Below are 55358 nucleotides of genomic sequence, written 5' to 3'. Positions count from 1 at the left end.
GCTCGGCACGGCCATCCTCGGGTCCATCCTGACGGCCTCCTACCAGGGCAATCTCCGGCTTCCCGCCGGTGTGGCCGAGTCCGCCCCGGCGGAGGCCACGGCCCAGGCCGGCGAGACGCTGGCCGGGGCCGTGGAGCTGGCGCAGACCCTTCCGGGGCCGCTGGCGGACGCAGTGCTCGCCGCTGCCCGGTCAGCCTTCGACTCGGGGGTCCACATCACGGCGGCCATCGCGCTGGTGCTCATGGCGGGGGCGTCGGTGCTTGCCGCCGTCGTCCTCCGAAAGGTGCCCACGGCACAGTAGTTCCGAGCTAGCAGCGGCCGAGGGCTAACAGCAGCCACGGGTTAAATGCCCAGCGCCCGGCTCCGGTGGAAACCGGAGCCGGGCGCTGGCAACTGCCGGGAGGGCTTACTTGCCGTCCGCCGTGGTGACGCTGGCGTTGGCCCGCATCGTCTCGGCGTTGACCATCCAGGCGTACTGCTCAAACTTGGCGATGAACTCGTGCAGCAGGTCCGCCGTCGTGGGGTCCTCTTCGTCCACTTCGTCATGGACTTTGCGCATGGTGCCCACAGCGGCTTCCAGGGCTGCGACGATCCGCTCGATGGCATCCTTGGTGTTGATCAGGCCGGCCGGGAATTCCGGGAGGGCCGTGGACTTGGCCACCGTGGCGCTGCGGCCGTCCGGGAGGGCATGGAGGGCGCGCATGCGCTCCGCCAGGTCGTCCGCGAAACCGCGGGCGGCTTCGATGATTTCGTCCAGCTGAAGGTGGAGGTCCCGGAAGTTCGTCCCGACGATGTTCCAGTGCGCCTGCTTGCCCTGGACGTGAAGTTCGATGAGGTCCACGAGCACTGCCTGCAGGTTCGTCGTGAGCGTTGGTGATGCTTTCATGCGTCCTCCTGAGTAGGTCCAGATCCGATGTAATCGACGCTACCGCAGGCCGCAGCGGGACCGCGACGGACGGACGGTAATTTCTCGGTCAGCTTACTAAGTCGGCTTACTATCGGGGGGATGCGGGCCCGGGGAAGGGTCAGACAGCCTCGTTGAGAACCGGGCCATGCGGGAAAATGGCCCGCGTGATGCCGCCGGCAGTGGTTTCGGCCAGTTGGGCCAGGTAGTCGTTGCGGCGCTTCGGGGTGATCCGTGATTGGGGCTCGTAGCCCTGCCCGGGATCGTCGGAATAGTGGGCCGTCAGGCCGTCCCGCATGAGGCGGATGGCTTCGGCCCGCTGCTGGGAGACCGCAGCGTGGGTGGAGCCGAGTTCAGCGGCCAAGTCTTTGACCGTCCGGTCACCGAAGTAGATCTCTTCGACGACGTAGCGCATCCGGTCGGGCAGCGACTTCACGGCAGCGCGGAGGTACTGCAGACGTTCATCGGCCAGCACCGAGTGCTCCGGGGTCAGGTTCTCGGCGGCCAGGGTGTCCACGACGGCTTCATCCAACGGAGTCAGGGTCCGGGAGGCGTCGGCGAGGGCTGCTTCGACGACGCTTTGCTGGACACCAAGGGCTGAGGCGATCTCGTCAACTGAGGGTGCGCGTCCGAGGGCCGAGGCAAGGGTTTCCTGGACCGACATGGTTTCTTTGATCCGGCGCCGCGCCGAGCGGGTGGCCCAGTCGCTGGCGCGCATCTCGTCGGCAAATGCGCCAAGGATCCGGCGCCGCGCGAACGCACCGAACGGCACCCCGAGGTCCGGGTCGAACGAGTCGGCCGAAGTGATCAGTGCAATGGCGCCTGCCGACGCCAGGTCATCGCGGGAAAGGTGCGAAGCTTTCGAGCACAAGTCTGAGACGAGGTAGCCCACCAGCGGAAGATGCTGTGTGACCATCTCATTGCGTTCCACGCGATTCAATAGTTTGTCCCCCCATGAGACAGGATCCGGCAGCCTTAAAAGACCGAGAGCCGCACCCGAAATGGGCCCCGTGCTCCCCCCATGGAAGTCGGTGTTTATAACCCGGGCGCGGCACCCAAGTGGAAACCTATCACTTGAACGTGACTCTGCGTGTAACCTCAGGAAAAAGCTTGGCTGAAAATGCGGAAGCGGTTTTTCAGCCAAGGGCGGCGGGGGGAATGGGGCCCATGGGTGCAGGTGATCTTTCGGCGGCGCTATGGCAAGAGCGGCGCCAGTTGGATTTGCTCTTGTTCAGGCTGGAAACGCAACGGCTTCACGTCCTGGCCGGCAACCTCCAGTGGCTAAGCTTCACGTCCGCCGAGGTGGAAGCCGTGCTGGACCGCCTGCGCTTTGAAGCCCTGGCCCGCAGCGTGGAATCCGCCGCTGTGGCCGCGGAGTGGGGTCTGCCCGCCCAGGCGGCTTTGAATGAACTTGCGGCTGCGGCGCCGCCCGGCGCCTGGCCTGACGTCCTGGCGGATCATCTGGAAGGTCTTCGCGCGTTGCTGCGGCAACTCGACGACGCCGCCCGCACCGGTGAAGCCACGCTGCGGCACCTGGGCCGGCCCGGAGGGCCCGGCATGTCCCCCGGCCCGTGTGCAGGCCGCGGCGCCACGGCGCAACCGGATACGGCAGGTGTCCTTGACCAGCTGACGATGGCAGGGAACATCGAGCGCGCCCTGGCTGTAGTCCGCCGGTCCCCTCAGCCTCTCCTGGCCCAGTACCTCGGCGGCTGAGGCGGAGGTCAGCCCGTCAGTCAGCAGCCGGGACCGGCCCGTGTGACGGTGGCAGGAGCCCCCGCAAGGCGTCCTCGGCCTCTGGCCCGGCTTCGGCCGCCGCGCGGTTGGCCGCGGCGATAGCCTCGATGACTTCCCTGCGCTGGATGGAGACGCCTCGGGGGGCCTCGATGCCTATGCGAACACCGTCGCCCCGGCCTTCCAGGACCGTGATGACGATTCCGTCGCCGATCATGATCTGTTCGCCCGGCTTGCGTGTTAGTACCAGCATCCTTTCAATCTACCCTTCGCTGTGCGGGGCTGCGGACGGATCCTGCTGCCTGTGAATGTTTTGTGCAGACCATCAGATCGCGGCCAAGCGGGCCGGGCCGGAGTCGATCCAGCCTACGGGCAGGCCAAGCGTGTTGACGGTTTCGGGGCTGCCCGTCTCAGCCGCCCCGACGACCGCTACGGCGGTGATGTCCAGCTGGGCGGCCAGGACCTCCACCCAGCGCGCCGAGTCCTCCGGCTTCCGCCCGGCGTCGACCACGACCCACACCTGGTCCGGGGACAGTGCGACGATGGACTGGAGCCGGGCAAGCGCGTCCCGGGCCTTTCCCAGGCCGAAAGCCACCAGCACGGTCTGGTCGGTCATGACCGCGTGGGCCCGGGCCGCGGTGGCGCCCTGGCGGCCGTCCACGTGCAGGTGTCCATAGGCGGAGAGCTTTCCCGCCGTGCGGACATCGGCGCCGCCGGCGGCTGTGGACATGGCCAGGGCCATGTCCAGCGCGTCATCGCCCAGCCCGACGAGCACCACCAAATCGCCGGTTCCGCTCAGCGGGGTCGGTACTGGTTGGGACAGCCGGGCGGGCGCGGACGCTGTGGCGGGTGCCGCAGCCCCGGGTGTGGCCGGGGCTGGGGCGGCAGCCACGGTGGTGGCCGGTGCGGGGGCCGCAGCAACGGTGGTGGCCGGGGTGGCGGGGTCGTCCGCGGACGGGCTGCGCAGGCCGGCGCCGAGCTGTTCGAGCAGTTCAGCGAAGTCCGGGGACTCCGTCGAAAGCCCCGAGGGTCCGGGCCGGTGCAGGACGGCTTCGGCGGCGTCGGCTTCCTCAAGCAGCGCGGCGATTGCTGCGCTCTTTAGCTGATGGGCGGGAGCGGGCGGCACGGGGGGCCGCCCCTGCCCGCCGGCCGGGGCAGACGCGGCAGACGCGGCAGACGGCGCTGGTTTCGCTGCCTGCGAGGGCGGCGCGTCCGTCTCGGCCAGAATATCGGGATCGGGGACTACCTCTCCGGTGACCACCTGGTGTTCCACCGCTACCTCAATGATCGCCTCATAGCGGTCGCCGGCGAAGAGCCCGGCGATTCCGGGGCTGATGATGCGTTCCGCCGAGACAATCCGGGCGGCAGGACCATGCCGCTTTTCCGCCTTGCGCCGGATCTCATCGAGCGAAGCGCCCTTAAGCCGAAAGCGGTTCTGCATGGCGAACGACTCCTACTGTTTCGATCCGGACGTTGGCGGAGGTGACCTCGCGGTAGGACAGGACCGGCACGGACCCTGGTTGCGCCCCCACCAGGCGACGGATGGCTGGGCGGAGTGCCGGGGCGCAGACCAGCACGGCCGGACGGCTGGCGGCTGCTGCGGAGTCGACGGCGGCACGCAGCGAGCGGAGCACGGCGTCGAGCTTGTCCTGGGCCATCACGATCTGGCTCCCGCCCTCGGCGGGGCGCATGTCTTCGAGCATGTGCTGCTCCAGGACGGGGTCGATCATGATCACGTTCAGCGCCGGGCCGTCCATGAACTTGGCTGTCAGGGCAGGGCCGAGGGCCTGGCGTGCGGCTTCGACCAGCGATTCCGGGTCCGTGGAGACCTTGGCGCGGAGGGTCAGCGCCTCGTAGATCCTGGCCAGGTCGTTGATCGGCACCTGCTCGTCCAGCAGGCCCTGCAGGACGCGCTGCAGCTCCGCGAGGGAGAGCAGGGCCGGGGTGAGCTCGTCGACGGCGGACGGGCTCTGTTTCCGTACCCCCTCGGTCAGGACCCGGACGTCCTCGCGGGACAGCAGCCGGGCAGCGTTGGCCGTGACGATCGAGGACAGGTGGGTGACCAGGACGGAGACCCTGTCAATGACGGTGGCGCCGGTCATTTCCGCGTTGTGGCGCATTTCTGCCGGGATCCACTTGCCGGCGAGTCCGAACACGGGTTCGATCATCGCGGCGCCGGGAAGCGAGTCGAGGCTGTCGCCCAGTGCCAGCATCTGCCCGCCGGGGGCGGTGCCGGCGCCCGCCTCGACGCCGGCGATCCGGATCGAGTAGCTCGCCGGAGGCAGGTCCACGCTGTCCCGGGTGCGGACCGGAGGGATGACCAGGCCCAGTTCCATGGCGATTTTGTGCCGCAGGGACCGGACCCTGGCCAAGAGATCGTCCGAGGCGCCGGAGACCATGTCCACGAGGTCCGGGGCGAGGAGGATTTCAACAGGGTGGATGCGCATGTCCTCCAGCAGCTTCTCGTTCGGGTCCATTTCCGGGGAGTTCAAGGCGTTCGCCTCGGCGGCGAGGGTCTTCTCCTCCTGGGCCTTCTGCGCTGCGATCCGGCGTGAGGCGAAGATCAGACCCGCACCGACCAGGAGGAACGGCAGGGGCGGCATGCCCGGAATCAGGGCCATGGCGACGGCGGCGACCCCCGCGATCATCAAGGCGTTGGGCGACTGCATCAGCTGGGTCGACGATGTGCGGCCCATGTCCGATTCCGCGTTGGACCGGGTCACGATCATGCCCGTGGAGACGGCCATGAGGAGGGCCGGGATCTGGGTGACGAGGCCGTCGCCCATGGTCAGGATGCCGTAGGTGCTGACGGCCTCGCCGATTTCCTGGCCGCGCTGCAGCATGCCGATCGCGATGCCGCCGACGAAGTTGATGATGATGATGATTAGCCCGGCGATGGCGTCGCCCTTGACGAACTTCGAGGCTCCGTCCATGGCCCCGTAGAAATCCGCCTCGGCCGACACTTCGGCCCGGCGTTCCCGGGCCTGGGTGTCCGTGATCAGGCCCGCGTTGAGGTCGGCGTCGATCGCCATCTGCTTGCCCGGCATGGCGTCCAGGGTGAAGCGCGCCCCGACTTCAGCCACACGTTCGGCGCCCTTGGTGACCACGACGAACTGGATGACGAGCAGGATGAGGAAGACGACGGCGCCGATGATCATGGACCCGCCCACCGTCACGTGGCCGAAGGCTTCGATGACCTGCCCGGCGTACCCCTCCCCCAGCACCAGCCGGGTGGAGGCGACGTTCAGGCCCAGCCGGAACAGCGTGGCAACCAGCAGCAGTGAAGGGAAAACGGAGAAGTCCAGCGGCTTCTTGACGAACATGCTGGTCAGCAGCACCAGCAGCGCCAGCAGGATGTTGCAGACGATCAGGATGTCCAGCAGCGGCGCGGGCACCGGAACAACCAGCAGCAGCACAATGCCGACGATGCCGATGGGCACGGCCAGCGGAGCGAGCTTGTTCTTCATGGTGCGGTCCTTTCACAGACGCTGGCGGGAGGGGTGTTCACGTGGCGGGTGCCATCCGGTGCAGGCCGCGGGCGGCGCCGCGGGCCTTGAGCGACATCACGAAGGCGAGGACGCCGGCCACGGCCCGGTAGAAGTCCACCGGGATCTCCTGGCCCAGTTCACAGGCGCCGTGCAGGGCCCGGGTCAGGGGGATGTCTTGGACCATCGGCACGTTTTTGGCTTCGGCCTCTTCGCGGATCTTGGCCGCCACATGGCCGGATCCCTTGGCCACCACGCGGGGCGCGGACTTTCCGGGTTCGTATTTGAGCGCCACCGCGAAGTGCGTGGGGTTAACCAGCACGACGTCGGCATCCCCGATCGCTGCGATCATGCGGTTCCGGCTCATCGCCATCTGCCGCGCCCTCCGCTGTGACCGGATCAGCGGATCGCCTTCGCTGTTTTTGTTTTCGTCCTGGACTTCCTTCTTGGACATCCGGGTCTTCTTCCGGTTGCGTCGCATAACGACGAAGAAGTCAGCCGCGGCCAGCACAATGCCGGCTGCCACGGCGAACTGGACCAACGAGGCAACACCGCCGCCGGCAGCCTGCACGACACCGGCAACCGGCATGCCGCCGGCAGTGAGCAGCACCGGAACCAGTCCCTGCACCACGCTGTAAAGAACTAAACCCACAACGGTTGCCTTCAGCAGCGCCTTGAGTCCGCCCCAGATCGCCTGGGCTCCGAAGACGCGTTTCAAGCCGCTGAGAAGCTTGAAGTGCTCGAAATCCGGTTTGAATTTCTTCAGATGCACGCCGCCCTGAAGTGCGGCCCCGGCGAGGACCACGACGAACACCACGATCAGCATGGGCCCGGCAATTCCGGCAATGGAGGCGAGCCCGTCTTCGAGGGCCTTCAGTGCTGCGCCCGGGTCCGGGGCGGCAATAATGCCGCGGACGCTGAACAGCTGGTCCGTGGCGGCATTGGAGGCCCGTTCGACGGTGCCCGGGATCATGATGGCAGCGGCACCGACACCCACCCACGCGGTGAGGTCCTGGGAGCGCGAAAGCTGGCCCTTGGAGCGGACCTCTTTCATGCGTTTGTCGGTGGCTTCCTCGGTTTTTTCCTGCGAATCCGACATCAGCCCACCCCCAGCACTGTCTTGGCGGCCTGGTTGGCGAGGCTGGAGACGATCCTGGGCAGTGCCAGGAACATGAACCCGGCGAGCATAAGCGTCATCAGGATCTTGAGCGGGAACCCGAGGGAGAAGGCGTTGAGCGCCGGGGCCACCCGGGTCAGCAGGCCGAGGCCGACGTCGGCGAGGAAAAGCACCACAACCAGCGGCCCGGCGATCTGGACGGCGGCGAGGAACATGCCGGTGACCGCCGTCGTCATGGCCTGCACCGGCTGGGCCAGGTCGATGCCGCCGGCCAGCGGGAGGGCCACGAAGCTGCCGGTGAGGCCGGTGATGACCAGCTGGTAGCCGTCGGAGGCGAACAGCAGCGCCAGTGCGGCCATCTGCATCAGCCGGGTGAACTGGGCCCCGTTGACGTTCATCTGCGGGTCAAAACTCTGGGCCAGCTGGAAGCCGCTGAAGAGGTCGATCAGGCTGCCGGCGGACTGGACGGCCGAGAAGATGACCAGCACCAGGAACCCGAGGGCCAGCCCGGTGACCAGTTCCAGGACCACCCCGGTGAGAAAACCGGCGGTATCGCGGGGCGTGTACCCGGCGGACACCCACTGGGAGACGGCCAGTCCGAGCCCCACCCCGAGCATGGCCTTCACGCGGCCGGGGAACGCCTGGTAGGCGAAGGGCGGCGCCACGATCAGGAATGCCGTCATCCGGACGGTGGCCAGCAGAACCGCCTCGAGCCACGTCGGGTCGATCGGTATGCCCACCTCACAGGCCCCCGAGCAGGGCCGGAATCTTGTCGAAAAGGTCGTTGGTGAACGCGACCATCTCCGAGATCATCCAGTGGCCGCAGATCACCAGGGCCACCGCCACAGCTGCGGCCTTGGGCACAAAGGACAGGGTGGCTTCCTGCAGCTGGGTGATGGACTGCAGCAGCGCGATGGCCAGCCCGACGACGAGTGCTGTCACCAGCACGGGCGCGGAGAGCTTGGCCGCGACGATCATCGCCTGGAGGCAGATGTCCAGGACGGCGTTGGCGTTCATCCGGTGCCTGCATAGCTTTGGATGAGCGAGGTGATGATCAGGCCCCAGCCGTCGACGAGGACGAAAAGCAGGATCTTGAAGGGCAGCGAAATCATCACCGGCGGGAGCATCATCATGCCCATGGACATCAAGGCCGCGGAGACCACGAGGTCGATCACCAGGAACGGGATGAAGATGACGAAGCCGATAATGAAGGCGGCCCGCAGTTCCGAGATCATGAAGGCCGGGATGAGGGTCTGCATGGGGACAGCCTCGGGGGTGGCCGGGTTCTCCGCGGCCGCCGCCCGGGACATCAGGGCGATGTCCTCTTCCCGGGTGTGGGCCAGCATGAACTGCTGGAGCGGGCCGCTCGCGGCGCCGACGGCGCCGTTGAAGTCCAGGGTGCCGTTCAAGTACGGCTGGATCCCGGCCGTGTTCATCTCGTTGATGACCGGCCACATGACAAAGATGGACAGGAAAAGGGCCAGGCCGGCGAGGACCTGGTTCGGCGGGATGGATGGCAGCGACAGGGCGTTGCGGGTCATGGCCAGCACCACGAAGATCTTGGTGAACGATGTCATCATCAAGAGCAGCGCCGGTGCCACCGACAGCAGCGTGATGCCGATGAGGGTCAGGACCGCCGTCGAAGGTTTCCCGTCCAGTCCGTTGATCTCGATGTTGACGCTGCCGCCGCCCGGGTTGGCAGGGTCCGTCGGGGCCACCGGCGGGATGGGGTCAATGGGTGCGGTGTGGCCGGCCGATGCGCTCAGCCACAGCAGCAGCGCCGTGAGCAGGACGGCGGCCACGCCCAGGGCCGCGGTCCTGGCCGGGGGGAGGGCAGCCGGGCGGGATGTGAGAAAGCGGGTCAATTGCGGCGTCCGCTCCTGAGAGCGGCGGCGGCCTGCTTCCAGGTGGAGCCGGCAAGAATCGAACCGTGCAGGGGCGCATGCCCGGACGCGGTGCCGCGCAGCGCGGGTCCGCGCGCGTGGGAGTTCCGGTGCAGCGTGCTGCGGCGGGACAGCGGGGGGCCTCCGGCGTCGGAAGCTGCCGGCTCGCCGCTGCCCTCGGGGAGTTCCTCGAAAGCGGCCTGCCCGATCGGCAGCGGGGCGAGGCCGGACAGCACCCGGGCGAAATCGCCGCTACCGCGCCGGGGCTCGGGCGCGGCCGCTTCTTCCGCGTCGGCCGGGATGTCCCCGGTGTGCAGGACGTTGACGGCGTGCTCTGTGACGCCGAGCAGGAATCGCTGCCCGGCGGCGTCGACCACCACCACGGAGGCCTTCTGGCCCACGCTTTGCCGGCTGACGACGGTCAACGCGCGGTCAGCCCTCCGCCGTCCCGTGCCTTTGCCGAGCCGGCGTTGCAGGTACCACATGAGGCCAAGCACCGCGCCCAGGGCTACGAAGACCCGCAGCCCGAGGATCAGTGCATCCATTCAGCTGAGTCCCTCGGCGACGTCGAGGATGCGCGTGATCCGGACGGCGTAGTCCTGGTCCAGGACCACCACCTCGCCGTGGGCGATCAGCCTGCCGTTGAGCAGGACGTCGGCCGGGCCGCCGTCGGAGCGGTCGAGTTCGATGATCTTGCCCGGTTCCAGTGACAGCACGTCCCGCACCGACATGCGGGTGCGCCCGATCTCCACGGTCAGGGCCATTTCAATGTTGTTGATCCGCCCGAGCCGGCCGGCGACGGCCTCGCCCCCGGCGAGGACGTCACCGGCGCGGTCCTGGCTGGTGCTGTGCTCGCGGAGGCGGACGGCGAACCAGGCGGCGGCGTTGACGCCGTCGGAGAGTTCGAAAACCGCTGTGTCCGGGTCCGAAAGCAGCCCGGAGGCGTCGGACTCGCGCAGGTCGCTCAGGACGCCGGCGCCGAACACGGAGCTGGCGCTTTCCATGGCGGGGCGCAGCACATCGGTCACAGATACGACGCCGGACTGGGTTCCGGCCATGCCGCCGGCTGCTTCGTCGAGGAATGTCCGGTCGCTCAACATGAGCGCGAGGTCGGCAGTGACGGAGCCGACGAAGGTTGCAGTGACCGCCTGGCGGGCGTGGGCCGCCGCAGCCCGGGCCGGCACCAGGGCCAGCACCTTGAGGGCAACAGGGGTCGGCAGTTCTTCAACGAGCCGTTCCGCCGACGATTCGTGCCTGGTCAGGGTGATGCTCATCGGTGATTCTCCTCGATTGTGACAATGACGGCTGCCGCGCGGGACCCGTTGCGTGCAGGGGCGGCAGTGGCGAGCCGGGTGCCGTCCAGGGTGAGGTCGAACGGCCGGTTCTCCAGGTGCGGGAGGGTCAGGACGTCGCCCACGGCGAGACCCAGGACCTGGCTGGGGGTGACAAATGATGTTGAGAGCCGGACCGACAGCTCCACCGGAACGCGCTCCAGCTGGGCGGAGACGCGGGCGGCGGCGTCACCGCGGTTGTCGGTCGGGTTGACCTTTTTGAGCCTGCCCAGCAGCAGGCCGGCCGGAACGGCTAGCGTGGCGGGGGCGCTCATGTCGCCGACGTTCATGGTGAACGCCGCGACGATCATCAATTCGCTGGGGGCTGCGGCCTGGGCGAACTGGGAGTTGTACTGGATGGTGTCCACCCGCACGGATTCACTCAGCAGCGGCCCCAATGAGTAGCCGAGGTCTTCAAGGGCCTCGTCCATGAGGCCCTTGACCAGAGCCTGTTCAATCTGGGTGAACTTGCGGTCCGGCATGGGCGAGTCGTTGGAGGCTCCCAGCATGCGGTTGACCCAGCCGAGGGCGGCCGGGGCGGGGAACTGCACCACCAGTTTGGAATCGTGTCCCTCCACGGTGCACAGCACCATGGCGGTGACCGCGGGAAGTGAGGCCGCGTACTCGTCGTAGCTGAGCATGCTGACGTCTTCGAGCCGCACCACGGATTTGACCCTGACCTTGGCGGTCAGCTGCGTTCCCCACTGGCGGGCATAGGTTTCGAAGGCGAGCTCCAGAACGCGGCTGTGTTCCCGGGCGAGCGTCGCGGGACGGCGGAAGTCGTAGACGCTGACCGTCCGCTCCCGCGCCACATCCTGCTCATCCAAAACACTCACGGTTGCCACTATCGGCAGGGGTTCCGCCGCGGTAAGCAGTTCCCCACAGGCAATAACCAGCCTATTTCTGGCTGTGCTTGAGCACTTCCGGAATCAGGGCCCGCACGACGTCGGGCTGGTCTGAGATGACCACGATGTCCACCCGGCGGTTCAGTTCCATCAGCTCCGGCGTGGAATCGTCGTTGACCTGCCGCGCGGAGCCGAAGGCGACGGCTCCGATGGCGCCCGGGGCAATTCCGCCGCGGTCCACCATAAAGCGCAGGACGTTCACGGCACGCGCCGAGGACAGCTCCCACGTCGAAGGGTAGGCGGTGACGCCGTTGGCGGCGTGGCCCTCGACCATGATCTCCATGGCCGCCGGCCCCAAGATCGGGGAGATGACTCTCAGGACCTGGGATGCCCTCTCGGTGAGCTCCGGCCGGTCCGGGGCGAAGAACGTCTGGGAGCCGACAAGCTTGACGGTGAGCCCGCGCTGGTCGATCTGGAACTCCACGTTTTCGCTCAGGCCGGCCGCCGCCAGCTCTGCCTTCATCTGGTCCTCGAGGGCACGCAGCCGGTCTACTTCTTTGAGCGCCGATTCAAGGGCATCGGGCGGCGTATGGGGCTGCGCCGCCTGGGACGCCGCGAAGGCCTCCAGCTGTTCGTCCACAAGTTCCGGCGGCACCACGGTGCCCTCAGCGGTGTCGATGGTTTCGCTCGCGACAGCCCCGAAGCCGGTGGCGAGGGAATTGCGCAGCTTCTCGAACTTGTTGGCGTCCACCGTAGACATGGCGTAAAGGACGATGAACAGGCACATCAGCACCGTCACCATGTCCATGTAGGACGCCATCCAGCGTTCGTCGACGTGGTGTTCTTCCGGTTTCTTGCGGGGGCGCCGGCGGCCGCTCACGCGGCGCTGTCCATAGTTTCGGCGGTGCCCGTCGCGGGTTTGCGGCCGCTGTCGGAACTCTTGAGCTGGTGCTCGGGAACCATGGAGCGGAGCCGTTCGGCAAGAAGCAGCGGCTGCGCCCCGGCCTGCACGGCCAGCATGCCTTCCATGAGCAGCGTCCGGCGTTCAATGTCCAGTTCGGACAGCCGGGCCAGGCGGGAACTGAACGGCAGCCAGATGAAGTTGGCCGAGAGCAGGCCCCAGAGCGTGGCCACGAACGCGGCGGCAATCATGTGCCCCAGCTCGTCCGGCTGGGAGAGGTTTTCCAGGACGTGGGTCAGGGAGACCACGGTTCCGACGATACCGACAGTGGGGGCGTAGCCGCCGAGGGACGCGAAGAATTTCGACGCGGAGTGGTCACTGCGGGCCTTGGTGTCGATTTCATCTTCCATCTGCATCCGCAGGTCCTCGGCGTCGGTGCCGTCCGCGATGTTTTGCAGGGCCCGGGCAAGGAAGGGGTCATTGACGCTGGCGGCTTCCTCCTCAAGGGACAGCAGCCCCTCGCTGCGTGCCTTCTCCGCGAACCGGACCATCTGATCGATGCTGTCCTGCGGCTTGGCGGTTTTCCCCATGAACATCCCCGGCACTGCCTTGAATGCCTGGATGACGTCCTTGAGGGTGTTCCCGGCAAGGCCGATGGCCAGGGTGGCACCAAAAACGAGGATCATCGGGGCGGGCAGCAGCAGGGACGAGAGGCTGCCGCCTTCGAGCAGGACCATCACGATGAGGGAGCCAAAGGCGAGGAGCAGCCCTATGGCTGTTGCGGGATCCATGGGTTACTTTCTTGGTGGCTCAGGTACGGGGCGGACGTCTTCCTCGGGGTCCGACGGCGGCACGAGGCTCAGCGGATACCCTGTCACAGCGGGGAAGTCCCGGGCTTTGCTCAGGACATACGCCCGGTAGTCGGCAATGAGTTCCACTACCTCGGCGAGGCTTTCGAGCACCACGTAGGCGGCGCCGTCGAGGGTCACCAGGTGGGTGTCGGGGCTCTCATGGATGCGCTCGATCAGGTCCGGATTGACCGCGAAGCGCGTTCCGTTGAGGCGTGTGACGACGATCATGGGCCGATTCTGCTCTGCTGGTAGGTGTAGATGTTCTTATAGCTACTGTCGGCAGCACGGGCAGATCCGTTAGGCGCCGGGCGCCGGCGGCTACCCAAAAGCGCGGCTCAGGGCCGTAACGCGCGTCACATCGGCTTCCAATGGCTACAGTGGTCTGTCAGCACCATCGCGGCGCGGGTTCGATCAAAGCGTCGAATCTCACCTCACACCTTGGGAGCGTCTCCGTGGCACCGCAGTGGCTTCGCGCGATCGGCAGCTTTTTTCCCCGCGGTTCCAGACTGCCGGAGGCTGCGTGGGCGTTCCGCCACCGGATGATTGCAGGGTTCGTGCTGGCCTCGGCCCTCGCCGTCGCCGCCTTCGCGGTCCTTCAGGGAACGGATCCGGCCCATGCGCTGCTGGAGGCGGCCCTGCCGTCCGGGTTGGCGGCGGTCGCGGTGGGAGCCCGCTGGGGACGGCGGCCCCGCGCAACCCTCAGCGCGGTCGCCCTGATGGCGGTGGCGGCCATCGCCGTCCACGCCTCAGGCACCATCGAAGCGCACTTCCTGTTCTTCATCATGGTCCCGATCGTGGCCCTGTACGAGGACTGGACGCCGCTGGCTGCGGCAGCGGTTGTGGTTTTCCTGCACCACGGCGTCCTCGGAATGATCTCGCCCGGCCATGTTTACAACCACCCTGCCGCGCTGCAGGATCCCCTGCTGTGGGGAGTCATCCACAGTGCCCTGTTTCTGGCCATCTGCGCCACGAGCATCCTGCACTGGTCCATCCATGAGCGGGCCCGGGCCGAAGAGACCGTCCTGCTGGACCGGCTCGCCAGCCAGGCCCTGCACGATCCGCTGACCGGGCTGGCCAACCGCACCCTGCTGCACGAGCGGCTCACCGCGGCCGCCGCGGCCGGAGAGCCGCTGCTGGTGCTGTCCGTGGACATTGACGGATTCAAACCGGTGAATGATTCCTACGGCCATGCCGCCGGCGACGCCGTCCTGCTCGAACTGGCCCGCCGTATCCAGGCCTGCTGCCGTGCGGGCGACACCGCGGCTCGGACCGGCGGGGACGAGTTCACCCTATTGCTGCCCGGTTCGGGGAGCGGACTGGCGGCCGGCATGGCCCAGCGGATCATGAAGGCTGCGGCGGAGCCGGTTCACGTGGCAGGGGCCGACCTGCACATGACGGCCAGCGTGGGCGTGGCCTCCGGGTCCGGGTCCGAAAAGATCGACGACCTGCTGGAGTGGGCGGACCAGGCCATGTACGCGGCGAAGCACGCAGGCCGGAACCGGTTCGTCGTGTATGACCAGTCCCGCGGATCCGGCAACGGCTGCACCCTGCCCGTCGACCCGGGGCAGGCCCGCTCGTGGGCGTCGTATACCCAGAAGCTGCGGGGCGAGATCGACACCGCCAAGCGCGCTGGCCGCCTGCCGGAGCAGACCCGCGGGCCGGAAACGGCACGGCGCACCCTGGAGTCCCTGCTGGCTGCGATCGACCAACTGCCGTCCGGTCAGGGTCCCGCCGGGTTGCCGCTTCCGGAGCGGACGGCGCTCCAGGAGTTCGTCTTCCACCACGAACTGGTCCAGCAGTGGACGGATTCACTGACCCGGCAGGGCATCCTCAATGTGCCCCGCTCCGCTGATGCCACGGCTTTTTGGGATTCCCTGCGCCGGACGGTTACGGATCCGGAGAGCGGGGCCGGCAAGCGTGGACGGCCGGACGCCAGGGCCGCCGTCCGCTGAGGGCACGGGAGCGGCCGAGCCCTACCCGCGGAGCCCGTGGACGAACTCGAGCTTGTCGATCACGGCGTCCGGGAGGACGAACGGGTACAGGTCTCCGCTGCCCATGCTCCGGTTGACCTGGTTCAGCGCGATGGACAGCGGCAGCCAGACGGTCGACACCAGTGTGCGGAACGGCAAGGGTTTCGGCGCGGTCGGGGCCAGTCCGTATTCCCGCGCCGTGTCGATGGTGTCGGTGATATGCAGGTAGTGCGCGAAGCACTCGGCAAAGTCCTCGTAGGGGTGCATGGTGGCGTACCGGGAGATGTAGCTTCGTTCCCAGTCCGCCGGGGCGCCCTCGGAGTAGTGCCGGTCAATTTCCGCCTGGTAGTCCTTGGTGTCGTCGCCGAAGAGCTCCCGGGCGCGTCGGGTCTGCTTGGCATCGCCGAAGACCAGCACATCCTCGAAGTAGTGGCCCACTTCGTGCCGGAAGTGGCCCAGCATGGTGCGGTACGGCTCATCGAGCTGTGAGCGCATCTTCTCGCGGTAGGCGTCATCGCTTTCCGCCAGGTCGATGGTGATGATGCCGTCTGCGTGGCCTATGACCACGTTCTCGTGGGCGCTGGACAACAGGTCGAAGGCGAGGCCCTTTTCCGGGTCCTCCGCCCGGGTGACGATCGGCAGGCGCAGCTCGTCGAGTTCGGCAATCAGCTGGCGTTTGGCCCGTTCCGCCACCAGGAACTGGGTGAGGCCTTTGGCGTCCTGGTCGTTTGGACGGGTGCGGGTGAGGTCGCAGCTGAAGCACTGGCCGCCGTCGTCCGGGGCCAGCCAGGTGCAGCCGGAGAGCTGAAGATTCGCGCAGACGTGGCGTACGTTGCCGGAGGCGTCCCGGTGTCTCCCCTGCTCATCCACCACGACGACGGCACCGGTCTCCCGCAGGTATCCAAGGCGTGTTCCGCAGCTGAGGCAAGCGGAGTTTTCGAAGAACACGGCCGAACCGCAGGCGCTGCAGGATTGTTTTTTCACCTCCCGATCCTACCCTCGCCAAACGCGGGAGCACCCGGCACCCGGGCAGGGCGCCGGGTGCTCCCGGGTGGATCGAGGGTTAGCGCTTGAGGTTGCCCAGCTCCTGCAGCACCTCGTCGGAGGTGGTGATGATGCGGGCGTTGGCCTGGAAGCCCCGCTGGGCCACGATCAGGTTGGTGAATTCCTGGGAGAGGTCCACGTTGGACATTTCCAGGGAGCCGCTGGTCAGGCTGCCGATCCCGGCGTCGCCTGCGCCGCCCAGCTGCACGCCGCCGGAGTTCGCGGTGGCAACGTAGGAGGAGCCCCCGGACTTTTCCAGGCCTGCGGGGTTGGTGAAGTTTGCCAGGGCGATCTTGGCGAGGACCTGCTTGGCGCCGTTGCTGAAGGATCCGATCAGGGAGCCGTCGCTGCCAAGGGTGTAGGACTCGAGCTTGCCGGCAGCGGACCCGTTCTGGCCACTGACCGCGAGCGAGGTGGTCCCGGCGAAGGCAGAGACGTCCGCAAGATTGACGTTGATGCCGCCGACGGTCAGGGACCCGCCGCTGGCCAGCTTCCCGGCGGCAAAGCCCAGTGTCGCCGTCCCCGTGGCGCCGTTCTCATCCAAGGCCGACACGTTCCAGTTACTGCCCGCGCCGGTGAAGGTCAGGGTGAGGTTCCGTTCGGCGCCGGTGGCGTCGTGGACTTTGACGACCCGCTCCAGGGTACCTCCCTCGCTGGGCAGGTTGCCGTCCACGCTGACCGCGGTGGTCGAGGCGGCCGGCACCAGGTTGTTGGCATTGAGTGCGAGGCTGCCGACGGGACCGCCGGTGTTGACCACACCGCTCTGGTCGGCCGTCCAGCCCTGCAGGACGCCGCCGTCGGGGCTGACCAGCTGGCCGGAAGCATCCGGGCTGAACGCGCCGGCGCGGGTGAAGAGCTGCTGGCCGCCCTTGCTGGTGACGAAGAAGCCATCGCCGGAGATCATCATGTCGGTGACGCGGCCGGTGCTCTGCGAGGAGCCCTGGGCGAAGTTGGTGCTGACGCCGGCGACGCGGACGCCGAGGCCGATCTGTGCCGGGTTGGTGCCGCCGGTTTCAGCCTGCGGGCCGGAGGCTCCCTGGGTCATCTGGGACAGGGTGTCCTGGAACTGGGTGGAGGACGCCTTGAAGCCGGCCGTGTTGACGTTGGCAATGTTGTTGCCGGTGACATCCAGCATGGTCTGGTGGGCGCGAAGGCCGGAGATTCCGGAGTACAGCGAGCGGAGCATGGGAACTGCCTTTCTACGGGTGGAAAACTGGTCAGGAAGCGGCCGGAGCGGTGAGCCCGGTGATGGAGTCGAGGGGGATGGAGAGGTCGCCGACCTTGACGGTCGGAACTGCGCCGGAGTAGGACACCGAGCTGGCGGTGCCCGTGCCGGTGGCGCCGTCGCTGAGTGTGTAGTCGACGGACTGGCCTACCAGCTGGGCTGCGGCCTGCCGCATCTGCAGGGAGAAGCCCTCCTGGCTGTTGGTGGTCAGCTCCTGCATCTTCTCCATCATGGAGAGCTGGATGGTCTGGCTCATCATCTGGTTGGTGTCCATGGGAGCGCTGGGGTTCTGGTTTTTGAGCTGGGCCACCAGGAGGGACATAAAGACCTCCGAATCCATGGTCTGCACGGGGGCCCGCACGGCTGCGGGCTGGGCGGTCTCCCCCGCAGCCGTAATGGGCTGGGGGGCGATGGGCTGGATCGTCATGGCTAGCGTTCCTTCGTGTCAGGCAAGAATGTCGAGGGTGGTCTGGGCGCCGTTCAGGGTTCTGGCTGCCCGCAGATCGTCGCTGTCGGTGAGGGCACCCCAGCGGTGGCCGGGGCCGTGGCCGTCGGGGGCATCCCGGCTGCCGGGCCCGGAGCCCGGGCCCGACCCCGGTCCCCTCCCGGTTCCGTCCCGGCCCGCCGGTTCCTGGCCGGAACCGTCCCGGGAACCACTGCCCGGCCCGTTGCGTTCGGACAGATCCAGGCTGGCGCCGAAACCGGCGTCAGCGAGCTCCTTGCGGAGCTCCGGCAGGACTCCCCTGATGGCCTCGCGTCCGGCGTCGCCCGGTGCAAACAGTTCGATCCGGACGCCGGCGGCATCGATGTGCGCCCTTACCGTCATGGGCCCCAGGTCATCGGGGGTGACCTGTAGCGTCATGACGTGCTCCCCCGGCGCTGCGGCGGCGAGGGTGAACAGCGGCCTGGCCAGTTGCGGCTGGAGCGCAGCCGCCGGCGGGGAGGGCGGCGCCGGCGGTGCCGGCTGCTGCGCGGCAGGGACCGACGTCGGCTGGCTGGCCGGCGCCGGGGTGCCCGCCACGGTTCCGGCCGCGCCAAGCGGGTCCACGGACGTCGACGCGGACGCGGTCCCGGCACGTGCGGCTTCGGGACGGCTGCCTTCGCCGGGCGCTGCCGCCGGAAGGGCAGCTGCCCCGGCGGGCGCGGCTGCTGTGGTCCCCGGTGCAAGCGGCGCCGGGGCGGCCGCGGACCGGCCAACCGGCTGGCCCGTGCCGGCCCCAAGGACGCTGGCGGCTGGCTCCGCCGATGTGGCCTGAGCGTTCGCAGGGGCATCAGCTATGCCATTGGCGGCGTTGCCGCTGGCGCCGTTGCCGTTGCCGGCGGCAGGGGCGGTCTGGTTCTGCCCGGCGAGGGACGGCCGGTTGGCAGTGACACCCGGCAGCCCCGCGGTGCCACCGGCCTCGGCAGCCGGCAAGGCAGGAGTCGGCAAGGCAGGTGCCGGCAGGGCCCGCTCCGGCTGCGCGGCGGCCTGCCCGCCGGCCATGGCGTCCGGCTGCGGGACCGGGACCGGCATGGCGGCCGGCTGCGGGACCGGAACCGGCGTGGTCCCGGTCGTCGCGGGCACGGACTGTGCAGACGGGGCCTGCGCAGGTGCCGGCTGCGGGTCCAGTACCTGCATGCTCCCGCCCGGTGCAGGAGAGAACTGTGCAGGCGTTGCCTGTGCAGCCGCGGACTGTGCAGGCAAGTTCTGCGCAGCTAGGGTGCGCGCGGTTCCAGCCGGGCTCAGGGCCGGAGCATCGAGTCCGGCCGGGCCATACGCTGCCGTCACGCCTGCCGGCACCGGCAGGTGGCTGCCCGGCGCCGGAACAGCGGTACCGGCCGCATCCCCGTCCGGCACCGAAGCCTGACCAACGGCGGCGGCCGGCACCCCGGCAGGCGCACCCGGCGCGCCGGAAAGCATCACGAAGTTGGCTGCAGTAGAGGCGAAGACGCCCGCAGGGTCATGCCCCGTAAGGGACGCGCTGCCGCTCCCCTGGCTGGCCTCATCGGCGGACGCGTTGTCTGCTGCCGCGTCGGCCGTCCCGCCGTCGGGCGCTGGCCCGGGCCCGACGGCGGCACCCTGGACGGAGCTGAGCGTTTCACCCAGCACGGCCCCAAAAATGTCCGGGGTTCCCTCGGCAGGCACTGGGCGCCCGCCCGGCTGCGATCCCCGGCCCTGCACCGGGCCGGCCAGGGCGGAGGCGAGATCCAGGCCCTTCATCACGCCGTCCCGGCGGGGACGATGCGCCGGATGGACGTGAGATTGGAGTGCTGCTCCCAGGCGTCACGGATCTGGATGGTCTTGCCGGGCACCGGCGCGTCGATGGCTTTGCCGTTGCCCAGGTAGATGGAGATATGGTCTCCGCCGAAGCTCACCAGCAGGTCACCGGGCTTCGCCTCGGCGAGGGAGGCCACCGGCGTTCCCTGCCGCATCTGGTCGCTGACCACGCGCGGAATCTCGATGCCAAGGTCCTTGAACACCCGCTGGGTGAAGCCGGAGCAGTCCATTCCCGTAGCGGGGTTGGTTCCGCCCCAGACATACGGGACGCCGATGTACTTCTTCGCCATGGCCACCACGTCATTGCCTGTCGCCGCGCCGGCTGCGGGAACTGTGGCGGGAGCGGTGATGCCCTTCAGCGCACCGACCGGCGTCGTGCTTCCCAGCCCCAGGCCGCCGGGGAGGGAGGAAAGGCCGGGCAGCGAGGAGGTGCCGGTTCCGCTGGTCCCGCCCAGTGCGGCGGCGAGGGCGTCGGTGAAGGACGCCGCGTCGCCGGTGCCGGTCCCGGTAGCGAGCGACGTTGCCGCGGCCGATTTCAGGGCGGCGGCGTCAGCCTGGGCTGCCGCGGGGCGCGTCAGTTCGGCGATCATTGACTGGATGCCCTGCATGCGGCCGATTGCCTCGGTCATGCTCATGATTTCATTCCCTGCCCGTCGCGGTGCCAGACCGTGGAGGCGATCTCGTCCAGGGCCGACTGTTCGGACCGCAGGTCTGCGGTGTGGACCTCGGCGGTATGGCGTGCCTGCAGCTTCTCCAGCCCTACGGACCGGGTGCGCGCAGCGACAAACTCCGCGCGTGCGGTGGCTTCCTCGGTGTCGGCGAGCCGCGCCATGTTCTGCAGGTCGGCGAGCATGCTGTGGGATGCGGACCGCGCGGCGGCGACGGCCCGCAGGGAGGCGGAGCTGGAGATCGGCGCGTCACCCGCGGCAAGCTCGCGCCGCGCGGACGCCTCGCGGGCCCGGACGGAGCTGGAGCGCGATCGGGCGCTGGCGAGGCCGGTGGCTGCCTGGTCCTGCTGGATCTGGCGCAGGCGCAGGAGCCCTGCCAGTGAGAATTGGCGGTTCATGCTGCTGCTCCCAGGATTGAGGTGAGGTGGTTGAGCCGCTGCCAGGACTCCGGGTGGGCCGTGGATTCCTCCATGGGCTGCTGCAGGAATGCACTGATGTCCTGCTCGTGGTTGATGGCGGCGTCAACCAGCGGGTTGGTGCCCGCCTGGTAGGCCCCGACGTCGATCAGGTCCTGCGCTGCCTTGCGGGCGGCCAGGACGCGCCGCAGCGTCGCCGCAGCCGCCAGGTGCGGGCGGGCGTTGACCTTGCTGGCGACGCGGGACACGGAGCCGAGGACATCCACCGAGGGGAAGTGGCCGGTGACGGCGAGCTTCCGGTCGAGGACCACGTGGCCGTCCAGGATCGATCGGGCCGCATCGGCGATCGGCTCGTTGTGGTCGTCGCCGTCCACCAGCACGGTATAGATGCCGGTGACGGACCCTGTCTTGTCGGTACCGGCCCGTTCCAGCAGCCGGGCGAGGACGGAGAAGGTCGACGGCGGGTAGCCGCGGGTGGCCGGCGGCTCACCGGCGGACAGGCCGATCTCGCGCTGGGCCATGGCCACCCGGGTGAGCGAGTCCATCATCAGGACCACGTCCTGGCCCTTGTCGCGGAAGGATTCGGCGATGCGGGTCGCGGTAAACGCTGCGCGCATGCGCATGAGCGCGGGCTCATCCGAGGTGGCGACCACCACCACCGAGCGGGCCAGCCCGGCAGGGCCGAGGTCATCCTCAAGGAACTCGCGGACCTCACGCCCGCGCTCCCCCACGAGGGCAATGACGGATACTTCCGCGTCGGTGCCGCGGGCGATCATGGACAGCAGGGAGGACTTGCCGACGCCGGAGCCGGCGAACAGCCCCATGCGCTGGCCTTTGCCGAGCGTCGTCATGGTGTCCAGCACACGGACGCCGGTCTGCAGCGCCGTGTCGATCCGGGCGCGGTTCATCGCATTCGGGGCTTCATTGTCGATCGGCACGCGCGGCCCGCTGACGAGCGGTCCCTTGCCGTCGATGGGGCGGCCAAGGCCGTCAATGACGCGGCCGAAGAGCCCCGGTCCGGTGGGAACCAGTACCGCGTCGCCTTTGGCGCGGACGGGGTCGCCCGCCGCCACGCCGGTCAGCCGGCCCAGCGGCATGCAGCGCACTGAACCGTCCAGGGCCGCCACCACCTCGGCGTCCAGCCCCGGGTCCGAGCCCACGGTCACCAGGTCGCCCAGGGCGCACCCGAGCCCGGACACTTCCATGCCCAGGCCCACCACTGACGTTACGACGCCCACGCGCTGCGGTGCGGCGGCACGCAGCGCCGCGGCGTAGGCCTCGCCCATGGGACGCCACTCGGCGATCATCGTCTCTCCCCCGGCGGGTTTCCGGTCCCGGAGAGGTCATCGAGCAAGGCGGCGCGGGCCCGGGCCAGGGCGCTGCCGAGGCTCGCGTCGAACCAGCCCTGCTGGTATTCGACTTTGGCGTCGCCTCGGTTGAGCGCCGGGTCGGCGAGCAGGGGCAGGCCTGCCGGGATGTCCTGGCCTTCCTTGGCGAGGACCTCGATGTCTGCCGGGTTCAGCCTGATGGCAAGCACGGTGGCCGCGTCGTTGCCGGAGAGGGCACGGTGCAGCGCACCCCGTGCCGTCCGGGTTCCTTCAGCCAGTTCGTAGCCGAGGATCGCTTCGGCCAGTTCCAGCGCCGTGCGGGCCAGGACCTCCTCGGCGTCGTGCAGGGCCTGGACGTTGCGGTGCGCGAAGTCTGCGCGTGCCACGGCCAGGGCGCGGACCGCCCGGTCAAGGTCGTGCTGCCCGGCAGCGAGCGACGCCGCCTGCTCCGCCGTCATGCGGTCGCGCCAGCGGCGCTGTTCCTTGGCGGCAGCGCGGACGCCCGCTGCGTAGCCGGCTGCGTGGCCTTCGGTATAGCCGGCCTGCTCGTTGGCAGGGCCGCTCGCGCGGAGTGAAGGGAAGACGATCCGTGCCGGGGCGCTGCCGGCAGCGTTCCCGTCAGTAAACATAGTCCTCTTCGTCTCCGCGCTGGATGGTGATCTGGCCTTCGGCCTCCAGCTCGCGGATGGAGCGGACGACGGCGGCCCGCGCCTCCTCGATCTGGGAGGCGCGCAGCGGGCCCAAAGCCGCGATCTCGGATTCGAGGATTTCCAGGTTGCGGCCCGAGACGTTGGTGGTGATGGTCTCCAGGACCTGTTCGGAGGCGCCCTTCATGGCGACGGCCAGCACGGAGGCGTCCAGGCCGCGGAGCACCAGCTGCACGTCCCGGCGTTCCAGTTTCACGATGTCGTCGAAGGTGACCATTTGTGCGCGGATCTCCACGGCGAGGTCCGGATCCAGCAGGTCCAGGCCGTCCAGCACGGACCGTTCCGTGCCGGCGTCGGTCCGGTTGATGATTTCCAGCAGCGGCTGGATGCCGCCCACCACCTTGGACGCCTGCTGCGAGACGGCGGCACCGCCGCGCAGCTTGAGGGTGTCGGCCACGATTCCGATGGCCTCCGGCGCGCCGGAGCCCATGGTGGCGATGCTCAGGGCGACGTCGGCCCGCAGTGTGCCGGGCAGCCCGGACATCACGGCGGAGGCCTTGCGCGGGCTGAGGTGCGCCAGGACCAGGGCGATGGTCTGCGGCAGTTCGCCGTCGATCAGCGCCAGGATCTGGACCGGTTCAATGTCTTCGAGGAATTCAAAGGACTTGCCGGCCATGTTCACCGTGAGCCGGTTGAGCAGGCCGGCGGCCTTCTCCGACCCGAAGGATGCCTCCAGCAGTCCCTCGGCCAGTTCACGCCCGCCCCGGGCCTGCCGGGGGCTGGACATCGCGGCTTCGTGGAAGTCCTTCATGATCTGCTCGGCGACCTCGGGGTCCACCTTGCGCAGACGCACGATCTCGGCCGCGATCTCCTCGGCTTCGGTGTCGTTGAACTGGGCCATCACCTTGGCGGCGTTGTCCGGGCTCATCTGCATCAGGACGACGGCGGCCCGCTGGGTTCCCGTCAGGGTCGCGTCGGCGGTTTTCATACCGGCTGCCTGTCATCCATGAGGCTGCGCAGGTAGTCGGCGGCCTTCTCCGGGTTGGCCGCCACCATGTTGTCGATCTCGAAGCGGCGGCGCTCGGCTTCGACCTGGGCGGGCGGCGGAAGCAGCGGCGGCAGCGCCGTGATGGGGATGGCCGAGGTCTCGGGCGCCGGGGGCAGCGCGGTGACGGGCGGCATCACCGGGATCATCTCCAGGTCGAGGCGTTCGCCCAGATCCACCGGTTCACGCTTCTGCCGGCGGCGCAGCATCACGGTAAGGACCAGCGCGAGGATCAGCAGACCCAGGAGGATGCTGCCTGCCGTCATCAGCGTGCTGAAGAATGCGGCCTGTTTCTGGGCTTCCAGTTCGGCCTTGGCTGCTTCGAGGGACGCGGCGGCCTGGTCCGCTGCGGCGGTGCTGAAGGGCACCACCTCGACGGTCACGACGTCGCCCCGGGCGGCGTCCACCCCTGCGGCCGCGGTGACCAGGGAGGTCAGGGAAGCGAGGTTGAGACCGCCGGCGGCGGCCTGGTCGACGGCGACGGAGATGGTCTGCCGTTTGACGGCGCCGGCCGGGATCACCCTGTCCTCCGTGACCTTGTTGACCGCGTTGTTCTTCGTCTCGGTCGAGGAGTCGAAGCTGCCGTTCCCGCTGGTGTCGCCGGGAACAGCAATGTTGTCCGGCCCGAGCACTCCTGCCGCGCCGCCGCCGGTGCCGGTGTACTTCTCGGTCTTGGAGGACTCGCTCAGGGGCAGCGCACCCTCCGCGTTGGTGAAGGTCTCGCTTTTCTGCTGCGCCGATTCGCCGGTGACGTCGGCGGCCACGGCCACGGTGGAGTTGCCGGGACCCACCACGCGGTCCATGACGGCCCGGACGGCGTCAGAGGTGCGCTGCTGGTAGTCGGTGGCCTGCTTGGACGCCGAACCCGCCGCGCCGGCGCCGACGGCCGACAGGACGGTGCCCTGCGAATCAACCACGGAGACGTTGGCGGGCTTCAGGTTCTCGATCGCGGCGGAGGTCAGGTGGACGATCGCCTGGACCTTGTCGCCGGAGAGCGTGGAACCGGGGGCCGTTTCGACGAATACGGAGGCCGTGGTGTCCGGGGTGGTGGACACAAAGACGGTCTTTTCCGGAATCGCGAGGCGGACAGCGGCCGTTTTCACGCCGTCCATCGCGGAGATGGTGCTGGCCAGTTCGCCTTCGAGGGCCCGCTTGTAGGTGACGGACTGCTGGAACTCGGATGAGGTGACGCCCATTTTGTCCAGCAGCGAGTACCCGGTGGCGGCGGCGGTGGGAAGCCCGGCGGCGGCGGCTTTGAGCCGTTCGTCGTAGACCCTGTCCTGCGGGACAAGGATGGTGGAGCCGCCGTCGCTCAGTTCGTACGGTACGTTGTCCGCGCGCAGCTGCTCCACGATCCCGTTGGCGTCGGTGTCCTTGAGGCCGGAGAACAGCGGGGTGAGGGCGGGCTTGGACAGCCAGGCCGAGAGGGCAATGATGCCGACCACCAGCATGGCGGCGCCGATCGCGGCGATGGTGCGCTGGGCGGGGGTGAAAGCCTTGAGGCCCGCGCCGAAGCGCTGGAAGAAGACGTTGATCTGCGGGGGCATCAGGCCTGCATCCTCATGATCTCGTTGAACGCATCAACGCCCTTGTTGCGTACGGCGGCTACGAGCTCGAGGGTGATCTGGGCGCGGCTGGATGCAAGGGTGGCGTTGTGGATGTCGTCCAGGTTGCCGGTGACGGCGGAGATGGCCAGCTCTTTCGACGTCGACTGCAGCTGCTGCAGGTTATCTACGGCCCCGGTGAGGGACGCGCCGAAGGCGGAGCCGTCGGTGCCGGTGGCGGCGCCGGCTCCGGTGACGTAGTTCGCCGGCAGGACACCCTGCACGGGCGCGATTGGGGAAACAGGCATCAGGATCGTCCAATCTCAAGGGCGGCGAGGTAGCTTTCGCGGGCGCGGTCGACAACCTGCGCGTTGGCCTGGTAGCCGCGCTGGGCGATGATGAGGGCGCCCATCTGTTCGGCCATGTCGATGTCCGGGTACTTGACGTTGCCGTCGGCGTCGGCGAGGGGGTGGTCCGGCTGGTAGACGATCCGGCCTTCGCCGTCGCCCAGCTGGGTGCTTTTGACGTACACGCCGGTGCCCTCGGCGCCTTCTGCGGCCTCGATGTACCGGGCCTGGAATGCAGGACCGTTGGTGCGGGAGGCGTTGTTCATGTTGGCGAGGTTGTCCGAAACGGAGTCAAGCCATTTGCGGTGCACGGTCAGGGCCGAACCGGCGATGCCGATCGCGTCGAAGGTCATCAGTTCGTCCTCATCGCGGCGCGCACCGCATTGAATTCCCCGCCAATGGCACGGGCGGCGAACTGGAAGCGCAGCACGGTGTCGATGTTGGAGAGGGTCTCGGTATCAAGGTTGACGTTGTTGCCGTTCAACTGGGTCGGCTCCAGGGAGGTGCCCGTGGTGGCGCCCACGCTGCCGTTGCCCGCCCTGACGGAGTCCGCGAGGGCATCCTCGAAACTGACCCGCTTCGCGTGGTAGTTCGGCGTGTTGACGTTCGCGATGTTGTTCGCGATGGCGCGCTGGCGCAGCGCGAGGCCGTCCATGGCGCTGGCCAAGGCGGCGGAAGTCACGGATTCGAGCACAGAGTCCTGCCTGGGAAGGGTGGGAGTGGCCGATCCGTGGCCGTTAAACGAGCGATCCGTGCTCTATCAGGAGTTATCGGCACTGGTCAGCCGCGCGTTAGCAGAAAATATGAAAGTCTTTGTGCAGGTTTTTTCCGAACGTGATGCCGGGGTGTCTGGCCGCGGCCGGTCAGCCGTTGACGTCGAGGTAGACGGCGCCGGCGGGCGCTCCGACTCCGGGGACGGAGGACACGGCGTGCAGCTGCTTGGCGACGTCCATCCGGGCTTCCTCAAGCCGTTTCGCGACGCGCTCCTGCGCGGCGGACAGGGCAACCGCCCGACGGCGGGCAGCGGCCGGGAGCGGCCCCGGTGGCACTGGCGGCTGCCATCGCTTCTCGGGCTGGGGCTCCACCCCGGACTGGGGTGCGGCCGATAGCGGGCCGAGCGGGTCCTTCAAGGTGCGCTCCGCAGCCCCGACGGCCATCTCCAGCATGTCCAGGATCGCGTTCCAGGCGGCCAGGACGGAGTCGGGGGCAGGCACGGCCGGGGTTGGGTCGGAGTTCGGGACGCCGGTTCCCCCCAGGCCGGCTTCCCTCTCCGTCCGGTTATCCAAAGCCGAGACTCCCGCCGCCTGTTCCGGGCTGGGTGTTCCAGGCACCGGCGGAGGCGAAGCCCGCCGGGGCGGCCGAAGCGAAGGCGGCAGCACCCGCCGGGGCCGGCGCGGGCACCGCGGCGGCAGCCTCGTGCCAGGCCTGGCGCAGGGGTTCGAGGAGCTCGATCGCTTCCCGCGTCAGTGCGGCGTCCCGCTGGATGTTCGCGTTGATCAGGGCCGTGGACACGTAGTTATAGACACCGAGCAGGCTGTCGGCCCCGTCCCAGGCATCCGTCTTCAGCGAGGACGACAGTTCGGTGACGATGGCCTGGGCGTGCAGCAGGTTCTCATTCGCAGCGGCCCAGTTCGAGGCCTGCTGCGCCGATTCGGCCCGGCCCAGGTCCAGCAGCAGGCGGTCGTAGAGCATGGTGAGCAGGCGTGCCGGCGGGGCCGAGAGGACGGAGTCGGAAAGGTACTGGTTGCGCTGGCCGGCGTTGCCGTAGCCACTGCTGCCGAAGGGGGGCATGGTCATGATGAGGAACTTCCTGAGAGGCCTGCGAGCTGTGAAGACAGCCAGGACGACTGGGCCTGCATGCCGCTGAGGGCGACTTCCAGGGCCGAGTAGGTGCGCTGGAGCGTGGTCCTGCGCATCTCCAGGCGGTCGTCCCAGTCGGCGATCTGCTCGGTGAAGTCCTTGGCGGCGGTCTGCTGGCCCTTGATCTTGGTGCTGAGCAATCCGCTGGTGGGATCGGAAGCCTGCTTGGCGGCATCCGCCACACGTCCGGAGATGGTGGCGACGGCAGCCATTGTGCCGGCCGGATCCTTCGCCAGGGCGTCGCCGAATTTGGTGGCATCGAATTCGATCGTGCCGGTTTTCGTGAGGGTGATGCCGAATTCGGCCGGTGACTTCCCGTCGACAGGCTGGGAAGCAGCCGACAGGATCGCCGCGTTGACCTGGCGGATGGTGCTGTCCCCGGTGAACACGCCTCCTGAGGTGATGGGCTTGCCGGAGCCGTCCGTGCTGCTGACCACGGTGCTTTTCGTTGAGATCTGCGCGAGGACGCCGTTGACGGAACCAACCAGGTCCGAGACGGTCTTGCTGATTTGCGCGTTGTCACGGGCAACAGTGACCCGGGTGGGCGTGGCAGAAACCTCGGAGACGGTAACCGAGACGCCGCTGAGGACATCCGCGAATGTGTTGGTGGCGGAGCTGAGTGTTGTTTCGGCCGCTGTTCCCGCCCACAGCTTGACCTGCGCGTCCTGGGCCGGCTGCACTTTGGTCAGCCCGGCGGTGCCGTCCGGATCGGCGATGCTGAAGCCGCCGTCGACGCCGGTCTTTGACGATGCGAACTGCAGCCGGAATTCTCCGCCGCCCACGGAAACTTTCGATGCGACGATGCCGGCGCCGGAGAGGTTCACGGCGGATACGACGTCGTCCAGGGAGGAAGTGAGCGGGGTGACGGTAACTGCCTGGCCGCCCTCACCGGTCACGGTCATGGTGGTGTAGGGCCACGCGGTGAGGTTTTTACTGACGGAGACCTGTGTCTGGGCCAGCTGGGCCACGGCGAAATCCACGGCCCCGGGCTTCGCCCCGGCGCCCACCGTGGCGGTTACCTTGGCGGAGCTGCTCGACGCCGAGTACAGCTCAAGGCCCTTGGGGTCGGCGAGTTTACCGGCTTTGGTGGCGAGGTCCGCGACGGCGGAATTGAGTCCCTGCAGCGCCGAGATGCGGGTCTGCACGGATGCGGCTTTGTTCTTGATGAGGCTCTGGGGCACGGCCTCGACAGCCATGAGCGAATTGATCAGTGACGTGGTATCCAGGCCGCTGGAAAGTCCGTCAATAGAAAGCCCCACGCCTGCAACCCCTTAGCTCATGTGTCTGTTGAAAAATACTGGCTTGCCATACTGCAGAGCGCCCGAGGAGAGAAATCCTCTCCCCGGGCGCCCTGGGCAGCCTGCTCTACCTAACGGAAGTCACCGGGGTGATCGCTTCCCGTCGGGGTTTAGCGCAGGAGCTGCAGAACACCCTGGTTGGACTGGTTTGCCTGGGCCAGCATGGCAGTGCCGGCCTGGGACAGGATGTTGTTGCGGGTGAACTTGACCATTTCCTCAGCCATGTCCGTGTCGCGGATACGGGAGTTGGAAGCGGTCAGGTTTTCCTTGGCCACGTTGATGGTCTGCACAGCGGACTCAAGGCGGTTCTGGGTTGCACCGAGATCAGCGCGGGCCGTCGAAACGGTCTTGATCTGCGCGTCGATCATCGTGATAGACGCCCGGGCGTTGTCAGCACTGTCAAACTTCAAGCCGCCCGACACGGCAGTCGTTGCGCCGCCCGTTGCCAGCCCGGCCGCCGGTGCCGCCGTAGTTGACACGACGCCGCCGTCCAGAGCGGTAACCACAATGCCGGAACCGGCACCGTTTGCGTCCTTGGTGACAGCAACCGTGAAGTTCGCAGCGAAGTTTGCGTCGCTTCGCAAGGCCGCAGCATACTCGTCTACGCTCTGGAAGTCTGCAGCATTCGGGTTCTGCGCCGTGTCGCCGATCCGGTCATTCAGAACGGCGGTGGTGATTGCCTTTGTCGTGACGGCGCCGGTATCCGGATCAGTCACGGTGCTCGTAAACGTGGCCGCCGCGGTCGTCAAAGACGCAACCGTTGCTGCAAAGGAAGATCCAGTGGTGCTCAGGTCCCCCCCGGCCAGGGTGGTCGCGATGGACTTCACGTTTGCACCGCCAAGGTTGACGTCGATCGTGCTGTTGGCATCGGCGTTGGCGCCCACCTGGAGTGACATCGTCGCCTTCGAGCCATCCAGCAGCTGGGCGCCATTGAAGTTCGTTGAGCCGGCAATGCGGTCCAGTTCCTTGACCAGGCTCGTGGCTTCAGTGGCAATCGCGCCCCGGGATTCGGCGTTGTTGGTGTCGTTAGCTGCCTGGACACCCAGGTCGCGCAGACGCTGCAGGATGGAGTGAGCCTGGTTCAGGCCGCCTTCGGCGGTCTGAACTGCGCCGATGCCGTCCTGGGCGTTGCGAGCAGCAACCGAGAGGCCGCCGATCTGGGACTTCAGGCCTTCGGAGATTGCCAGGCCGGCCGCGTCGTCACCGGCGCGGTTGATGCGCAGGCCACTGGAAAGCTTCTCCAGCGACTTGGACAGGTCGGTCTGGGTGTTGCTCAGGCTGCGGTATGCGTTGTTGGCAGCCATGTTGGTGTTGATCTGCATTCCCATGATGTTTCCTCCATGATTGGGACAGTGTTCGATGGCCCATCCGTGGGCCCTCAGGAGTAGCTATCGCCCGCCGCACCGCAGGGGTAAGGCAAACCGCCGAAATTCTTTGAGCACGAATTGCTGATCGCATTTCCCCTAGTAATCAGCCATATTCCGGCTAACGGCGCCCCTCTCACTGCCGATAGTTCCTACGAACCCTGCTGAGCGCTGACTGCTGCAAAAGAAAAGTGTCCCCACCATTGCGCAGCCGCACCGCCGCACTATGACGAACCATCCAGACACATAAGGGAGTCCTCCGGACCATGGCCATCCACGAACTTTCAGCCCTGCTGTGGCGGGAGCGTGAACTCCTGGACGTTCTCACCTTCAAGCTGGAGGAAGAGCAGCTGCTGCTCACCTCCGGCAAATCCCGCTGGCTGCCCCACGGAACCAAGGAAGTAGAACAGGTTCTGGGGCACCTGGCGCAGGCGAGCCTGGCGCGCACCATCGAGGCCTCGGTCGTCGCAGAGGCCTGGGGCCTGCCCACCGAGGCGTCCCTGGCGGAACTCGCCGCTGCCGCCCCGGAAGGCACCTGGTCCGAGATCCTGACTGCGCACCTGAACGCCCTGACCCGCCAGACCGCCCTGATCAAGGAACTGCGCGATTCCAACGAGCAGTACCTGCGCACCGCCGTCCGGTCCACCCAGGAGTCACTGGCGGACCTGCGGCCCACCGCGGCAGCAGGGACCTACGACGCGCACGGCAAGTCCGGGGACGCCCCCGCTTCCCGTATCTTCGACAAGCAATTCTAAGGAAGCCACCATGAGCACCTTCGGCGCCCTGAACACTGCCTACCGCGGGCTGACCGCAGCCCAGCAGGGCATGAACGTGGCCAGCCAGAACATCGCCAACGCCGCCACCGAGGGATACACACGGCAGCGCGTCGACCAGTCCGCCCTGGCGACGCCCGCCCGCGGGCTCTTCAGTGGCGGAGCCATGCAGCCCGGCCAGGGTGTGTCCGTCAACGCCATCTCCCGGCTCGGCAGCAGCTTCCTCGACGCCGGCGTCCGCTCAGCGGGGGCCCAGGCCGGCTACGCGAGCGTCCGCTCCTCGGCGCTGCAGGGCATCGAAGGCATCCTCCAGGAACCAGGAGAGAACGGGATCTCCGCCGCACTGCAGGGATTCTGGTCCGCCTGGCAAGGCGCCGCCAACCAGCCGGACCAGTCCGGCCCCAAGGGAACGCTCCTGAACGCCGCCAACTCCGTGACGGACAAAATCTCCTCCGCCTACCAGGCCCTTGATGCGCAGTGGACCGGCGTCCGCGGCCAGGCTGCCGACGCGGTCAATGCCGTCAACGCAGCAGCCGCCCAGGTGGCGTCCTACAACACGACCATCCGCTCCACCCTGGCCGCGGGCGGATCCGCGAACGAACTGATCGATGCCAGGGCCAAGCTCACGGACCAGATTGCCGGCCTCGCCGGCGGCGCCGTCCGTGAACAGGCCGACGGCACCGTGGACGTCCTGGTCGGCGGCAACGCGCTGGTCACCGGCGGCTCCGTCCGGTCCCTGGCCCTCTCGGGCACACCTTCCGACCGGATCGGGACGCCTGTGCAGCTGCTCTGGGAAAACCCGCCCGGTGTGGCCGCACCCGACGGCGGCGAACTGGCCGGCGCCCTCTCCGTACTGGCCCCCGCATCGGGAGGATCCGGAGGCGCCATCGCCGAGGCCGCAGAGTCCTACAACAAGTTCGCAACGGCACTGGCAGAGGCAGTCAACACGGTCCACCGGGACGGCGTCACCGGAGCCGGCACCACCAACGTCGAGTTCTTCACCATCGGTGGCACGGGGCCTGCCGCACTGAGCATCACCGGCCCTACGAGCACCCTCGGCATCGCCCTTCGAGCTTCAACGGGCGGCGCCCTGGACACCGGCATCGCGGACAAGATCTCACAGCTAGGCACTGGCGCGGACTCGCCGGACATGATCTGGACCGGCATCGTCACCAACATCGGCGTCCAATCACGCGGTGCCCAGCAGCATGAGGCGCTCACCGACGCTGCCCAGGCCTCAGCCCTAACCGGCCGGGCGTCCCAGGCTTCGGTCAGCCTGGATGAGGAGAACGTCAGCCTCCTCACCAACCAGCATGCCTACCAGGCCGCCGCCCGCGTGATGACCGCCGTCGACGAAGCCCTGGATGTTCTGATTAACCGCACCGGACTGGTGGGAAGGTAGACCCATGCTGAACCGTGTCACAAACCTGACCATGAGTGCCACCGCCCAGCGGACCCTGCAGACCCAGCAGTCCCGCCTGGCCGAGCTGCAGGAAAAAGCCACCTCGCTCAACAAGATTTCCCGCCCCTCCGACGATCCCGCCGCTACGGCGCAGGCCCTCCAGACCAGGGCTCGAATGGCTTCTGCTGCCCAGTACGCGCTCAACATCGAAGACGGCAACCGCTGGCTTGCAGCCGCCGATTCGGCTCTGGAGCAGGCCACTAACGTCGTCCACAAGATGCAGGACCTTGCGGTGCAGGCCGGCAATGACACCCTCAGCGCATCGGGCCGGGAAGCCCTCGCCCGTGAACTGGAAGGCCTGAACGAGGACCTGCTGTCCATTGCCAACCGGAAACACCTGGGCCGCAATATCTTCGCCGGCAGCTCGGATGCCGCCAGTGCTTTTACGGGCACACCTGCGGTGTTCAAGGGAGTTCCCGATAGTTCCGTCGAGCGTCGCGTCAGCGAGAGCCAAACAGTTCGGGTGGACGCTGACGGAGCCGCGATCTTTGGCGACGGCCCGACGTCCATCTTCGATACCGTAAAGGGCATGGTCACGGCTCTTCGCGGCGACCAGGGTATTGGCGCCTTGGCGGGTCAGCTGGAGTCTGGTGTCAAGAACGTGATTGACGGACGTGCTGATATTGGAGTACGCCAGGCGCAGTTGGAACGCGCCGGCAACGTAAACACAGAATGGGAGGCCACCTTGGACGCGCAGCGGAACGGCATTGAGAAGGCAGATCTTGGCAGCGTGATCATGGACCTGAAGCTCCAGGAGACCAACTACCAGGTGGCGCTGGCCGCCACGGCACGGGTTCTTCAGCCAACTTTGATGGACTTCCTGCGATGAACACCCCTGTGGCCGACGCTCCCGTCAGCAGCACGCCCGTGTTGTTCACCGCGCCCATGCCGGGCTTTGAGAACGCCCGGGACTTCACCCTGCGGAGCGTCGAAGGCGCCGCAGGTCTCTACGCCCTGGAGGCCGGCTCGCCGGTCCCGGTGAGGTTGTTCCTCGCCGACGCCGCCGTCTTTGCACCGAACTACGCCCCGCCGGTCCCCGCTGCCACCCTAGATGCCTTGGACCTCAAGCACGGTGAGCGCCCCCAGGTGCTGGTGGTGCTCAACCACGCCCCCGACGCCACCACGGTCAACCTCATGGCTCCCATTGTGCTGAACCCGGCCACGCGGCGCTGCACCCAGCTGGTCCTGGACGGCCGCGAGTACCCGCTCCGGGCCGACCTCGGCTCGCTCTAGCCGGCGTCATCCCCACCGGGGTCCCGGATCACCAGAAATGCGCGACGTCGATCACCAGCCGTGATCCCGCGCCCGGCCCCTCCAGGGTGAAGACGCGGAACGGCAGCCGTGCCCGCACTCCGAGCCCCAGGCTGGAGTACCCCTCAAAGCTGCCGGCCCACGCCACCTGCCGGAAGGTCTGGTAGCCGGTGACGTCGGTCAGCTCGTCGGGGTTGGCCGGGTTGTACGTGGCGTTGCCGTTCTCGTCATAGGCGGGCGCATTGGCTGTGACCTGCAGGAACGCCTGCCCGCGCAGGGCGATCGGCAGACCGGAGCCGTCCTGCACCACCTGCGGCACGTAGCGGACGGTGTACCCGGCAGCGGGCCCGTTCAAGTCAAGGACCAGCCGGTCGAAGCAGTAATGCTGGCCGGTGCGGACGTTGGTCACCTGGGCCTGGCTCATGGCGGGATCCGCCTTGACCAAAGATCCCCACACCAGTCCGCAGTACGGTGCCGCGGAGGCGGGACCCGGCGCCACGAGCGCCGATCCGGCAGCCAGCAGGATCGCAACTAACCACACCCGGAACTTCTTCATGTTGGGCCGCCCCCTCGAGAGATGAGATAGCTCCAGAATAGGAGCGTTTGGGGTCCGCTTCGAGGGGCAAACGGCCTAGGTGCCCCAACCGTTAGCTTGCGGGGGCCCGGGTCACGGGACGGTTGCGCCGCCGTCGTGCGCCTGCCGGGGAGGCCCGCGGGAACGGCGAAGCGCCGGGCCCCTCAACGGATCCGGCGCTTCGCGGTGCTTACTTGCTGAAGTGGTGGTGCGCGGTGGAAGGTCCCCTTAGCCTTCGCAGTCGCGGCAGTACTTCAGGCCGTTCTTTTCCTTGGCCACCTGGGACCGGTGACGGACCAGGAAGCAGGAGGAGCAGGTGAATTCATCGGACTGCTCGGGTACAACAATGACCGTCAGTTCTTCGCCGGAAAGATCGGCGCCGGGAAGGTCGATGCCTTCAGCCGTGTCGTTCTCGTCGACGTCGATGACGGCAGTCTGCGCGCCACCGCCGCGGGACGCCTGGAGGGCCTCCAGCGACTCAGCGGGAGACTCTTCTTCTGTCTTGCGGGGTGCGTCGTAATCGGTAGCCATTTGGGGGTTCACTTTCGTTGCTGCGCAGCGCCATTTCAGGCACCTCAGTGAAGCAGTTTAGGACATTATGCACGCCCGGGAAGAATAGTGTGGCGAATCCGACACTTTGCGTCGATTTCCGCGTCCGGGCGACGTTTTCGGGGGTTCCGGGGCCTCATTCGACAGGCCAGATAATCAGTGTTTTCCAGCTGGCCGGGTCCGGTTCTGCAGCAGGATCGCTAAGGTAGTACTCCCACATGGTGTTCCCCGGGGTGACGCCTTCGGCCTGCATCTTGGCCATGATTGCTCCGTACGTTTCGGGCAGCGCCTCGTACGGCCCGATGTGCATCGCCTCATAGGCCCGGCCGGCCGGGAGCGTCCCTGCGGTCACGCCGCCAGCGGTCCCGCCGGGAAACGGCGCCGCCACCGGAAACCCCGCTTCGACGTCGACGACGTCGGTCGGCATGCCGCGGTACATGGCAAAGGGCGGCCCGGCCAGCTGCACGTGCTGCTGCTCCGCCGCCCCCATCACCTGGTGGTAGGCGCGGTCGAAGAAGTCGCGCAGCTTGTTCATGGGAACGGTCTCCCGCAGCACGGCGGTGGGCTGCTCTTCGAGCTGGGTGGACTCGATGTCCGGCGTCTTCTCCGGAGTGGTTTCAGTCATGAGCCCAGATTCCGCTTCCCTGTCTCCGCGGACTAGGGCCTAACGTCCCCCGGCTCCGCTCCCGGCGGGCGCCGCCGCGGTGGTTGGATCAGTCGATCACGTTCAGATCAGGGATCCACTTCTCCTGCCCCTCCTGGGCGTTGTACATCAGGATCCAGACGCCGTCCTTGGCGCCATGAATGTCCGTAAACGGCGTGTACGCGAAGTAAAGCTGGTTGCGCGCCTGTGTTTCAGTGTTTTGCATTTCCACGATTTTGAACGTCAGCTCTTCCCAGGAACCGTCGAACGGAATGAAATTGTTGGATTCGTTGACGATCTGCGTGCCCTGCGACTCGGACACGGCGGCGAGGACGTTGTCCTTACTCAGCGCGGCGGGCCGGGAGGCGTCCGCATAGGCAGTGGTCAAGAGGGGCGAGACCCTGGACGGTGCCATCTTGGTGTAGTTGTTGTCGGCCGCCGGGGTGGTGGCGGCGAAGGCCGCGTCCGGCTGGACACTCCAGCGGGCGGTCGCCGCTTTGAGCTGATCGTCCCCCATGATCTGGGCGCCGGTGCCGGAGCTGGGCACCTTTTCGGGGGCCGGGAGCTGGCTGCCCGGGGCGATCGCAGCCATCCCGGCGATCGCGTAGTCCTGGTACACCTCACGGAGGAACGCCCCGTAGGCGAGCTGGTCGTCCCGGCTCTGCTGCTGGAACGTGGCCATATCCATGGCCTCCAGCGTGCTGATCTTCTGCTGCTGCTCCGGGGTGAGTGCCTTGAACGGCGCGCTGTCCTGCAGTGCGGTCCATCCGGAGGCCGCCGGGGCGGCGGAGCCTGCCGGGGACTGGGCGGCGGACGATGCGGGGGCGGTGGGGCCGGGCGCTGCCTGGCTCCCGGTCGCGGCACTGGACGGCGCGGTGGCCTCCGGGGCGGCGCCGGAGGTGCACCCAGAGAGCACCGCGCCGAGGGTGAGCAGGGTTAACCCGGCCGCTGTGCGCCGCTGCAGGTTCCTGCTGGTCATGGCGTCCCCCCGAAGTCGGTGTAGAAACATTGTGCACATTTCCGTAGCCGATATCCACGGTCATGATGCCGGAGGGCAAACAAAACCGCGCCGTGCCTCGAACTGGCCGAGGCCTGTTCCCCTGGGTGCGGGCGGGCAGCTTGCCGGTTGGCGGGCTGACCGTAGACTCGACGCATGTCTGGTTCCGGGGGAACACGAAAAGTCCACGGCGTCCTGCTGCTTGCCGGTATGGTGGCCGCCGGCGGCCTGGCCGGCTGCGCCTACGAGGACGAGGGTGAGCCGCAGCCGACCGCCGTCAGCTCAAGTGCCCGGCCGGTGGCCGCCGTACCGACGAAGGGGCCGGACCTGTTGGCCGTAGAAGACCGCAACTATGCCGAGCTGGGCCGGCGCCTTGGGCCGGCGGATAAGCCCGTCCTCCTGGTCGACGGCGGCCCGGCCGACGGACCCGGGGTCGGATTCAGAAAAACCGCGAAGGTGACGGCTGCCGGCCCGCACACTGTCACCGCCGCGTGCGTGGGGCTCCCCGGCGCCCAGATCTACCTCACCCAGGAAGTCCAGGGCGGCACAGAAGGCACGACGTTCGAGCTGGACTGCTCGGGGACCCACACGCAGCTGGTGCAGCTCCAGGAAGGGTACGTGGGCGTGCATCTGGTCCGTTACCGGACGGTGCCTGGACCGGCGGGGTCGCCGGCATAAAAATCACCGTCGGATGATGCATCGGCGCTCTACCTGCACAGCGAAAAACCCCTCCGTTCCGGGCAAAATCGCCGGAACGGAGGGGTTAGTGGGGCCCCCTGTCGGATTCGAACCGACGACCCCCGCTTTACAAGAGCGGTGCTCTGGCCAACTGAGCTAAGGAGGCATTCCTGCGCTGGCGGGCACCGGGCCGCGGTGCGGGCCCCTGTGCCGTGCGCTAGATAAGGGTAGCCCACGGACGCCCGGGGATAAAAACAGGCCCGGCCCCGGAAGAATCCGGAACCGGGCCTGCGCCGATCTGCTGGCAGAACCGCTTACTGCTTGGCGTCGATGGCTGCCTGGAGGAACTCCTCGAACGGGGTCTGGGCGCTCTCGCCCTTGCCCCACTGCTGGCCGTCCACGAAGACGGTCGGCGTGCCGGTGACACCGATCGACGCCGCCTGCTGCGTGGTGTACTTCACCCACGGGCGGAAGGTCTTTTCCTCCACGCAGGTGTCAATGCTCTTGGCGCCGACGTCCGTGGCCATCTTCTTCAGGTCCGCATCGGAGATGCCGGCGCCGCCTTCAGCCGGCTGCTTCTCGAAAAGCACGTTGACGAAGTCGGCGTACTTCTCCGGCGATTCGTTCACCACACAGGCAGCGGCGTTGGCCGCACGGGAGGAGTAGTTGGTGGTGGAGCGGGTGTCCAGGAACCCGAGCGGACGGTACTCGACGCTGATCTTGCCCTCGTTGCGGAGGTTGGTGAGCGTCTCGTTGTACTGGGTCTCGAAGTTCTTGCACACAGGGCAGATGAAGTCGATGTAGAGGACCACCTTCACCGGCTTGCCCGCCTCGGCTTCAGCGCCGGGGGCGGTCACTGTAGCCGGCGGGGTGTCCGCCGGAGCGGGAATGTCGGCCACCCGGACCGTTGCAGGCTCGGTCTTCGCCACCTCGGAGTTGGCCAGCAGCGTGACACCGCCGTACACGTTGCCGTTGGCCGGAGTGGGGCCCTCGTCGGCAACCGGGGCGTTGTTCTGGATGTTCGAAGTGACCACCAGGGCCACCACCACAATGATGGCGACGACGGCGGCAACGATGCCCCAGCCGATGAGCAGCTTGTTGCGCTTGTCCTTCTTCAGCTGCGCTTCGCGGATCTCACGGGCTTTCTCCCGCGCCGCGGCAGTTCGCTCAGATTTGGACTGACGGGGTTCGTTTGCGGGGCTCATTAGTTCCTCGGGTCGATCGGCCGGTGGTGTCCACTTGCGTGGCAATTCATCATTTTAGGGGAGAAAACTGGGAACTTGCGCTTTCAACAATCCCCCACGCCGCCCCACGGGTGAATAGCAGCCGCCCAACGGGTGAATAGCACAGATGATTCCCCCCGACTAGGGTGGAGAGGAGCCACGAGCGATCCCCAGGGGGCACCAATGCAGGCCACGCAACACGCCGAACCACGTCTGGAATCAGCGGACGAATCCGCAGGAGAGTCCGCGCACAGCACAGCTGCGCACGGCACGGACGGTACCGATCCCGACGCGCAGTATGACTTTATGGTGGTGTCCAACCGCCTGCCGGTGGACCGCTGCTCCCCGGACGAGCCGGGTTGCGAGGACGGCTGGCGCCGCTCCCCCGGCGGACTGGTCACGGCCCTCGCGCCCATGATGGCCAAGACCGACGGCGCCTGGGTGGGCTGGCACGGCGCCCCGGACGAGCACCTTCAGCCGTTCAGCCACGGCGGCATCGACCTGGTGCCGGTCCAGCTGAGCACGCACGACATCGAACTCTTCTACGAGGGCTTCTCCAACGCCACCCTGTGGCCGCTCTACCACGATGTGATTGCCCCGCCGGAGTTCCACCGAAAGTGGTGGGATTCGTACCGCAAGGTCAACCGCCGGTTCGCGGACGCCGTCATCCACCATGCCGCCGCCGGGGCGACCGTCTGGGTGCAGGACTACCAGCTGCAGCTCGTCCCCAAAATGCTGCGCGAGGCGCGGCCGGACCTGAAGATCGGCTTCTTCAACCACATCCCCTTCCCGCCGCCGGAGATTTTCGCCCAGCTGCCGTGGCGCCGTGCCATCATCGACGGGCTGCTCGGGGCGGACCTGGTGGGCTTCCAGCGCAGCAGTGACGCCGGCAACTTCATGCGCTCCGCCCGCCGCTTCCTCGGCGCCAGCGTCAAGCAGCAGCAGGTCCACGTCAAGGGCAGCGACGGCCAAACCACCCATATTGCCCGCGCGCAGGCATTTCCCATCTCCATTGACGTCAAGCAGATCAGCGAGCTTGCGCAGAAGCCCGAGATCATCGAGCGCGCCCAGCAGATCCGCCGGGACCTCGGCAACCCCAAGACCATCCTCCTCGGCGTCGACCGACTCGACTACACCAAGGGCATCCGGCACCGGCTCAAGGCCTACGAGGAACTGCTGGCGGACGGCAAGGTGACGGTGGAAGGCGCCACCCTGATCCAGGTGGCCAGCCCCAGCCGGGAGCGTGTGGAGCAGTACCGGCTGCTGCGCGAGGAAGTCGAAGGCACCGTGGGGCACATCAACGGCACCTACGACACCATGCAGAACACGGCGGTCCGCTACCTGCACCACAGCTACCCCATCGAGGAGATGGTGGCGCTCTACCTGGCGGCGGACGTTATGCTCGTCACCGCCCTGCGGGACGGGATGAACCTGGTGGCCAAGGAATACGTCACCGCCCGGACCAAGAACGACGGCGCCCTGGTGCTGAGCGAATTCGCCGGCGCCGCGGACCAGCTCAAGCAGGCCCTGCTGATGAACCCGCACGACATCGACGGCCTCAAGGACACCATCATGAGGGCCGTGGACATGCAGCCTGCCGAGGCTGCCCGCCGGATGCGGGCCATGCGCAAGCAGATCCTGGACCACGACGTCGACCTCTGGTCCTCGGATTTCCTGAACGCCCTGAAGGAAAAGGTTGTCCGCGATGACTCCTGACCCCGCACAGGAGCAGACCCCGCTGTCGCTCTCCCCCGAGCTGCTGGACGCCGTCCGGCGGATCGCGGGCACCGAACACCTGCTGGTCGCGATGGACTTTGACGGCACCATGGCGCCGCTGGTGGACCACGCGGCGGATGCCCGCTCCCTCCCCCGCTCGGCAGCGGCCTTCGCCGCCCTTACCGAACTGCCGCGGACGACGACGGCGCTCATCTCGGGCCGCGCCCTCGACAGCCTGCGGGCGGTCGCGTTTCCCCCGGAGAAGACCCTGCTGATCGGCAGCCACGGCGCGGAGGTCTGGATGGGCCCCGGGTCCGCGAAGTTGGAGCTCGACGACGAACGCCGGGAACTCCTCGCCGACGTCCGGCGTGAGCTCGAGGGCATCGTCGAGGTGGCTCCGGGCACCCTGCTCGAGGACAAGCCGGCCGGCGTCGTCCTCCACACCCGCCTTGCCGCGGACGACGTCGCGGCCGACGCCGTCGCCGCGGCCCGCGCCGTCCTGCAGGACCGGCCGGGTGTTTACCTGAAGAGCGGGAACCGGGTGCTGGAGACCTCCGTGGTGCATGCCTCCAAGGGCGAGGGCGTGTCCTTCCTGCGCCAGGCCACCGGCGCCACGGCCACCATCTTCGCCGGCGACGACACCACCGACGAGGACGCCTTGGCCCGGTTGCTGCCCGGAGACCTCGGCGTAAAGGTGGGGCTGGACTTCACCCAGGCCCAGTTCCGCGTGGAGGCTCCGGTCTACGTCGCCGAGCTGCTGGAGGCCCTTCTGCGGGAACGGAAGCGCGCCCTTGGCCTGTGACCCCTAGCGCACCCGGCACCCAAAGTCGGCCGAATCACATGTGACATCCGTAACTTTTTGGCCCATTTAGGAAAAATCTGACATACTCTGGGTTGTGATGTGGCGCACAAGTACCGTGCGGCGTCATTGGATACTCCTCGGCCTCCGCCGGGGAGTATGCGCACGACCAGGTGCTGACAACTGAATTAACAATCGAATAAAAAGACCATTCACAACGGATCGTCCGGCACGTACCTGCCGGTGAAGGGATTGATAACTGTGGCTACAGTTACTTTTGATAACGCAACACGTCTGTACCCGGGCACGGAAAAGCCCGCTGTTGACAAGCTCAACATTGAAATCGCCGACGGCGAGTTCCTGGTCCTCGTTGGACCCTCCGGCTGCGGCAAGTCGACCTCCCTGCGTATGCTCGCAGGTCTTGAGGACGTCAACGCCGGTCGCATCCTGATCGGCGACCGCGACGTCACCGACGTTCCGCCCAAGGACCGCGACATCGCCATGGTCTTCCAGAACTACGCGCTGTACCCGCACATGACCGTCGCCGACAACATGGGCTTCGCCCTGAAGATCGCCGGCGTCAGCAAGGAAGAGCGCGCCGAGCGCGTCCGGGAAGCCGCGAAGCTCCTGGACCTTGAGCCCTACCTCGACCGCAAGCCGAAGGCCCTCTCCGGCGGCCAGCGCCAGCGTGTTGCCATGGGCCGCGCGATCGTGCGTAACCCGCAGGTCTTCCTCATGGACGAGCCGCTGTCCAACCTGGACGCCAAGCTCCGCGTGCAGACCCGTACGCAGATCGCCTCCCTGACCCGCCGCCTCGGCGTCACCACGGTCTACGTGACCCACGACCAGGTCGAGGCCATGACCATGGGCGACCGCGTTGCCGTGCTGAAGGACGGCCTGCTGATGCAGGTCGACACCCCGCGCAACCTCTACGACAAGCCGAAGAACGTCTTCGTTGCCGGCTTCATCGGCTCCCCCGCGATGAACCTGCTGGAACTCCCCGTCGTCGACGGCGGCGTCCAGTTCGGCGGCACCGTGTACCCCGTGCCGCGCGACGTCCTCGAAGAGGCCCACGGCCAGACCGTCACCGTCGGCTCCCGCCCGGAAGACCTCGAGACCGCACCGCAGGGCGAAGGCCTCCAGGTTGAGGTCGACGTCGTCGAGGAACTCGGCGCCGACGCCTACGTCTACGGCCACACCACGCTGGACGGCAAGAGCCACGACATCGTGGCACGCGTCGACGGCCGCCGCCCCCCGATGAAGGGCGAGTCCATCTACGTCCGCCCGCAGTCCGGCCACGTTCACCTGTTCGACACCAAGACGGGCCTGCGCCTCGGCGACTGATCCCCACCGGCACCCTAACCTCGCTCCGCTTCGGCCAGGGAACCCTGCCGGCGTGGGCCCTGGTTAGATCCGACGGCGGTCCTCCCCTTTGGAGGGCCGCCGTCGGGCGTTAAACCTGCCCTGCAGCACCTCTTCGTTAGGGCCGCCGCCCTGAGTACGGAAGAATTGGTTTATGACCGAGCGAAACTCCAGCACCGAGGACAACGGCGCCCACTGGCACGACGAACCCACCGACTACGGTCAGATCGGCAAACTGCCCCGGTTCGAAGCCGCCAGCGCCAATGACAGCAAGTCCATGGCGTCCAGTTCCCTGAGCATCACGGCCGCCGCCACCGAGCCGGAGCTCCTGGACCTCCCGTGGCACATCGCCCTCGAGGACTGGCCGGCGGAGTACCTCGCCGCGCTCCCCCGCGGCATCTCCCGGCACATTGTGCGCTTCGCCCACCTGGGCGGCTCGGTGATCGCCATCAAGGAAACCTCCGAGCACGTGGCCCGCCACGAGTACCACATGCTCCGCAAGCTCGCCCGGCTGGACGTTCCCTGCGTGGAACCGGTGGCCGTCATCACGGGCCGCACCACGCCGGACGGCCGGCCGCTGAACCCCGTGTTGGTCACCCGGCACCTGAAGTTCTCCATGCCGTACCGTGCCCTCTTCTCGCAGATGCTGCGCAAGGACACGCTCACCCGGCTGATCGATGCCCAGGCCCTGCTGCTGGTCCGGTTGCACCTGATCGGCTTCTACTGGGGCGACGTGTCGCTGTCCAACACCCTGTTCCGGCGCGACGCCGGCGCGTTCGCCGCCTACCTCGTGGACGCGGAAACCGGTGAGCTGTATCCCGATCTCTCCACGGGCCAGCGCGAATATGACCTGGAAATCGCCCGGGTCAACATCGCCGGTGAACTGATGGACCTCCTCGACGGCGGCCTCATCGAGGAAAAAGTGGACCCCGTGGCCACGAGCGAGCTCATCATGGACAGCTACCGGCGCCTCTGGACCGAGCTGACCGAGAAGGAATCGTTCGAAATCGGCGAGCGCTGGCGTGTGGCAGCCCGCATCCGGCGGCTCAACGAACTGGGGTTCGACGTCGAGGAATACGCCATCAAGACTACCCAGAACGGTTCCACCATCCAGCTGCAGCCCAAGGTGGTGGACGCCGGCCACCACCAGCGGCGGTTGTTGCGCCTCACCGGGCTCGACGCGCAGGAGAACCAGGCCCGCCGGCTCCTGAACGACATGGACTCCTTCCGCGCGGACAACAATCCCGGCATGGACGAGGAATACAGCGCCCACCTGTGGGTCAGCCAGATCTTCGAACCCGTGGTCCGGTCCATCCCCCGCGACCTGTCCGGGAAGCTGGAGCCGGCGGAAGCCGTGCACGAGATCCTGGAGCACCGCTGGTACATGTCGGAGAAGGAGAACCGGCACATCCCGCTGGCCGAGGCCGTGCAGTCCTACATCGACTCCGAGCTCCGCCACCGGCGGGACGAGGCGGCGATCATGCTGAATCCGGACACGGGCATGCTCAAGATCCTCGAAGTGGAGAATGAGGAATCCCGCTACGGCGCGGACGAGTCCATCGAGGAGTACCCGGACGCCGACGACTAGATCCAGCGCAGCTGGGCTACGTCAGCGGGCTAAATCGCCTTGCCGGGGTTCAGGATGCCGGCCGGGTCGAAGAGTTCCTTGATCCGGCGCTGCAGTTCGCGCACGGGTTCCTTCTGCTCGAGCCCCAGCCAGCGCAGCTTGAACTGCCCGATCCCGTGCTCCCCGGTGATGGTGCCGCCCATCGCCAGGGCCACGGTGATGGACTTGTCCAAGGCAGCGCCCAGCCGCTCCATCGCGTCCGTGTCCGCAGCGGCGTCGGCCCGGTCCACCCAGAACGTGGGGTGCAGGTTCCCGTCGCCGGCGTGCGCCACCACCTTGAGGCTGACCCCGTACGCGGCCGCCATGGCCTCCAGCTCCGCGACGTAGTCCACCATCCGGGAACGCGGGACGGCCACGTCCTCACCCACCCGGTATTCGTCGTCGACCTCCACTCCCCGGCTGTTGCGCCGCAGCTCCACGAGCTGCTCCGCCTCAGCGCTGGCCTCCATGGTCACCACCGCGCCGCCCGCTGCCAGGACCGGGCGGATCGCCGCTGCCTCGGCCGCCGCGCCGAAGCCGTCGGTCTGGATCAGCAGCAGTGACTGCCCCCTGGCGGCGAGGTCGGAGCCGTGGATCGCATCGAGCTGGGCCAGGGTGCCGCTGTCCAGGAGCTCCATGATGGCCGGCTGCACCCGCGCCTTGCCGACGGCCAGGACGCCCGCCGCTGCGCTGCGGAAGTCCGGGTAGAACGCGGCCACCGTGTGCACGTCCTGCGGCAGGTACTTGAGCCGGACGGTGATGCCGACGACGATTCCGAGGGTTCCCTCGGAGCCGGTGAACAGTGCGGTGAGGTCGTACCCGGCGACGCCCTTGAACGTCTGGTGGCCGGTGTGGATGAGCGAACCGTCAGCCAGCACCACGTCGAGGGCCAGCACCGAGTCCCGGGTCACCCCGTACTTGGCGCAGCGCAGTCCCCCCGCATTGGTGGCCACGTTGCCGCCAATGGTGGAGACCTTGAAGCTGGCCGGGTCCGGGGCGTACATCAGCCCGTGGACGGCGGCAGCAGCGTTAAGGTCGGCGTTGATGACGCCGGGCTCGACGACGGCCGTCTCGTCATCCGGGCTGAGGTCCAGGATGCGGTTCATCCGTTCCAGGCTCAGCACGATGCAGCCCTGGCTCGCGTGCGCGCCGCCGGAGACACCTGTCCCGGCGCCGCGGGCCACGATCGGGACGCCGTGGGCCGCGCAGGCACGGACCACGGCCTGGACTTCCTCCACCGTTTCGGCCCGGACCACGGCCTGCGGCAGCTGGTAATCCAGCACCGGGGCCTGGTCCACGGCGTAGGCGGCCAGCGTGGGGGCGTCCAGGGCGACCTTCGCCGCGCCCAGGGCAGAGGTGAGCTCGTCAATGATGCTCATGGGGTCTCCCGTTCGTTCGAATCCGGGTTTCAGTCTATGGCCCGCATCCGGCCGGTCAGGCGCCGCCGGCGCCCGACTGCGGCCGCAGGGTGCCGGGGAGCACCCAGACGGCGGCCGCGGCGCCCCGGGTGCAGATCAGGGCGCCTGGCGGGGCGGCATCCGCCCTGACCTGCCGGGCAGCCGGTAGGACGGCGTCGACGGGGCCGGTGGCGTACGCCGGAGCCTCTGCAAGGGCCGCCAGCTGGGCGCCGGTGAGCGCTCCGGCCGGCAGCACCACGTCCGCCGCGGCCCGCGCCACGGCCACCAGCACGGAGCCCGCGCCCGTTTCCCGGATGAACACCATGGCGTCGCCGTGCGCATACAGCCACCGGATGCCGCCTCCGGTCAGTGCGGGCTGATTCCGGCGCAGGTCGGCGAGCGCGGCGTAATCGTCCCGGAGGTCGGTGCGGACCCGGCCCGGGTCGTTCCACGGCATCGGAGTCCGGGACGCTTCCCCGTTGTACCCCTCGAGCCCGAACTCGTCGCCCGCGAAGACCACGGGGACGCCGGGCAGCGTGAACATCAGCACGGCGCCGAGCAGCTGGCCGCCGTCGATCATCACGGTGGCGGCACGGGCGGTGTCGTGGCTGTTCAGCGCGTTCATGTTCTGCTGCCGGACGTCCCAGCTGAAAGCTGCCGCGAGGTCCAGGTGCGTGGCCAGGAAGTCCTCCGCGCCGGTCCGGTTGGGACCGGGCAGTGGGGTGCCGAAGAAGTTGACGTGCGCGGCGTCCCCGGCCAGCCAGGACCACAGCGGCCGGGTGAAGTTGGAGTAGGTCATGGCACCGTGCCAGTGTTCACCGGTGAAGTCCGGTGCGGCGTCGTTGGTGGCTTCAGCCAGCAGCGCCGCGTCCGGGTTGATCTCCCGGACCCGTCGCGCGATCAGCCGGGCCACGTCCTGGTTGAGGTCCGTGGCGCCAAGCCGTCCGGTCATATTCCCGACGTCGATCCGCCACCCGTCCAGGTTGAACGGTGGTTTGAGCCACCGCGCCACGGGCGAGTCGTCCGCCAGGACGAACCGTTCCCGGAGCGCGTCCGAGGTCCAGTTGAGCTTGGGCAGCGAGGCTACGCCGTACCACGCCTCGTACCCGGTGCCGTCCGCGTGGAAATGGTAGTACCCCGCCTCAGGTGAGCCGGGTCCCGAGCGGGCCCGCCTGAACCATTCGTGGGCGTCGCCGGTGTGGTTGGCGGTCAGGTCCCCCATCACCTTGAGGCCGCGGGCGTGCGCCGCGGCGACGAGCTCCACCAGCGCCTGGTCCCCGCCGAGGAGCGGATCCACGGACTCAAAGGTGGAGGCGTCGTAGCGGTGGTTGGAACGCGCGGGAAAGAACGGCGTCAGGTAGATGACGTCCGCCCCGAGCTGCTGGATGTGGTCCAGCTTTTCGGTGATGCCGCCAAGGTCCCCGCCGTAGAACTGGTACGGGGTCTGCGGGCCGGCGCCCTGCACCTCGGTGGTGTCCCAGCTGCAGGGCACGGCCCACTCCGGGAAGCCCCCGGCGGGGATATCTATGCCGGGCTCGGCTGCGGCGGAGCGGGCAAACCGGTCCGGAAAGACCTGGTACATCGTGCCCGTGCGGAGCCACTGCGGCGCCGAGGGGAACGTGGCCAGGCGGAAGTCGGCGTAGTCGGAGACGTCCCGGCTGAAGAGGCCCTGGGCGTTGAGGCTCCAGTAGCGCCGGGTGCGGCCCGCACTGCCTGCCTCGCTGGCGGCGCCGCCGTCGTCGTCGTCGGGCCCTGCCTGTCCGTCCGGGACCTCCAGCAGGAACCGGTAGCGGGCCACCGGGTTGGTGACCGTCATGGCCGCCTCCCACCAGGCCCAGCCGTCCGCCTCGCCCAGGTTTGTGCAGGGCGCGTAGCGGGGCTCGCCGTCGTGGATCGAGCGGAGCCACACCCGGGAGGCGCGTCCCCAGCCGGCCGGGATCCGGACCCGCAGCAGGGCCTCGTCGCCGAGGTCCGGCTGCTGCGGGGCGTACAGGGCGGAGCCGTCGTGGTGCGGCAGCGGCCCGGTCTGACCCGGCACCGTCATGGCTAGCCCTTCACCGAACCTTGGGTGAGGCCGCTGACGATGTAGCGCTGCAGGTAGAGGAACAGGGCCATGACGGGCACGGCGGCCAGCACGGCGCCGGCGGCGAAGACGCCCCAGTTCTCGGAACGCTGCTGCGCCACGAAGGAGTAGAGCCCGACGGCGAGGGTCTGGCTCTCCGGGTCGGTGAGGACCACGGACGCGATCACGAATTCGCCGGAGATGGCGATGAAGGACAGCAGGCCCACCACGGCCAGGATGGGGGTGACCAGCCGCATGATGATGCCGAAGAAGATCTGCGTGTGGCTGGCGCCGTCGATCTTGGCGGCCTCGTCGAGGGACTGCGGGACGGTGTTGAAGAACCCGTACATCAGGTAGGTGTTCACGCCCAGGGCGCCGCCCAGGTAGACCATGATCAGGCCCAGCTGGCTGCCCAGGCCCAGCGCCGGGATCACCTCGGAGATGCCGCTGAGGAGCAGGAAGATCGCGACGACGGCCAGCAGCTGCGGGAACATCTGCAGCAGGAGCAGGCTCAGCAGGCCGATCCGGCGGCCCTTGAACCGCATCCGGGAGAACGCATACGCCGCCATGGCGCCGAGGAACACAGTGGCCGCGGACGTCACGACGCCCACCACCATGGTGTTCACGAACCAGCGGGCATAGGGCCGCGAGGGGTTGTTGAACAGCTCGGTGAAGTTGCCGAAGTCGATCCGGCTGAACAGGGCGTTGGAGCCCACCAGTGTGCCGGTGGAGTTGAACGCCGCGGACAGGACGTAGAGCAGCGGGAAGATCGCGAAGAGGGTCACGGCGATGCCGACGAGGTGCCGCCAGCCTTTGTCCTTGAACCAGACGCCGAACGGGCGCCGGCGCTGCAGCGCGCGGAGACGGTCGACGTCGGTGGCCTGTGCCCCGCCGTCGGGGCCGGACGGAGCCGGCGTGGTGGCGACAGTGCCTGGTGCTGACCCGTTCATGAGTTCACGTCCTCGAGTGCTTTGGTCTGTTTGAAGCTGATGGCCGAAACCGTGGCCACAATGATGAAGATGATGATGGCCAGGGCGCTGGCGAGGCCGTAGTCGCGGCCGGTGCCCTGCCCGAACGCCACTTTGTACACCAGGGTGATCAGGATGTCCGTGGCCCCGATGTCCCGGTCCGTGTCGGCGAACCGCGGTCCGCCGCCGGTGAGCATAAAGATCACGTTGAAGTTGTTGAAGTTGAACGCGAACGAGGAGATCAGCAGCGGCGCGATGGACACCAGCAGCAGGGGCAGCTTGATGGAGCGGAACACCCGCCAGGGGCCGGCGCCGTCCATCCGGGCTGCCTCATCCAGTTCCGTGGGCAGCGATTGCAGGGCGCCGGTGCAGACCAGGAACATGTACGGGAAGCCGAGCCAGAGGTTGACCACCAGCACGCTGATCTTGGCCAGGGTGGGCTCCGTGAGCCACCCGATGGTGGCCCCGCCCAGCAGGGTCTGGTTGAGCCAGCCGAACTGGGGATTGAGGATGCCGGACCAGACCAGCCCGGACAGGAACGCGGGGAAGGCGTAGGGCAGGATCATGAGGATCCGGTAGACCTTCTTGCCGCGCAGGTCCTCACGGTTGAAGGTGATGGCCAGGAAGAGCCCGAGCGCGAAGGTCAGTGCCACGGAGGCGATGGCGAACGTGAAGGTCCAGAGGATGACGCCGAACAGCGGTCCGCGCAGGCTGGGATCGGTGAAGGCGCGGGCGAAGTTCTCCATGCCGACGTCGATCTTCCAGCCGGTGGTGAGGGTCTCGCCGTTGGCGTCCGCGAAGGCGCCCTTGCCGTTGTCCCGGTAGACGGCGCCGGACTCGGTGTCGGTGAAGGTGTCCGCGGCGGCGTCGTAGGTCAGGGCCGGCTGGAACTGGTAGGCGTTGCTGCCGTCGGCCGTGCGCAGGGTCCCGTCGGCCGGGTCGTCGGAGACCGGGACGGTGATGGCGAGGATGCTCTGCTGGTTCGCGACGATTTCCTGGAAGGTCAGCGTCCGGTAGCCGTCCACGGCGTTGGCCTTGCCGGCGGAGTCCGTGCCGGCGTCGGGGACTTCCTCGAGCGGGGTCTCGGTGTTGCCGAGCGAGGCCTTGCCGTCCGGGTCGGTGAAGAGCAGGTAGAAGGAGTTGTCCTTGGCGAGGACGGCGGCCTTGTAGGCCGGGGAATCGGGGACCCGCTTCTGCGCGGTGAGCTGGATGGCCGCGATCGCGTCATCCTTGGTGCTGTTGTGCCCGTCGCCGTAGTTGGTGAAGGCGATGTAGCCGCTGAACAGGACCACAAACACCTGGAACACCAGCAGGAACAGGACGCCCGGGGCCAGGTACTTCGCGGGGAGCCCGCCCTTGCGCAGGTAGATCCAGTTGATGGCCAGGACGACGGCGGAGGAGACGGCCAGCGCACCCCAGGACTGGCTGAGGAACAGCATCATCAGGACGTAGACGGCCAGGGCGTCCACCAGGCTCAGCAACACGATCTTGGCGACGGTGCCCTTGGTGGTGTCGGGGCCGAAGCAGCGGCGCTTTTTGCCCGGGCGCCCGGGGGCGCCGTCAGGGGCTGTTGCCGTGCCCTTTGCGGCGCTTGGGGTGCCGGCCTGGCGGAGTTCGGTGTCTGTCATGGCTGTCTACAGTCCTTGGGGAGCAGCTGGTGGCGGTGCAGGAACGGGCCGGGCGGCATTGCTGCCGCCCGGCCCGGTGCGGTTCGGTTCCTGGCGGTCCGTTACGGAACGTGGCGGTCCGTCAGGAACCGGGGCGGGGACTAGCCCGCGATTTTGGCTTTGATGCTCTCGGCCATCTTGGCCCAGTCGGCGGCCGGGTCGCCCTGGCCCTTGATCAGGGCCAGCTCGGTGGCTCCCCAGTCAGCCCAGACGGCGCTCATTTCCGGGATGGCCGGCATCGGGACGCCGGTGGCGCCGATCTTGCCGAAGGCCTCGACGACGGGATCGCTGGCGGCCTTCTCGAAGGATGCCTTCAGCGCCGGCGGACGGCCGCCGGCCTTGTACATGGAATCCTGCGCTGCCTCGGAGGTGAGGTAGTTCGCGACGAACTCGTTGGTGGCCAGGGCGTTGGCGCTCTTGGAGCTGATGAAGAAGCCGTTGACGCCGATGAACGGCTGGGCCGGCTTGTCACCGGCGGTGGGCAGCGCGTCCACAGCGAACTTGATGCCCTTCTTCTGGACATCCGGCACGTTCCACGGGCCCGTGAGGAAGTACGGGGACTCGCCGGCCAGGAACTTCTCCTTGGCAATGTCACCGGTGATGTTGGAGTTGATGATCTTCTCGCCGGCGTCACCCCAGGCGGCCAGCTTCTTGGCGAACTCGACGCCGGCGGCGTCGCCGATCAGGAGCTGCTTGGGATCGTAACCGCCGTCGGCAGCTTTGCCGAAGACCTGGGAACCCATGGAGGCCTGCAGCGGGTACAGGTGGTAGGGATCGCCCTGCTTGGGGTCCATGCCCACCAGGAACGGGAAGGCGGCCTTGCCGTCGGCGACGGCCTGCTTGCCGTTGGTGATGACCTCGTCGAAGGTCTTGGCAGCTGCCGGCACCATGTCGGTGTTGCGGAGCAGTGCGATGTTCTCAATCGCGTACGGGACGCCGTAGACAGAACCGTTGAAGGCCATGGCCTTGATGGAGGAGTCCTGGAAGGCGGAGGCCTTGTCGCCCAGCTCAACCGGGGCGATGACGCCGTTCTGGACGAACTTGCCTACCCAGTCGTGCGGGCCAACGATCAGGTCCGGGCCCTTGCCGGTGGGGACCTGGGTGATGAAGTCGTCGCGGACTGCTGCGAAGTCCTTGACGACGAGCTTCACTTCGATGCCCGTGTCGGCCTGGAACTTGGCGGTGATGTCCTTCAATGCGGGCGAGCGCTCGGCGTCGACCCACATGGTGATGGTGCTAGCCCCGGAGGCCTTGAGGTCCGGCTTGGCGGTGGCCGTGGCCGGAGCGGTGGCGGCTGCCCCGCCGCAGGCGCTCAGCGCCAGAGCGGCGACTACGGAGATCGCGCCGGCCGTGAATACACGGCGGCTGGTCCCGGTTGTGAGGGTGTTCTGCACCTTCATTGGTGTCCCTTTCATGAATGCTGCATCCACGCTGAAGGCTCCGTCCGAGGGCTCTGGTGAAGACTCCGGGGGCCTGGTGGCATCGTCGGTGATGTGGCTCACAGCTGCAAGCGCTTCCAAGTTACATGCTTGGTCCGCGTTTGCAAAGTCACTCTACCGGCGGGTAACCATCCAGACCGAATCCGGCCCCGGGAGCGGAGGCTGCGGGGTGCAGCAGGATTTCTGTGCAAGGCCGCGGATTGTGGCGCAGCACCCGGAGTGAGGGCCGGGACTGGGCAGGGAACCGCATATGACCGTCTTTTCTGGAAGCGCTTTCATTTTCGCTGGTCCGGCCTTACGATTACCGGCATGTCCGTTGACTCAGCACTCCTCGCCCCCGCCGATCCGGCCCTGCCGCACGGCGGCGTCTTTCCCGGCACCCTGACACCGGTTCACCCCGCCGACCACCTCCCGGGCTGGTGGCGGTCCGCCGTCATCTACCAGGTGTATCCGCGCTCTTTCCGGGACCTGAGCGGGGACGGGATCGGCGATCTGGCCGGGATTACCGCGGAGCTGCCGAAGCTGGCGGAGCTGGAGATCGACGCCGTCTGGCTCTCCCCGTTCTACCGCTCGCCGCAGCGCGACGCCGGCTACGACGTCAGCGACTACTGCGACGTCGACCCGTTGTTCGGCACCCTGGCGGACTTTGACGCCATGATGGCCGAAGCCACCAGGCTTGGCCTGCGCATGATTGTGGACCTGGTTCCCAACCACTGCTCGGACCAGCACGTCGCCTTCCAGGCAGCTTTGGCGGCACCTGCCGGCAGCCCGGAACGGGACATGTTCATTTTCCGCGACGGCCGCGGGACCTCCGGCGAGGAGCCGCCCAACAACTGGGAGTCCCACTTCGGCGGCCCGGCCTGGACCCGGATCACCGAACCGGACGGAACACCCGGCCAGTGGTACCTGCACCTGTTCGACACCTCCCAGCCGGACTTCAACTGGGACAACGACGCCGTCCACCAGGAGTTCGAGCGCGTCCTGCGCTTCTGGCTGGACCGTGGGGTGGCCGGCTTCCGGGTGGACGTTGCCCATGCCCTCGTGAAGGCCCCCGGCCTGCCGGAATGGGGCGGCCGCGCCGACGGGAACAGCTGCGACGGCTTCCCCGGCCACGACGCCCCGATGTTCGGCCAGCCGGCGCTGCACGACATCTACCGCAGGTGGCGGCAGATCCTGGCCGAATACGGACCGGACCGCATCCTGTGCGCCGAAGCAAACGTTGACCCGCTCCCCCGCCTGGCGGACTGGGTGCGGCCCGACGAAATGCACCAGGCCTTCAATTTCCCCTACCTGCACGCCGGCCTGGATGTCCACCGCATGCGCGGGATCATCACCGAGTCCCTGACGGCACTCGACGCCGTCGGAGCCCCCAGCACCTGGGTGCTCTCCAACCACGACGTGGTCCGGCACGCCACCCGGTTCGGCTACGACGGGCACGCACCGCGCGACGGCGACGGGATCGGCAGCGGCGACCCGCAGCCGGACGAGGACCTTGGCCGCAGGCGGGCCGCAGCGGCCTCGATGTTTATGCTGGGCCTGCCCGGCGGCGCGTACCTGTACCAGGGCGAGGAACTGGGCCTGCCCGACGGCATCGACATCCCGGACAGCCAGCGCCAGGACCCAACGTTCGCCCGGACCGGAGGCGAACGGCTGGGCCGCGACGGCTGCCGGGTGCCGCTGCCGTGGCGTGCTGCGGAGCCCAACGCGGGCTTCGGCGCAGGCGCTGCACCGTGGCTTCCCCAGCCGGCGAGCTTCGCCGGACTGGCCCGCGACGCCCAGGCCGCGTCGCCGTCGTCGCACCTCAACCTGTACCGCCGCATGCTGGCCGCACGGCGGGACCTGGGCCTAGGCCAAGGGTCGTTGGCCTGGGCGGAGGACTGGTGCACGGACACGTCCCTGGCCTACGTCAACGGCAGCACCCTGGTGCTGCTGAACGCGGGCCGGGAACCCCTGGACCTGCCCGCCGGGCGGGTGCTGCTGCGCAGCGCCCCGGAGGCCGGCGCGGAAGTCCCCGGGTCATCCGCGGCGCCCGGCTCAGGGCATCGGTTAGGCTCAGGGGAAACTGTTTGGCTGGAAATCTACATCGAGGACGCGGAGAGCTAAGAATGCCCGGCATCAAGGACGTCGCGGAGCGCGCTGGCCTCTCCATCGCCACCGTTTCGCGGGCCTTGAGCGGCAAGGGCAATGTCTCCGCCCGCAGCCGTGAACGCGCGCAGAACGCCGCGGCCGAACTCGGCTTCGTCCTCTCCTACCACGCGTCCAGCCTGGCCTCCGGGCGGAACCACAACGTTGGCGTGGTGGTTCCGTCCGTGCACCGCTGGTTCTTCTCCTCGGTGGTGGAGGGCGTCTCGGCGACGCTGCTGGACGCCGGGTACGACCTGACGCTCTACAACGTCAGCGAGGGCCAGGACCGGCGGCACAGCGTCCTGAACGATTTCCTGCTGCGCAAGCGCGTGGATGCGGTGATAGCGGTCTCGCTGGAGCTCAGCGAGGCGGAGATCCAGCAGCTGCTCGCGATCCACCGACCCATCGTCGGGATCGGCGGGCCGCTGCCCGGCGCCTCGACCATCCGCATCAACGATTCGGCGATCGCCGAATCCGCGGCCCGGCACCTGATCCAGCTCGGGCACAGCAAGATCGCCCACATGACCGGGGACGCCGCGTACGACCAGGACTTCCGCCTGCCGGGCACCCGCCAGGCCGGGTTCAAAAAGGCCATGAAGGACGCCGGGCTGGAGGTCCGGCCAGAGTGGCAGGTCTCCGCCGACTTCACCATCCAGGGCGCGTACGACAGCGCCAGGCAGCTGCTGGGCAGTTCTGTGGAACGGCCGACGGCGGTGTTCGCCGCTTCCGATGAAATGGCGATCGGCACCATTCTTGCCGCCCGGGATTTCGGGCTCCGGGTGCCGTCCGATCTTTCGGTGATCGGGATTGACGGCCATGAGCTCGGCGAGGTGTTCGGCCTCACCACCATCGACCAGGACGCCCGCGGCCAGGGCGCGCTGGCCGTGCGGCGCCTGCTGGCGCGGCTCGACGGCGGCGGGGACCCCGAGGATGCCGACACGGAATACCCGACGCGGTTTGTGATCCGCTCCAGCACGGCCGTTCCGCCCGAGGACTCAACGCCTCTGCGCTAGGGCTGCTCCGGACCATGCGCTAGGGCTCAGGGGTGAAGCTCTGCGCTGTGGCCGCCCCGGCGGGCTCAGGGCTGTGGCTGCCCCGGCGCCGGCTGATTTACCGCTCTCCTAGGCCCGCGTGCCTGGTTTCAGGCTCCCGAGCCGCCCATAAAGCGGACAAAGCGGTCCAGGACCCCGGGCCAGCCGGCCGCGTAGTCGGCGCGCGCCGCGGCAGGGTCCTCGGCGCCTTCCCAGCCGCTGTGGACCAGGCGCAGCTCCGTGCCGTCCTCCACTGTCCGGAACGCGACCCGCACCTCTGTGGACCAGACGGCGGACGTGCCGGGATGCCAGCTGGCGTGGAAGGACAGCGGCGGCTGCCAGTCGTCAATGGAACCCCAGACGGCCGTCCTGCCGTCGTCAGCGCTCTCCAGGACCAGGTTCTCCTCAAACTCCACGTACGAGCCTGCGCCGTAGACGCTGTGCTCCTCAAGCGGCCACCACAGGTGGGTGTGCTCCGTGAACCCCATAAAGGCACGGGCGACGGCGCCCGGCACCACCACGGTGTACACCACGGGGTCGAGCTCGCCGGTGGAGGCAGGCTCCGCTGTCCCGGCGGCTTCAGAGGCTGCGTGGCTGAAAAGGTTATCCATGGGCATCAACTTTACCCGCGCCCCGCACTACCGACGCTCCCTCACTTATGGCGGGAGCACTACCGACGCTCCCGCAGATCCTGCCGGCCAGCAGCCGACGCTCCTGCAGCTTGTGCGTGGGCCGGCGCGACAGGTGACCGGATGTGAGGGAGGGTGCGTGGCAGGGCCTCCTGATCTGAGGGAGGGTGCCCTGCAGGTGTGGTTTGGGGGTTTAAATGCGGGAGGACCCCCGAACTTATGTTCGGGGGTCCTCGACCTAATGATGTTCCGGCGGTGACCTACTCTCCCACACCCTCCCGGGTGCAGTACCATCGGCGCTGTGGGTCTTAGCTTCCGGGTTCGGAATGGGACCGGGCGTTTCCCCC

The 55358-nt window shown here is 67.9% G+C and carries 57 protein-coding genes, 1 tRNA gene and 1 rRNA gene (1 of these 59 only partly in view); 14 read left to right on the top strand and 45 right to left on the bottom strand.

Features of this window, described 5'->3' with window-relative positions:
- Positions 1 to 301 carry the end of an MFS transporter gene (locus AR539_RS06150; protein WP_442854402.1) on the top strand. 1238 nt of this gene lie to the left of the window's left edge, so the window shows 301 of its 1539 coding nt (coding positions 1239-1539); its start codon lies beyond the left edge, outside the window; it ends in the stop codon at positions 299 to 301.
- A 105-nt stretch (positions 302 to 406) separates the two neighbouring features.
- On the opposite strand, the gene AR539_RS06145 is transcribed toward AR539_RS06150, so the two are convergent.
- Both AR539_RS06145 and AR539_RS06140 read right to left on the bottom strand, forming a co-directional pair.
- Complete coding sequence (locus tag AR539_RS06145; protein ID WP_066433680.1) at positions 407 to 886, bottom strand: Dps family protein; 480 nt, start codon at positions 884 to 886, stop codon at positions 407 to 409.
- A 139-nt stretch (positions 887 to 1025) separates the two neighbouring features.
- Positions 1026 to 1820: a sigma-70 family RNA polymerase sigma factor gene (locus tag AR539_RS06140; protein WP_231728505.1), complete on the bottom strand. Its 795-nt coding sequence runs from the start codon at positions 1818 to 1820 to the stop codon at positions 1026 to 1028.
- A gap of 311 nt (positions 1821 to 2131) precedes the next feature.
- Here AR539_RS06140 and AR539_RS06135 point away from each other — a divergent pair, with 311 nt between their 5' ends.
- Entirely contained in the window at positions 2132 to 2617 is a 486-nt protein-coding gene (locus AR539_RS06135) for a hypothetical protein (protein WP_066433675.1), read from the top strand.
- A 16-nt stretch (positions 2618 to 2633) separates the two neighbouring features.
- Here AR539_RS06135 and AR539_RS06130 read toward each other — a convergent pair whose 3' ends face one another.
- The 13 genes from AR539_RS06130 to AR539_RS06070 form a co-directional block, all read right to left on the bottom strand.
- Entirely contained in the window at positions 2634 to 2888 is a 255-nt protein-coding gene (locus AR539_RS06130) for a carbon storage regulator (protein ID WP_066433673.1), read from the bottom strand.
- A 72-nt stretch (positions 2889 to 2960) separates the two neighbouring features.
- The gene (locus AR539_RS06125) at positions 2961 to 4076 is read right to left on the bottom strand and encodes a hypothetical protein (protein ID WP_066433671.1); all 1116 of its coding nucleotides are present in this window, start codon (positions 4074 to 4076) and stop codon (positions 2961 to 2963) included.
- Positions 4054 to 6102: a flagellar biosynthesis protein FlhA gene (locus AR539_RS06120; RefSeq protein ID WP_066433668.1), complete on the bottom strand. Its 2049-nt coding sequence runs from the start codon at positions 6100 to 6102 to the stop codon at positions 4054 to 4056. The genes AR539_RS06125 and AR539_RS06120 overlap by 23 nt, the downstream gene beginning before the upstream one ends.
- Before the next feature lie 37 nt (positions 6103 to 6139).
- Positions 6140 to 7219: an EscU/YscU/HrcU family type III secretion system export apparatus switch protein gene (locus tag AR539_RS06115; RefSeq protein WP_066433664.1), complete on the bottom strand. Its 1080-nt coding sequence runs from the start codon at positions 7217 to 7219 to the stop codon at positions 6140 to 6142.
- Positions 7219 to 7977 carry a flagellar biosynthetic protein FliR gene (locus tag AR539_RS06110; RefSeq protein WP_066433661.1) on the bottom strand — a complete coding sequence of 253 codons (759 nt, stop codon included), beginning with the start codon at positions 7975 to 7977 and terminating at the stop codon, positions 7219 to 7221. Before AR539_RS06110 ends, AR539_RS06115 begins: the two co-directional genes overlap by 1 nt.
- Position 7978: 1 nt before the next feature.
- Positions 7979 to 8254 carry a flagellar biosynthesis protein FliQ gene (fliQ, locus tag AR539_RS06105; RefSeq protein WP_066433659.1) on the bottom strand — a complete coding sequence of 92 codons (276 nt, stop codon included), beginning with the start codon at positions 8252 to 8254 and terminating at the stop codon, positions 7979 to 7981.
- Positions 8251 to 9102: a flagellar type III secretion system pore protein FliP gene (gene fliP / locus AR539_RS06100; RefSeq protein ID WP_066433656.1), complete on the bottom strand. Its 852-nt coding sequence runs from the start codon at positions 9100 to 9102 to the stop codon at positions 8251 to 8253. The genes fliQ and fliP overlap by 4 nt, the downstream gene beginning before the upstream one ends.
- A complete protein-coding gene (fliO, locus tag AR539_RS06095) occupies positions 9099 to 9665 on the bottom strand; it encodes a flagellar biosynthetic protein FliO (RefSeq protein ID WP_066433653.1) in 567 nt (188 codons plus the stop codon). The genes fliP and fliO overlap by 4 nt, the downstream gene beginning before the upstream one ends.
- Positions 9666 to 10394 (bottom strand): flagellar motor switch protein FliN, encoded by a 729-nt coding sequence (fliN, locus tag AR539_RS06090; RefSeq protein ID WP_066433649.1) that lies wholly within the window; start codon positions 10392 to 10394, stop codon positions 9666 to 9668. It abuts the gene before it with no gap.
- Positions 10391 to 11287 (bottom strand): flagellar motor switch protein FliM, encoded by an 897-nt coding sequence (locus tag AR539_RS06085; RefSeq protein ID WP_231728504.1) that lies wholly within the window; start codon positions 11285 to 11287, stop codon positions 10391 to 10393. The genes fliN and AR539_RS06085 overlap by 4 nt, the downstream gene beginning before the upstream one ends.
- Before the next feature lie 61 nt (positions 11288 to 11348).
- Complete coding sequence (locus AR539_RS06080) at positions 11349 to 12176, bottom strand: OmpA/MotB family protein (RefSeq protein ID WP_066433645.1); 828 nt, start codon at positions 12174 to 12176, stop codon at positions 11349 to 11351.
- A complete protein-coding gene (locus AR539_RS06075) occupies positions 12173 to 12988 on the bottom strand; it encodes a motility protein A (protein WP_066433644.1) in 816 nt (271 codons plus the stop codon). Before AR539_RS06075 ends, AR539_RS06080 begins: the two co-directional genes overlap by 4 nt.
- A 3-nt stretch (positions 12989 to 12991) precedes the next feature.
- Positions 12992 to 13276, bottom strand: coding sequence for a flagellar FlbD family protein (locus tag AR539_RS06070; protein WP_066433641.1), 285 nt, complete (start codon positions 13274 to 13276; stop codon positions 12992 to 12994).
- Between the two features lie 224 nt (positions 13277 to 13500).
- Between AR539_RS06070 and AR539_RS06065 the strand changes: the two genes are divergently transcribed.
- Positions 13501 to 15000 (top strand): GGDEF domain-containing protein, encoded by a 1500-nt coding sequence (locus AR539_RS06065; RefSeq protein WP_197410570.1) that lies wholly within the window; start codon positions 13501 to 13503, stop codon positions 14998 to 15000.
- Positions 15001 to 15021: 21 nt separating this feature from the next.
- Here AR539_RS06065 and AR539_RS06060 read toward each other — a convergent pair whose 3' ends face one another.
- From AR539_RS06060 to AR539_RS05980, 17 genes are all read right to left on the bottom strand, one after another.
- Positions 15022 to 16002, bottom strand: coding sequence for a zinc-binding metallopeptidase family protein (locus tag AR539_RS06060; protein WP_066433635.1), 981 nt, complete (start codon positions 16000 to 16002; stop codon positions 15022 to 15024).
- Between the two features lie 79 nt (positions 16003 to 16081).
- Positions 16082 to 17248, bottom strand: coding sequence for a flagellar hook protein FlgE (locus tag AR539_RS06055; protein WP_066433631.1), 1167 nt, complete (start codon positions 17246 to 17248; stop codon positions 16082 to 16084).
- Positions 17249 to 17279: 31 nt separating this feature from the next.
- The gene (locus AR539_RS06050; RefSeq protein ID WP_066433626.1) at positions 17280 to 17714 is read right to left on the bottom strand and encodes a flagellar hook assembly protein FlgD; all 435 of its coding nucleotides are present in this window, start codon (positions 17712 to 17714) and stop codon (positions 17280 to 17282) included.
- Positions 17715 to 17732: 18 nt separating this feature from the next.
- Positions 17733 to 19487: a flagellar hook-length control protein FliK gene (locus tag AR539_RS06045; RefSeq protein WP_066433623.1), complete on the bottom strand. Its 1755-nt coding sequence runs from the start codon at positions 19485 to 19487 to the stop codon at positions 17733 to 17735.
- The gene (locus AR539_RS06040; protein ID WP_066433620.1) at positions 19487 to 20179 is read right to left on the bottom strand and encodes a C40 family peptidase; all 693 of its coding nucleotides are present in this window, start codon (positions 20177 to 20179) and stop codon (positions 19487 to 19489) included. Before AR539_RS06040 ends, AR539_RS06045 begins: the two co-directional genes overlap by 1 nt.
- Positions 20176 to 20610 carry a flagellar FliJ family protein gene (locus tag AR539_RS06035; RefSeq protein WP_066433617.1) on the bottom strand — a complete coding sequence of 145 codons (435 nt, stop codon included), beginning with the start codon at positions 20608 to 20610 and terminating at the stop codon, positions 20176 to 20178. The genes AR539_RS06040 and AR539_RS06035 overlap by 4 nt, the downstream gene beginning before the upstream one ends.
- A complete protein-coding gene (locus AR539_RS06030; RefSeq protein WP_066433614.1) occupies positions 20607 to 21935 on the bottom strand; it encodes a FliI/YscN family ATPase in 1329 nt (442 codons plus the stop codon). Before AR539_RS06030 ends, AR539_RS06035 begins: the two co-directional genes overlap by 4 nt.
- On the bottom strand, positions 21932 to 22585 hold the full coding sequence (locus tag AR539_RS06025; RefSeq protein ID WP_066433611.1) for a FliH/SctL family protein: 654 nt from the start codon (positions 22583 to 22585) through the stop codon (positions 21932 to 21934). Before AR539_RS06025 ends, AR539_RS06030 begins: the two co-directional genes overlap by 4 nt.
- Positions 22575 to 23591 carry a flagellar motor switch protein FliG gene (gene fliG, locus AR539_RS06020; RefSeq protein ID WP_066433609.1) on the bottom strand — a complete coding sequence of 339 codons (1017 nt, stop codon included), beginning with the start codon at positions 23589 to 23591 and terminating at the stop codon, positions 22575 to 22577. The genes AR539_RS06025 and fliG overlap by 11 nt, the downstream gene beginning before the upstream one ends.
- Positions 23588 to 25195, bottom strand: a complete 1608-nt coding sequence (gene fliF / locus AR539_RS06015) for a flagellar basal-body MS-ring/collar protein FliF (protein ID WP_066433608.1) — start codon at positions 25193 to 25195, stop codon at positions 23588 to 23590. Before fliF ends, fliG begins: the two co-directional genes overlap by 4 nt.
- Positions 25195 to 25500 carry a flagellar hook-basal body complex protein FliE gene (fliE, locus tag AR539_RS06010; RefSeq protein ID WP_066433607.1) on the bottom strand — a complete coding sequence of 102 codons (306 nt, stop codon included), beginning with the start codon at positions 25498 to 25500 and terminating at the stop codon, positions 25195 to 25197. The genes fliF and fliE overlap by 1 nt, the downstream gene beginning before the upstream one ends.
- Complete coding sequence (locus AR539_RS06005) at positions 25500 to 25892, bottom strand: flagellar basal body rod protein FlgC (protein WP_066433602.1); 393 nt, start codon at positions 25890 to 25892, stop codon at positions 25500 to 25502. The genes fliE and AR539_RS06005 overlap by 1 nt, the downstream gene beginning before the upstream one ends.
- Complete coding sequence (locus AR539_RS06000) at positions 25892 to 26233, bottom strand: flagellar basal body rod protein FlgB (RefSeq protein ID WP_066433600.1); 342 nt, start codon at positions 26231 to 26233, stop codon at positions 25892 to 25894. Before AR539_RS06000 ends, AR539_RS06005 begins: the two co-directional genes overlap by 1 nt.
- A gap of 169 nt (positions 26234 to 26402) precedes the next feature.
- Positions 26403 to 26753, bottom strand: coding sequence for a hypothetical protein (locus AR539_RS05995; RefSeq protein WP_157360938.1), 351 nt, complete (start codon positions 26751 to 26753; stop codon positions 26403 to 26405).
- 64 nt (positions 26754 to 26817) lie between these two features.
- Complete coding sequence (gene fliS / locus AR539_RS05990) at positions 26818 to 27336, bottom strand: flagellar export chaperone FliS (protein WP_157360937.1); 519 nt, start codon at positions 27334 to 27336, stop codon at positions 26818 to 26820.
- On the bottom strand, positions 27333 to 28658 hold the full coding sequence (fliD, locus tag AR539_RS05985) for a flagellar filament capping protein FliD (protein ID WP_066433594.1): 1326 nt from the start codon (positions 28656 to 28658) through the stop codon (positions 27333 to 27335). Before fliD ends, fliS begins: the two co-directional genes overlap by 4 nt.
- A 149-nt stretch (positions 28659 to 28807) precedes the next feature.
- A complete protein-coding gene (locus AR539_RS05980) occupies positions 28808 to 30025 on the bottom strand; it encodes a flagellin N-terminal helical domain-containing protein (protein WP_066433592.1) in 1218 nt (405 codons plus the stop codon).
- A gap of 302 nt (positions 30026 to 30327) precedes the next feature.
- Between AR539_RS05980 and AR539_RS05975 the strand changes: the two genes are divergently transcribed.
- The 4 genes from AR539_RS05975 to AR539_RS05960 are packed head-to-tail and all read left to right on the top strand — an operon-like array spanning position 30328 to position 33529.
- Positions 30328 to 30816, top strand: a complete 489-nt coding sequence (locus AR539_RS05975; protein WP_066433586.1) for a flagellar protein FlgN — start codon at positions 30328 to 30330, stop codon at positions 30814 to 30816.
- Positions 30817 to 30826: 10 nt separating this feature from the next.
- Positions 30827 to 32236 carry a flagellar hook-associated protein FlgK gene (gene flgK / locus AR539_RS05970; RefSeq protein ID WP_066433581.1) on the top strand — a complete coding sequence of 470 codons (1410 nt, stop codon included), beginning with the start codon at positions 30827 to 30829 and terminating at the stop codon, positions 32234 to 32236.
- A gap of 4 nt (positions 32237 to 32240) precedes the next feature.
- Complete coding sequence (gene flgL / locus AR539_RS05965) at positions 32241 to 33125, top strand: flagellar hook-associated protein FlgL (RefSeq protein ID WP_066433578.1); 885 nt, start codon at positions 32241 to 32243, stop codon at positions 33123 to 33125.
- Positions 33122 to 33529 carry a flagellar assembly protein FliW gene (locus tag AR539_RS05960; protein WP_066433575.1) on the top strand — a complete coding sequence of 136 codons (408 nt, stop codon included), beginning with the start codon at positions 33122 to 33124 and terminating at the stop codon, positions 33527 to 33529. Before flgL ends, AR539_RS05960 begins: the two co-directional genes overlap by 4 nt.
- 28 nt (positions 33530 to 33557) lie before the next feature.
- Here AR539_RS05960 and AR539_RS05955 read toward each other — a convergent pair whose 3' ends face one another.
- From AR539_RS05955 to AR539_RS05940, 4 genes are all read right to left on the bottom strand, one after another.
- On the bottom strand, positions 33558 to 34103 hold the full coding sequence (locus AR539_RS05955; RefSeq protein WP_066433568.1) for an AMIN-like domain-containing (lipo)protein: 546 nt from the start codon (positions 34101 to 34103) through the stop codon (positions 33558 to 33560).
- 246 nt (positions 34104 to 34349) lie between these two features.
- Entirely contained in the window at positions 34350 to 34652 is a 303-nt protein-coding gene (locus AR539_RS05950) for a DUF4193 domain-containing protein (RefSeq protein ID WP_056741192.1), read from the bottom strand.
- A gap of 154 nt (positions 34653 to 34806) precedes the next feature.
- Positions 34807 to 35295, bottom strand: coding sequence for a GyrI-like domain-containing protein (locus AR539_RS05945; protein ID WP_066433565.1), 489 nt, complete (start codon positions 35293 to 35295; stop codon positions 34807 to 34809).
- Between the two features lie 88 nt (positions 35296 to 35383).
- Positions 35384 to 36292, bottom strand: a complete 909-nt coding sequence (locus AR539_RS05940; RefSeq protein WP_066433562.1) for a hypothetical protein — start codon at positions 36290 to 36292, stop codon at positions 35384 to 35386.
- A 174-nt stretch (positions 36293 to 36466) separates the two neighbouring features.
- Between AR539_RS05940 and AR539_RS05935 the strand changes: the two genes are divergently transcribed.
- Positions 36467 to 36988, top strand: a complete 522-nt coding sequence (locus AR539_RS05935; protein WP_231728503.1) for a hypothetical protein — start codon at positions 36467 to 36469, stop codon at positions 36986 to 36988.
- Between the two features lie 89 nt (positions 36989 to 37077).
- Here AR539_RS05935 and AR539_RS05930 read toward each other — a convergent pair.
- Positions 37078 to 37154: transfer RNA gene (locus AR539_RS05930), tRNA-Thr, on the bottom strand.
- 148 nt (positions 37155 to 37302) lie between these two features.
- Positions 37303 to 38193 carry a DsbA family protein gene (locus AR539_RS05925; protein ID WP_066433560.1) on the bottom strand — a complete coding sequence of 297 codons (891 nt, stop codon included), beginning with the start codon at positions 38191 to 38193 and terminating at the stop codon, positions 37303 to 37305.
- Between the two features lie 324 nt (positions 38194 to 38517).
- On the opposite strand from AR539_RS05925, the gene AR539_RS05920 reads away from it, so the two are divergent.
- From AR539_RS05920 to AR539_RS05905, 4 genes are all read left to right on the top strand, one after another.
- The gene (locus tag AR539_RS05920; protein WP_157360981.1) at positions 38518 to 39927 is read left to right on the top strand and encodes an alpha,alpha-trehalose-phosphate synthase (UDP-forming); all 1410 of its coding nucleotides are present in this window, start codon (positions 38518 to 38520) and stop codon (positions 39925 to 39927) included.
- Positions 39917 to 40729 (top strand): trehalose-phosphatase, encoded by an 813-nt coding sequence (otsB, locus tag AR539_RS05915; RefSeq protein WP_066433557.1) that lies wholly within the window; start codon positions 39917 to 39919, stop codon positions 40727 to 40729. Before AR539_RS05920 ends, otsB begins: the two co-directional genes overlap by 11 nt.
- A 258-nt stretch (positions 40730 to 40987) precedes the next feature.
- Complete coding sequence (locus AR539_RS05910) at positions 40988 to 42070, top strand: ABC transporter ATP-binding protein (RefSeq protein WP_066433555.1); 1083 nt, start codon at positions 40988 to 40990, stop codon at positions 42068 to 42070.
- A 172-nt stretch (positions 42071 to 42242) separates the two neighbouring features.
- Positions 42243 to 43676, top strand: coding sequence for a DUF4032 domain-containing protein (locus AR539_RS05905; protein ID WP_066433553.1), 1434 nt, complete (start codon positions 42243 to 42245; stop codon positions 43674 to 43676).
- Between the two features lie 29 nt (positions 43677 to 43705).
- Here the strand turns inward: AR539_RS05905 and AR539_RS05900 are convergent, their stop codons facing one another.
- The 5 genes from AR539_RS05900 to AR539_RS05880 all read right to left on the bottom strand — a co-directional run bounded on the left by AR539_RS05900 (position 43706) and on the right by AR539_RS05880 (position 51188).
- Positions 43706 to 45073, bottom strand: coding sequence for an FAD-binding oxidoreductase (locus AR539_RS05900; RefSeq protein WP_066433552.1), 1368 nt, complete (start codon positions 45071 to 45073; stop codon positions 43706 to 43708).
- Between the two features lie 55 nt (positions 45074 to 45128).
- Positions 45129 to 47135: a glycoside hydrolase family 13 protein gene (locus AR539_RS05895; RefSeq protein ID WP_066433547.1), complete on the bottom strand. Its 2007-nt coding sequence runs from the start codon at positions 47133 to 47135 to the stop codon at positions 45129 to 45131.
- A gap of 2 nt (positions 47136 to 47137) precedes the next feature.
- Positions 47138 to 48103, bottom strand: a complete 966-nt coding sequence (locus AR539_RS05890; protein ID WP_082699214.1) for a sugar ABC transporter permease — start codon at positions 48101 to 48103, stop codon at positions 47138 to 47140.
- Entirely contained in the window at positions 48100 to 49749 is a 1650-nt protein-coding gene (locus AR539_RS05885) for an ABC transporter permease subunit (protein WP_066433546.1), read from the bottom strand. Before AR539_RS05885 ends, AR539_RS05890 begins: the two co-directional genes overlap by 4 nt.
- A gap of 140 nt (positions 49750 to 49889) precedes the next feature.
- Complete coding sequence (locus tag AR539_RS05880; protein WP_066433539.1) at positions 49890 to 51188, bottom strand: sugar ABC transporter substrate-binding protein; 1299 nt, start codon at positions 51186 to 51188, stop codon at positions 49890 to 49892.
- A 348-nt stretch (positions 51189 to 51536) separates the two neighbouring features.
- On the opposite strand from AR539_RS05880, the gene AR539_RS05875 reads away from it, so the two are divergent.
- Positions 51537 to 53330: a glycoside hydrolase family 13 protein gene (locus AR539_RS05875; RefSeq protein ID WP_082699213.1), complete on the top strand. Its 1794-nt coding sequence runs from the start codon at positions 51537 to 51539 to the stop codon at positions 53328 to 53330.
- A 2-nt stretch (positions 53331 to 53332) separates the two neighbouring features.
- Complete coding sequence (locus AR539_RS05870; protein WP_066433536.1) at positions 53333 to 54364, top strand: LacI family DNA-binding transcriptional regulator; 1032 nt, start codon at positions 53333 to 53335, stop codon at positions 54362 to 54364.
- Positions 54365 to 54492: 128 nt separating this feature from the next.
- Here the strand turns inward: AR539_RS05870 and AR539_RS05865 are convergent, their stop codons facing one another.
- Together AR539_RS05865 and rrf are read right to left on the bottom strand one after the other, a co-directional pair.
- The gene (locus AR539_RS05865; RefSeq protein ID WP_066433533.1) at positions 54493 to 54993 is read right to left on the bottom strand and encodes an SRPBCC domain-containing protein; all 501 of its coding nucleotides are present in this window, start codon (positions 54991 to 54993) and stop codon (positions 54493 to 54495) included.
- Between the two features lie 275 nt (positions 54994 to 55268).
- Positions 55269 to 55358: ribosomal RNA gene (gene rrf, locus AR539_RS19895) — 5S ribosomal RNA — on the bottom strand.

Origin of the sequence: Arthrobacter sp. EPSL27, assembly GCF_001512305.1 — a bacterium.
Classification (GTDB): domain Bacteria; phylum Actinomycetota; class Actinomycetes; order Actinomycetales; family Micrococcaceae; genus Arthrobacter.
Note: the sequence above shows the minus strand (reverse complement) of the source record. Positions and strands in the feature narration are given on the sequence as shown.

Coding starts and splice junctions, on each gene's coding strand:
- AR539_RS06145 (WP_066433680.1), bottom strand. CDS start 886: ATGAAAGCATCACCAACGCTCACGACGAACCTGCAGGCAGTGCTCGTG.
- AR539_RS06140 (WP_231728505.1), bottom strand. CDS start 1,820: ATGGTCACACAGCATCTTCCGCTGGTGGGCTACCTCGTCTCAGACTTG.
- AR539_RS06130 (WP_066433673.1), bottom strand. CDS start 2,888: ATGCTGGTACTAACACGCAAGCCGGGCGAACAGATCATGATCGGCGAC.
- AR539_RS06125 (WP_066433671.1), bottom strand. CDS start 4,076: ATGCAGAACCGCTTTCGGCTTAAGGGCGCTTCGCTCGATGAGATCCGG.
- AR539_RS06120 (WP_066433668.1), bottom strand. CDS start 6,102: ATGAAGAACAAGCTCGCTCCGCTGGCCGTGCCCATCGGCATCGTCGGC.
- AR539_RS06115 (WP_066433664.1), bottom strand. CDS start 7,219: ATGTCGGATTCGCAGGAAAAAACCGAGGAAGCCACCGACAAACGCATG.
- fliQ (WP_066433659.1), bottom strand. CDS start 8,254: ATGAACGCCAACGCCGTCCTGGACATCTGCCTCCAGGCGATGATCGTC.
- fliO (WP_066433653.1), bottom strand. CDS start 9,665: ATGGATGCACTGATCCTCGGGCTGCGGGTCTTCGTAGCCCTGGGCGCG.
- fliN (WP_066433649.1), bottom strand. CDS start 10,394: ATGAGCATCACCCTGACCAGGCACGAATCGTCGGCGGAACGGCTCGTT.
- AR539_RS06075 (WP_066433644.1), bottom strand. CDS start 12,988: ATGGATCCCGCAACAGCCATAGGGCTGCTCCTCGCCTTTGGCTCCCTC.
- AR539_RS06070 (WP_066433641.1), bottom strand. CDS start 13,276: ATGATCGTCGTCACACGCCTCAACGGAACGCGCTTCGCGGTCAATCCG.
- AR539_RS06055 (WP_066433631.1), bottom strand. CDS start 17,248: ATGCTCCGCTCGCTGTACTCCGGAATCTCCGGCCTTCGCGCCCACCAG.
- AR539_RS06050 (WP_066433626.1), bottom strand. CDS start 17,714: ATGACGATCCAGCCCATCGCCCCCCAGCCCATTACGGCTGCGGGGGAG.
- AR539_RS06045 (WP_066433623.1), bottom strand. CDS start 19,487: ATGAAGGGCCTGGATCTCGCCTCCGCCCTGGCCGGCCCGGTGCAGGGC.
- AR539_RS06040 (WP_066433620.1), bottom strand. CDS start 20,179: ATGAGCATGACCGAGGCAATCGGCCGCATGCAGGGCATCCAGTCAATG.
- AR539_RS06035 (WP_066433617.1), bottom strand. CDS start 20,610: ATGAACCGCCAATTCTCACTGGCAGGGCTCCTGCGCCTGCGCCAGATC.
- AR539_RS06030 (WP_066433614.1), bottom strand. CDS start 21,935: ATGATCGCCGAGTGGCGTCCCATGGGCGAGGCCTACGCCGCGGCGCTG.
- AR539_RS06025 (WP_066433611.1), bottom strand. CDS start 22,585: ATGTTTACTGACGGGAACGCTGCCGGCAGCGCCCCGGCACGGATCGTC.
- fliG (WP_066433609.1), bottom strand. CDS start 23,591: ATGAAAACCGCCGACGCGACCCTGACGGGAACCCAGCGGGCCGCCGTC.
- fliF (WP_066433608.1), bottom strand. CDS start 25,195: ATGCCCCCGCAGATCAACGTCTTCTTCCAGCGCTTCGGCGCGGGCCTC.
- fliE (WP_066433607.1), bottom strand. CDS start 25,500: ATGCCTGTTTCCCCAATCGCGCCCGTGCAGGGTGTCCTGCCGGCGAAC.
- AR539_RS06005 (WP_066433602.1), bottom strand. CDS start 25,892: ATGACCTTCGACGCGATCGGCATCGCCGGTTCGGCCCTGACCGTGCAC.
- fliS (WP_157360937.1), bottom strand. CDS start 27,336: ATGACCATGCCCCCCTTCGGCAGCAGTGGCTACGGCAACGCCGGCCAG.
- AR539_RS05980 (WP_066433592.1), bottom strand. CDS start 30,025: ATGGGAATGCAGATCAACACCAACATGGCTGCCAACAACGCATACCGC.
- AR539_RS05975 (WP_066433586.1), top strand. CDS start 30,328: ATGGCCATCCACGAACTTTCAGCCCTGCTGTGGCGGGAGCGTGAACTC.
- flgK (WP_066433581.1), top strand. CDS start 30,827: ATGAGCACCTTCGGCGCCCTGAACACTGCCTACCGCGGGCTGACCGCA.
- flgL (WP_066433578.1), top strand. CDS start 32,241: ATGCTGAACCGTGTCACAAACCTGACCATGAGTGCCACCGCCCAGCGG.
- AR539_RS05960 (WP_066433575.1), top strand. CDS start 33,122: ATGAACACCCCTGTGGCCGACGCTCCCGTCAGCAGCACGCCCGTGTTG.
- AR539_RS05955 (WP_066433568.1), bottom strand. CDS start 34,103: ATGAAGAAGTTCCGGGTGTGGTTAGTTGCGATCCTGCTGGCTGCCGGA.
- AR539_RS05950 (WP_056741192.1), bottom strand. CDS start 34,652: ATGGCTACCGATTACGACGCACCCCGCAAGACAGAAGAAGAGTCTCCC.
- AR539_RS05945 (WP_066433565.1), bottom strand. CDS start 35,295: ATGACTGAAACCACTCCGGAGAAGACGCCGGACATCGAGTCCACCCAG.
- AR539_RS05940 (WP_066433562.1), bottom strand. CDS start 36,292: ATGACCAGCAGGAACCTGCAGCGGCGCACAGCGGCCGGGTTAACCCTG.
- AR539_RS05935 (WP_231728503.1), top strand. CDS start 36,467: ATGTCTGGTTCCGGGGGAACACGAAAAGTCCACGGCGTCCTGCTGCTT.
- AR539_RS05925 (WP_066433560.1), bottom strand. CDS start 38,193: ATGAGCCCCGCAAACGAACCCCGTCAGTCCAAATCTGAGCGAACTGCC.
- AR539_RS05920 (WP_157360981.1), top strand. CDS start 38,518: ATGGTGGTGTCCAACCGCCTGCCGGTGGACCGCTGCTCCCCGGACGAG.
- otsB (WP_066433557.1), top strand. CDS start 39,917: ATGACTCCTGACCCCGCACAGGAGCAGACCCCGCTGTCGCTCTCCCCC.
- AR539_RS05905 (WP_066433553.1), top strand. CDS start 42,243: ATGACCGAGCGAAACTCCAGCACCGAGGACAACGGCGCCCACTGGCAC.
- AR539_RS05900 (WP_066433552.1), bottom strand. CDS start 45,073: ATGAGCATCATTGACGAGCTCACCTCTGCCCTGGGCGCGGCGAAGGTC.
- AR539_RS05895 (WP_066433547.1), bottom strand. CDS start 47,135: ATGACGGTGCCGGGTCAGACCGGGCCGCTGCCGCACCACGACGGCTCC.
- AR539_RS05890 (WP_082699214.1), bottom strand. CDS start 48,103: ATGAACGGGTCAGCACCAGGCACTGTCGCCACCACGCCGGCTCCGTCC.
- AR539_RS05885 (WP_066433546.1), bottom strand. CDS start 49,749: ATGACAGACACCGAACTCCGCCAGGCCGGCACCCCAAGCGCCGCAAAG.
- AR539_RS05880 (WP_066433539.1), bottom strand. CDS start 51,188: ATGAAGGTGCAGAACACCCTCACAACCGGGACCAGCCGCCGTGTATTC.
- AR539_RS05875 (WP_082699213.1), top strand. CDS start 51,537: ATGTCCGTTGACTCAGCACTCCTCGCCCCCGCCGATCCGGCCCTGCCG.
- AR539_RS05870 (WP_066433536.1), top strand. CDS start 53,333: ATGCCCGGCATCAAGGACGTCGCGGAGCGCGCTGGCCTCTCCATCGCC.
- AR539_RS05865 (WP_066433533.1), bottom strand. CDS start 54,993: ATGGATAACCTTTTCAGCCACGCAGCCTCTGAAGCCGCCGGGACAGCG.